55 protein-coding genes and 1 tRNA gene (2 of these 56 cut by a window edge) are annotated in these 54,930 nt (G+C 72.8%); 26 read left to right on the forward strand and 30 right to left on the reverse strand.

Annotation, left to right across the window (positions count from 1 at the left end; all coding sequences use genetic code 11):
• A protein-coding gene (locus tag OG737_RS04720) for an aldo/keto reductase (protein ID WP_405680201.1) crosses the window boundary here: on the forward strand, nucleotides 1–272 show its 3' end. The gene continues 712 nt to the left of window position 1, outside the view; 272 of the gene's 984 nt are visible here — the last part of the coding sequence; its start codon lies beyond the left edge, outside the window; its stop codon occupies nucleotides 270–272.
• The gene (locus tag OG737_RS04725) at nucleotides 257–2,470 is read left to right on the forward strand and encodes an ATP-binding domain-containing protein (RefSeq protein WP_405922395.1); all 2,214 of its coding nucleotides are present in this window, start codon (nucleotides 257–259) and stop codon (nucleotides 2,468–2,470) included. Before OG737_RS04720 ends, OG737_RS04725 begins: the two co-directional genes overlap by 16 nt.
• Nucleotides 2,471–2,531: 61 nt before the next feature.
• On the opposite strand, the gene OG737_RS04730 is transcribed toward OG737_RS04725, so the two are convergent.
• Nucleotides 2,532–3,230 (reverse strand): hypothetical protein, encoded by a 699-nt coding sequence (locus tag OG737_RS04730; protein ID WP_328924870.1) that lies wholly within the window; start codon nucleotides 3,228–3,230, stop codon nucleotides 2,532–2,534.
• 47 nt (nucleotides 3,231–3,277) lie between these two features.
• Here OG737_RS04730 and OG737_RS04735 point away from each other — a divergent pair, with 47 nt between their 5' ends.
• Entirely contained in the window at nucleotides 3,278–3,466 is a 189-nt protein-coding gene (locus OG737_RS04735) for a DUF5703 family protein (RefSeq protein WP_031146791.1), read from the forward strand.
• A 39-nt stretch (nucleotides 3,467–3,505) separates the two neighbouring features.
• Here the strand turns inward: OG737_RS04735 and OG737_RS04740 are convergent, their stop codons facing one another.
• The 3 genes from OG737_RS04740 to OG737_RS04750 form a co-directional block, all read right to left on the reverse strand.
• The gene (locus OG737_RS04740) at nucleotides 3,506–4,195 is read right to left on the reverse strand and encodes a chaplin family protein (RefSeq protein WP_405921213.1); all 690 of its coding nucleotides are present in this window, start codon (nucleotides 4,193–4,195) and stop codon (nucleotides 3,506–3,508) included.
• A 137-nt stretch (nucleotides 4,196–4,332) separates the two neighbouring features.
• The gene (locus OG737_RS04745; protein WP_328924872.1) at nucleotides 4,333–4,566 is read right to left on the reverse strand and encodes a chaplin; all 234 of its coding nucleotides are present in this window, start codon (nucleotides 4,564–4,566) and stop codon (nucleotides 4,333–4,335) included.
• A 130-nt stretch (nucleotides 4,567–4,696) separates the two neighbouring features.
• Entirely contained in the window at nucleotides 4,697–6,022 is a 1,326-nt protein-coding gene (locus OG737_RS04750) for a M20/M25/M40 family metallo-hydrolase (protein ID WP_328924873.1), read from the reverse strand.
• A 168-nt stretch (nucleotides 6,023–6,190) separates the two neighbouring features.
• Between OG737_RS04750 and OG737_RS04755 the strand changes: the two genes are divergently transcribed.
• Nucleotides 6,191–6,275: transfer RNA gene (locus OG737_RS04755), tRNA-Leu, on the forward strand.
• Between the two features lie 113 nt (nucleotides 6,276–6,388).
• On the opposite strand, the gene OG737_RS04760 is transcribed toward OG737_RS04755, so the two are convergent.
• The 4 genes from OG737_RS04760 to OG737_RS04775 form a co-directional block, all read right to left on the reverse strand.
• Entirely contained in the window at nucleotides 6,389–7,828 is a 1,440-nt protein-coding gene (locus OG737_RS04760; protein ID WP_328924874.1) for an amino acid permease, read from the reverse strand.
• A gap of 219 nt (nucleotides 7,829–8,047) precedes the next feature.
• The gene (locus OG737_RS04765; RefSeq protein WP_328924875.1) at nucleotides 8,048–9,592 is read right to left on the reverse strand and encodes an APC family permease; all 1,545 of its coding nucleotides are present in this window, start codon (nucleotides 9,590–9,592) and stop codon (nucleotides 8,048–8,050) included.
• Between the two features lie 73 nt (nucleotides 9,593–9,665).
• On the reverse strand, nucleotides 9,666–10,613 hold the full coding sequence (locus tag OG737_RS04770; RefSeq protein ID WP_328924876.1) for a hypothetical protein: 948 nt from the start codon (nucleotides 10,611–10,613) through the stop codon (nucleotides 9,666–9,668).
• 424 nt (nucleotides 10,614–11,037) lie between these two features.
• Nucleotides 11,038–12,693 (reverse strand): FAD-binding dehydrogenase, encoded by a 1,656-nt coding sequence (locus tag OG737_RS04775; protein ID WP_405680195.1) that lies wholly within the window; start codon nucleotides 12,691–12,693, stop codon nucleotides 11,038–11,040.
• Between the two features lie 74 nt (nucleotides 12,694–12,767).
• Here OG737_RS04775 and OG737_RS04780 point away from each other — a divergent pair, with 74 nt between their 5' ends.
• The 7 genes from OG737_RS04780 (at nucleotide 12,768) to OG737_RS04810 (ending at nucleotide 17,917) form a co-directional block, all read left to right on the forward strand.
• Nucleotides 12,768–13,298 (forward strand): NUDIX domain-containing protein, encoded by a 531-nt coding sequence (locus OG737_RS04780; protein ID WP_405680193.1) that lies wholly within the window; start codon nucleotides 12,768–12,770, stop codon nucleotides 13,296–13,298.
• A 9-nt stretch (nucleotides 13,299–13,307) separates the two neighbouring features.
• Entirely contained in the window at nucleotides 13,308–13,706 is a 399-nt protein-coding gene (locus OG737_RS04785; RefSeq protein ID WP_328924879.1) for a DUF202 domain-containing protein, read from the forward strand.
• Nucleotides 13,703–14,023: a DUF202 domain-containing protein gene (locus OG737_RS04790; RefSeq protein WP_328924880.1), complete on the forward strand. Its 321-nt coding sequence runs from the start codon at nucleotides 13,703–13,705 to the stop codon at nucleotides 14,021–14,023. Before OG737_RS04785 ends, OG737_RS04790 begins: the two co-directional genes overlap by 4 nt.
• 82 nt (nucleotides 14,024–14,105) lie before the next feature.
• Complete coding sequence (locus tag OG737_RS04795; protein ID WP_328924881.1) at nucleotides 14,106–14,402, forward strand: hypothetical protein; 297 nt, start codon at nucleotides 14,106–14,108, stop codon at nucleotides 14,400–14,402.
• A 131-nt stretch (nucleotides 14,403–14,533) separates the two neighbouring features.
• Nucleotides 14,534–15,445 (forward strand): MBL fold metallo-hydrolase, encoded by a 912-nt coding sequence (locus OG737_RS04800; RefSeq protein WP_405921214.1) that lies wholly within the window; start codon nucleotides 14,534–14,536, stop codon nucleotides 15,443–15,445.
• Between the two features lie 180 nt (nucleotides 15,446–15,625).
• Nucleotides 15,626–16,684, forward strand: coding sequence for a phosphotransferase family protein (locus OG737_RS04805; protein ID WP_405921215.1), 1,059 nt, complete (start codon nucleotides 15,626–15,628; stop codon nucleotides 16,682–16,684).
• Nucleotides 16,685–16,696: 12 nt separating this feature from the next.
• On the forward strand, nucleotides 16,697–17,917 hold the full coding sequence (locus tag OG737_RS04810; RefSeq protein ID WP_405921216.1) for an acyl-CoA dehydrogenase family protein: 1,221 nt from the start codon (nucleotides 16,697–16,699) through the stop codon (nucleotides 17,915–17,917).
• Nucleotides 17,918–18,170: 253 nt separating this feature from the next.
• On the opposite strand, the gene OG737_RS04815 is transcribed toward OG737_RS04810, so the two are convergent.
• A complete protein-coding gene (locus OG737_RS04815) occupies nucleotides 18,171–18,863 on the reverse strand; it encodes a GNAT family N-acetyltransferase (RefSeq protein WP_266998750.1) in 693 nt (230 codons plus the stop codon).
• Nucleotides 18,864–18,989: 126 nt separating this feature from the next.
• Nucleotides 18,990–19,202, reverse strand: a complete 213-nt coding sequence (locus OG737_RS04820) for a DUF397 domain-containing protein (protein ID WP_257552578.1) — start codon at nucleotides 19,200–19,202, stop codon at nucleotides 18,990–18,992.
• Nucleotides 19,203–19,514: 312 nt separating this feature from the next.
• Here OG737_RS04820 and OG737_RS04825 point away from each other — a divergent pair, with 312 nt between their 5' ends.
• Nucleotides 19,515–19,913, forward strand: coding sequence for a helix-turn-helix domain-containing protein (locus OG737_RS04825; RefSeq protein ID WP_405921217.1), 399 nt, complete (start codon nucleotides 19,515–19,517; stop codon nucleotides 19,911–19,913).
• Here OG737_RS04825 and OG737_RS04830 read toward each other — a convergent pair.
• Both OG737_RS04830 and OG737_RS04835 read right to left on the reverse strand, forming a co-directional pair.
• The gene (locus tag OG737_RS04830) at nucleotides 19,902–20,984 is read right to left on the reverse strand and encodes an IS630 family transposase (RefSeq protein WP_328930254.1); all 1,083 of its coding nucleotides are present in this window, start codon (nucleotides 20,982–20,984) and stop codon (nucleotides 19,902–19,904) included. The genes OG737_RS04825 and OG737_RS04830 overlap by 12 nt on opposite strands.
• A 52-nt stretch (nucleotides 20,985–21,036) precedes the next feature.
• Nucleotides 21,037–21,411 carry a MerR family transcriptional regulator gene (locus OG737_RS04835; protein WP_328930209.1) on the reverse strand — a complete coding sequence of 125 codons (375 nt, stop codon included), beginning with the start codon at nucleotides 21,409–21,411 and terminating at the stop codon, nucleotides 21,037–21,039.
• 52 nt (nucleotides 21,412–21,463) lie between these two features.
• On the opposite strand from OG737_RS04835, the gene OG737_RS04840 reads away from it, so the two are divergent.
• A complete protein-coding gene (locus OG737_RS04840) occupies nucleotides 21,464–22,600 on the forward strand; it encodes an alkene reductase (RefSeq protein WP_328924886.1) in 1,137 nt (378 codons plus the stop codon).
• Here the strand turns inward: OG737_RS04840 and OG737_RS04845 are convergent.
• From OG737_RS04845 to OG737_RS04855, 3 genes are read right to left on the reverse strand one after another with little or no spacing between them, the layout of a single operon-like run.
• Nucleotides 22,561–23,166, reverse strand: coding sequence for a TetR/AcrR family transcriptional regulator (locus tag OG737_RS04845; RefSeq protein WP_328924887.1), 606 nt, complete (start codon nucleotides 23,164–23,166; stop codon nucleotides 22,561–22,563). The genes OG737_RS04840 and OG737_RS04845 overlap by 40 nt on opposite strands.
• Nucleotides 23,167–23,215: 49 nt before the next feature.
• Complete coding sequence (locus OG737_RS04850; protein ID WP_405921218.1) at nucleotides 23,216–24,952, reverse strand: AMP-binding protein; 1,737 nt, start codon at nucleotides 24,950–24,952, stop codon at nucleotides 23,216–23,218.
• The gene (locus tag OG737_RS04855; RefSeq protein WP_405921219.1) at nucleotides 24,949–25,722 is read right to left on the reverse strand and encodes an SDR family oxidoreductase; all 774 of its coding nucleotides are present in this window, start codon (nucleotides 25,720–25,722) and stop codon (nucleotides 24,949–24,951) included. Before OG737_RS04855 ends, OG737_RS04850 begins: the two co-directional genes overlap by 4 nt.
• A 100-nt stretch (nucleotides 25,723–25,822) precedes the next feature.
• On the opposite strand from OG737_RS04855, the gene OG737_RS04860 reads away from it, so the two are divergent.
• The 4 genes from OG737_RS04860 to OG737_RS04875 all read left to right on the forward strand — a co-directional run bounded on the left by OG737_RS04860 (nucleotide 25,823) and on the right by OG737_RS04875 (nucleotide 29,899).
• Nucleotides 25,823–27,058: an exo-beta-N-acetylmuramidase NamZ domain-containing protein gene (locus OG737_RS04860; RefSeq protein WP_405921220.1), complete on the forward strand. Its 1,236-nt coding sequence runs from the start codon at nucleotides 25,823–25,825 to the stop codon at nucleotides 27,056–27,058.
• Nucleotides 27,059–27,180: 122 nt separating this feature from the next.
• Nucleotides 27,181–28,482 carry a serine-threonine protein kinase gene (locus tag OG737_RS04865; protein WP_405921221.1) on the forward strand — a complete coding sequence of 434 codons (1,302 nt, stop codon included), beginning with the start codon at nucleotides 27,181–27,183 and terminating at the stop codon, nucleotides 28,480–28,482.
• Nucleotides 28,483–28,577: 95 nt separating this feature from the next.
• The gene (locus OG737_RS04870; protein WP_328924892.1) at nucleotides 28,578–29,153 is read left to right on the forward strand and encodes a hypothetical protein; all 576 of its coding nucleotides are present in this window, start codon (nucleotides 28,578–28,580) and stop codon (nucleotides 29,151–29,153) included.
• Complete coding sequence (locus tag OG737_RS04875; protein ID WP_328924893.1) at nucleotides 29,150–29,899, forward strand: 3-keto-5-aminohexanoate cleavage protein; 750 nt, start codon at nucleotides 29,150–29,152, stop codon at nucleotides 29,897–29,899. Before OG737_RS04870 ends, OG737_RS04875 begins: the two co-directional genes overlap by 4 nt.
• Here the strand turns inward: OG737_RS04875 and soxR are convergent.
• Entirely contained in the window at nucleotides 29,880–30,323 is a 444-nt protein-coding gene (gene soxR, locus OG737_RS04880) for a redox-sensitive transcriptional activator SoxR (RefSeq protein ID WP_328924894.1), read from the reverse strand. The genes OG737_RS04875 and soxR overlap by 20 nt on opposite strands.
• A gap of 108 nt (nucleotides 30,324–30,431) precedes the next feature.
• On the opposite strand from soxR, the gene OG737_RS04885 reads away from it, so the two are divergent.
• Entirely contained in the window at nucleotides 30,432–30,893 is a 462-nt protein-coding gene (locus tag OG737_RS04885) for a MaoC family dehydratase (protein WP_328924895.1), read from the forward strand.
• 43 nt (nucleotides 30,894–30,936) lie between these two features.
• On the opposite strand, the gene OG737_RS04890 is transcribed toward OG737_RS04885, so the two are convergent.
• The 3 genes from OG737_RS04890 to OG737_RS04900 form a co-directional block, all read right to left on the reverse strand.
• The gene (locus tag OG737_RS04890) at nucleotides 30,937–31,569 is read right to left on the reverse strand and encodes a TetR/AcrR family transcriptional regulator (protein WP_405680182.1); all 633 of its coding nucleotides are present in this window, start codon (nucleotides 31,567–31,569) and stop codon (nucleotides 30,937–30,939) included.
• Between the two features lie 62 nt (nucleotides 31,570–31,631).
• Complete coding sequence (locus OG737_RS04895; RefSeq protein ID WP_328924897.1) at nucleotides 31,632–31,922, reverse strand: YiaA/YiaB family inner membrane protein; 291 nt, start codon at nucleotides 31,920–31,922, stop codon at nucleotides 31,632–31,634.
• A 60-nt stretch (nucleotides 31,923–31,982) separates the two neighbouring features.
• Nucleotides 31,983–33,134, reverse strand: coding sequence for an acyl-CoA dehydrogenase family protein (locus tag OG737_RS04900; protein ID WP_405921222.1), 1,152 nt, complete (start codon nucleotides 33,132–33,134; stop codon nucleotides 31,983–31,985).
• A gap of 77 nt (nucleotides 33,135–33,211) precedes the next feature.
• Here OG737_RS04900 and OG737_RS04905 point away from each other — a divergent pair, with 77 nt between their 5' ends.
• Nucleotides 33,212–33,859, forward strand: coding sequence for a TetR family transcriptional regulator (locus tag OG737_RS04905; protein ID WP_328924899.1), 648 nt, complete (start codon nucleotides 33,212–33,214; stop codon nucleotides 33,857–33,859).
• A 130-nt stretch (nucleotides 33,860–33,989) separates the two neighbouring features.
• Here the strand turns inward: OG737_RS04905 and OG737_RS04910 are convergent, their stop codons facing one another.
• The 8 genes from OG737_RS04910 to OG737_RS04945 all read right to left on the reverse strand — a co-directional run bounded on the left by OG737_RS04910 (nucleotide 33,990) and on the right by OG737_RS04945 (nucleotide 45,910).
• Entirely contained in the window at nucleotides 33,990–35,069 is a 1,080-nt protein-coding gene (locus OG737_RS04910; protein ID WP_328924900.1) for a Zn-dependent alcohol dehydrogenase, read from the reverse strand.
• Nucleotides 35,070–35,114: 45 nt separating this feature from the next.
• A complete protein-coding gene (locus OG737_RS04915) occupies nucleotides 35,115–36,527 on the reverse strand; it encodes an aldehyde dehydrogenase family protein (RefSeq protein WP_405921223.1) in 1,413 nt (470 codons plus the stop codon).
• Nucleotides 36,528–36,625: 98 nt separating this feature from the next.
• Nucleotides 36,626–38,128, reverse strand: coding sequence for a CitMHS family transporter (locus OG737_RS04920; protein ID WP_405680178.1), 1,503 nt, complete (start codon nucleotides 38,126–38,128; stop codon nucleotides 36,626–36,628).
• 73 nt (nucleotides 38,129–38,201) lie between these two features.
• The gene (locus OG737_RS04925) at nucleotides 38,202–40,502 is read right to left on the reverse strand and encodes a molybdopterin oxidoreductase family protein (protein WP_405921224.1); all 2,301 of its coding nucleotides are present in this window, start codon (nucleotides 40,500–40,502) and stop codon (nucleotides 38,202–38,204) included.
• A 172-nt stretch (nucleotides 40,503–40,674) separates the two neighbouring features.
• Complete coding sequence (locus OG737_RS04930; RefSeq protein WP_328930210.1) at nucleotides 40,675–41,295, reverse strand: TetR/AcrR family transcriptional regulator; 621 nt, start codon at nucleotides 41,293–41,295, stop codon at nucleotides 40,675–40,677.
• A 40-nt stretch (nucleotides 41,296–41,335) separates the two neighbouring features.
• Nucleotides 41,336–42,637, reverse strand: a complete 1,302-nt coding sequence (locus OG737_RS04935) for a hypothetical protein (protein WP_405922396.1) — start codon at nucleotides 42,635–42,637, stop codon at nucleotides 41,336–41,338.
• Between the two features lie 277 nt (nucleotides 42,638–42,914).
• Entirely contained in the window at nucleotides 42,915–43,709 is a 795-nt protein-coding gene (locus OG737_RS04940) for a hypothetical protein (protein WP_405681442.1), read from the reverse strand.
• 92 nt (nucleotides 43,710–43,801) lie between these two features.
• On the reverse strand, nucleotides 43,802–45,910 hold the full coding sequence (locus OG737_RS04945; protein ID WP_405921225.1) for a right-handed parallel beta-helix repeat-containing protein: 2,109 nt from the start codon (nucleotides 45,908–45,910) through the stop codon (nucleotides 43,802–43,804).
• 151 nt (nucleotides 45,911–46,061) lie between these two features.
• Here OG737_RS04945 and hmgA point away from each other — a divergent pair, with 151 nt between their 5' ends.
• Both hmgA and OG737_RS04955 read left to right on the forward strand, forming a co-directional pair.
• Nucleotides 46,062–47,414: a homogentisate 1,2-dioxygenase gene (hmgA, locus tag OG737_RS04950; protein ID WP_405921226.1), complete on the forward strand. Its 1,353-nt coding sequence runs from the start codon at nucleotides 46,062–46,064 to the stop codon at nucleotides 47,412–47,414.
• A 100-nt stretch (nucleotides 47,415–47,514) separates the two neighbouring features.
• The gene (locus OG737_RS04955) at nucleotides 47,515–48,264 is read left to right on the forward strand and encodes a GntR family transcriptional regulator (protein ID WP_328924906.1); all 750 of its coding nucleotides are present in this window, start codon (nucleotides 47,515–47,517) and stop codon (nucleotides 48,262–48,264) included.
• Nucleotides 48,265–48,294: 30 nt separating this feature from the next.
• Here OG737_RS04955 and OG737_RS04960 read toward each other — a convergent pair whose 3' ends face one another.
• On the reverse strand, nucleotides 48,295–48,456 hold the full coding sequence (locus tag OG737_RS04960; RefSeq protein WP_328924907.1) for a hypothetical protein: 162 nt from the start codon (nucleotides 48,454–48,456) through the stop codon (nucleotides 48,295–48,297).
• Nucleotides 48,457–48,602: 146 nt separating this feature from the next.
• On the opposite strand from OG737_RS04960, the gene OG737_RS04965 reads away from it, so the two are divergent.
• Complete coding sequence (locus OG737_RS04965; protein ID WP_405922397.1) at nucleotides 48,603–49,766, forward strand: type ISP restriction/modification enzyme; 1,164 nt, start codon at nucleotides 48,603–48,605, stop codon at nucleotides 49,764–49,766.
• Nucleotides 49,767–49,838: 72 nt separating this feature from the next.
• On the opposite strand, the gene OG737_RS04970 is transcribed toward OG737_RS04965, so the two are convergent.
• Nucleotides 49,839–50,567, reverse strand: a complete 729-nt coding sequence (locus OG737_RS04970; RefSeq protein WP_328924908.1) for a TetR/AcrR family transcriptional regulator — start codon at nucleotides 50,565–50,567, stop codon at nucleotides 49,839–49,841.
• A gap of 73 nt (nucleotides 50,568–50,640) precedes the next feature.
• Between OG737_RS04970 and OG737_RS04975 the strand changes: the two genes are divergently transcribed.
• From OG737_RS04975 to OG737_RS04985, 3 genes are read left to right on the forward strand one after another with little or no spacing between them, the layout of a single operon-like run.
• Nucleotides 50,641–51,603 carry an ATP-binding cassette domain-containing protein gene (locus tag OG737_RS04975; RefSeq protein WP_328924909.1) on the forward strand — a complete coding sequence of 321 codons (963 nt, stop codon included), beginning with the start codon at nucleotides 50,641–50,643 and terminating at the stop codon, nucleotides 51,601–51,603.
• A complete protein-coding gene (locus OG737_RS04980; protein WP_328924910.1) occupies nucleotides 51,600–52,400 on the forward strand; it encodes an ABC transporter permease in 801 nt (266 codons plus the stop codon). Before OG737_RS04975 ends, OG737_RS04980 begins: the two co-directional genes overlap by 4 nt.
• A 50-nt stretch (nucleotides 52,401–52,450) precedes the next feature.
• The gene (locus tag OG737_RS04985; protein ID WP_405680170.1) at nucleotides 52,451–53,662 is read left to right on the forward strand and encodes a CaiB/BaiF CoA transferase family protein; all 1,212 of its coding nucleotides are present in this window, start codon (nucleotides 52,451–52,453) and stop codon (nucleotides 53,660–53,662) included.
• Between the two features lie 51 nt (nucleotides 53,663–53,713).
• Here the strand turns inward: OG737_RS04985 and OG737_RS04990 are convergent, their stop codons facing one another.
• The gene (locus tag OG737_RS04990) at nucleotides 53,714–53,983 is read right to left on the reverse strand and encodes a hypothetical protein (protein WP_076046471.1); all 270 of its coding nucleotides are present in this window, start codon (nucleotides 53,981–53,983) and stop codon (nucleotides 53,714–53,716) included.
• A gap of 290 nt (nucleotides 53,984–54,273) precedes the next feature.
• Here OG737_RS04990 and OG737_RS04995 point away from each other — a divergent pair, with 290 nt between their 5' ends.
• Nucleotides 54,274–54,930: the beginning of a serine/threonine-protein kinase gene (locus OG737_RS04995; protein ID WP_405680168.1), read on the forward strand. 1,041 nt of this gene lie beyond the right edge of the window; the window shows 657 of its 1,698 coding nt (coding positions 1–657); it begins with the start codon at nucleotides 54,274–54,276; the stop codon falls past the right edge of the window.

Genomic DNA, 54,930 nt, shown 5'->3' on the forward strand with positions numbered 1-54,930 from the left:
AGCCGTACCTGGACGAGGCCGCGGGCCGCATCGTGGACGCGGTGGTGACGGCGGCCCAGGGGCTGGCGGTGACCCCGCTCCAGGTGGCCCTGGCGTGGATCCGGGACCGGCCGGGGGTGGTCGCGCCGATCGTCGGCGCGCGGACGTCGGCGCAGCTCGCGGCGGCTCTGTCGGTGGAGGCCCTTAGTCTTCCGGAGGAGATCTGCCGGGCGCTGGACGATGTTTCGGCGCCCGTGCACCGCTACCCCGATCAGGACTGGAGCACTCTGTGAGTACGGACCGCCAAGCCGAGCCCGCTACCTCGGAGGAACCGGCCGAGCCGCAGCCCGCCGCCGACGGCGGACCCGGTACCGGCTCGGACGAAGCCCCGACGGCCGGGCCGCAAGACGCCTCCGACGGTGAAGCGGAGGAGGCGGACGTCGAGCCGGGCGAGGCCGAGGAGGACGGCGAGCAGGCCGCGGCAGACGCCCCGGAGGGCACCGGCGAAGGCGACGAGCAGGCCGCGGAGGCGGGCGCCGGAGCCGGGCTCAGCGAGGCGCAGGCCGAGCTGGCCGCGCAGAAGGTCGAGCGGGAGCGGATCGCCCGGCGCAAGGCCGAGCGGGAAGGGCCCGTCGACGCCGGGGCGAAGCTCAGCGGGAAGGCCGCGGACCTGCTCGCCGCCGTACGGGCCGTGGAGAGCGGGGCGAAGCCGCCCGCCGTGTACTTCGACGAGGCCCCGGCCGCGCCGCGCAAGGCGGCCCCCGCTCCCCCTCCGCCGCCCCGCAGGACGGCGGAGGCGCCGGCCGCCGCCCCCTCCTCCGACACCGTCGACGGCGTACGGGCCGTCCTGGCCCGCGGCGGCGCGCCCGAGGCACTCGCCGCCCCGGCCGCGGCCGCGCTCGGCGACGACCCGGCCGGCCGGCTCGCCGCCAACCCCTGGCTGCTGCTGTCGGTCCCCGCGGTCCGCCCGACCCAGGCGGACGGTTTCGCGCGGGCCCTGCTGGGCCCCGAGGCCGGTCCGGGCGACGAGCGCCGCACGGCCGCCCTGGTGGGCTGGCTGCTGGTCCAGGCGGGGCTCAAGGGGCACACCGCGCTGGAGGCGCCGGTCCTGGAGAAGGCTCTCGCCCAGTACGGCGTGCCGGAGCCCGCCGAGGCTCTGGAACTGGCCATCGCCGAGGCCTCGGTGCTGGTCTTCCACGAGCCCTTGGGCCCGCCGGCCGGCGAAGCCGCCGAAGACACCGAGGACACCGAGCGGCCCGTGAGGATCCTGGTGGGCCTGGAGGGCCCGGCGATGGCCGAGGAGAGCCTGGCCGACGGCCTGGCCCGGATCGCCGGCACCTTCGGCGCCCCGGCCGACTGGGAGAAGGCCGCCACCGGACCGGGCTCTGAGCTGATCCGCGCGGTCGCGGGCCACGGTCTGGTCACCCACACCGGCGGCGAGGCCGCCCGCGCCGAACCGCTCGCCCTGCTGGCCGCGGCCCGGGAGCTCGGCCTGCGCGCCTGCCTGGCCGCGCACGTCCCCCCGGCCGAAGGCGTCACCGTCACCGGGCTGCTCTCCGGGGGGCAGGGGCCCGGCCGGGACGCCGACGGGCGGTTCGCGCTGGACCTGCTGATCGTGCTGGACGCGCCGCAGCTGGACGTGGAGGCCGCCGCCGCGCTGGTGGAGTCCGTCCCGGACGGGGCCCGGCTGGTGCTCTCCGGGGATCCGGCGGTGCTCGGCTCCGCCGGGGCCGGGCGGGTGTTCGCCGATCTGCTGGCGGCCCGTACCTGCCCCCGGGTGGTCTCCCGCGTCCCGGACCCGGGGCCCCTGGGCGAGCTGGTCTCGGGGGTCGGCATCGGGGAGCTGAACCAGGTCGAGGCTCCCGGCAAGGAGGTCGTCATCGTCCCGGTGCAGGACGCCGGGGAGGCCGTGCACCGTGCCGTACAGCTGGTGGCCGAGTCGGTGCCGCGGGCCTTCGGGATCCCGGCGGACAGCGTGCAGGTGATCACCCCGGGCCACGGCGGCTCGGCGGGTACCCGGGCGCTGAACGCCGCCCTCAAGGAGCGGCTGAACCCCGGCCCGGGCCGGTTCGGCGGCTTCGACCCCGGTGACCGGGTGGTCCACGTGCCGTCCCCCGGGCGGGCCCTGCCGGCCCGGATGGTGTCGGCCGACGCGCAAGGCCTGCACCTGGACCGCGCGGGCGAGCGGGTCGTCGTACCGAAGGAGCTGGTGGAGTCCCAGGTGCGGCACGGCTGGGCGATCACCGCGCACCAGGCCGTGGGCGCGCGCTGGCCCGCGGTGGTCGTCGTACTGCCGGGTGACGCGGCGCAGGCCCTCTCCCGGGACTGGGTGTACACCGCGTTCGGGCGGGCCGAGCGGCACCTGTCCGTGGTGCACGGCGTGGACCAGGCGCTGCCGCACGCGGTGGCGGAGGTCCTGCCGAAGCCGCGCACGACCCGGCTGACGGGGCTGCTGACGGCCCTCGCCACGGCGGGCGGGCAGCCGGAGTGAACCGGCGCGCGGTTCCCGCCCCTCGGGGCGGGAACCGCGCGTCCGGATCGGGGGTCGGGGATCAGGCCGTGGTGAGTCCGGTCTCCGCGGTCTCGGCCTCGTCCGCGTCTTCGGCCGCGTCTTCGGCCGCGTCGTCGTCCTCGTCCTCGTCGAACTCGTCGGTCTCTTCGTCGAATACGGCGCTGACGTCGAACCGGTGCAGCACGTCCTCCGGATCGGTGTGCCCGAAGGGCGAGCCCAGCCACTCCCCGGGTTCGGCGACCTCCTCCGAGGCTGCGATCCACAGGGTGGAGTCGCCCTCCTCCAGCCCGAACTCCTTGTAGCGGGAGGCGATCTCGTCGGGCTCGTACTCCCCGAAGAGCACGCCCAGCGCGCCGGCGGTGCCGCCGTCGTGGACGAGTTCGGCCTCCCGGTCGTGCGCGGCGACGCGCCCGGCCTGGGCGATCAGCCGCGGCGGCTCGACGACGGCGTAGTCGCGGCGGATGAGCACGCTGAAGGCGGCGGGCTCGGCGGGACCGGTGTACGGGACGCCGTCCTCGGGCGTGGGGATCTCGAAGGGGGTGACTTCGTCGTAGCGGTCGTAGAGGAGTTCGTCGTACTCCTCGGCGGCGGCGGCGAGTTCGTTGAAGGCGGCGTAGACGTCCGGGTCCTCGTCCCCGGTCCTGCGCTCGACCGCGGCGAGGTGGCGGTCGAGCGCGGCCTTGACCGCCTCGGCGGCGGCGCGTACCTCGGCAATGGTGGGCAGAGCGGCATCAGACATAGAGCAGACGCTATCCGTAGCAGGGCTCTGCCCGCACAATAGATGCGATGCCGGAATACGAATTTGTCGACGTGTACGTGCCTCGCGGCGTCCCGCGCAAGGAGGCGACCCGCCTGCTGACCGATCATGCCGAGTACGGGAACTGGGAGCTCGACCGCCTGACCCTGCACCGGGACGGCAGCCGCCGTGTGCGGCTGCGCCGCCGGATCATCCGCCAGGTCCGCGCGACCTGGTGACGCGGGCCCCGGGGACGGGGCCCGCGCCGTGAGCAGCCGTCAGGCGGCGTTGCGGGCGCGCCGGTAGAGCACCGTGCCGCCCAGCAGCAGGCCGCCGGCGAGCGGGAGGCCTGCGGTCAGGACGTCACCGCCGCCGGTGGCGGCGAGGACGGCCGGCCCCGACGGGGCGGGGGCGGCGACGCTCGCGCCGGGCCCCTGGGCGGGGTGCGTGGCGGGCGTGACGGAGCCCGAGGACGGGCTGTTGTCCGTACGCGGGGTACCGGGCTTGCCCGGCGTGTGACCACCAGGCTTGCCCGGCGTGTGACCACCAGGCTTGCCCGGCGTGTGGCCGCCGGGCGTGCCCGGGTGATCCGGGTGGTCGTCGCACGGTTCGCCGTCGTCGCCTCCCGGGTTTCCGGGGTGGCCCGGAGTGCCGGGGTGGCCCGGAGTGCCCGGGTTGCCGGGGTGGTCGGGGTTCCCCGGCTTGCCGCCGTGGTCCGGACCGTTGGAACAGCGGTTCCCGAACGCCGGGTTCAGCAGACCGATGACGTCGATGGTGTTGCCGCAGACGTTCACCGGCGCGTCCACGGGAGCCTGGACGTTGTTCCCGGACAGCACGCCCGGGGAATTCGCGGCCTGGCCGGAGGCTCCGGAGTCCGCGTGAGCGTAACCCCCGCCCATCGCGAGGACACCTCCCGCGGCCGCCATCGTGATCAGGGTCTTCCTGGTGACCTGTACCGGTCGTCGCATTGTGAACTCGTCCCCTGGTGTGTGCGCCGACGCTCCGGCTCCCCTGCCGGATGCGCCGAGAATGATCGATCGGGCCGAAAAAGCCCAGCGGCCCCGGAGCGCTGGAATGCGCTCCGGGGCCCAAGACTTCAGACGCGTCAGGCGTTGACGCAGGTGTTGCCGAAGGCCGGGTTCAGCAGGCCGACGATGTTGACCGTGTTACCGCACACGTTCACCGGGATGTGAACGGGGACCTGGAGCACGTTGCCCGACAGGACACCGGGCGAGCCGATGGCCGCACCCTGAGCACCGGCGTCGGCGTGAGCCAGACCCGCGCCCGCGAGAACCAGGCCACCGGTGGCAGCCGCAGCGGCGACAACCTTCTTGATCATTGTTCCTCCTAGTAGGCAAGTGCGGTCCCAGCCGCGGACCGCACCACCTGTAACGAGGAGGGATCACCAGGGCTACGAGCGTATGAGTGCATTCACTCTTCTCAGTGGTTTGCGCACACCCCTGCGAATCTCAGGCGTTGTCGATGAACCGGTCGAGGACGCGCACGCCGAACTTCAGCCCGTCCACCGGCACCCGCTCGTCCACGCCGTGGAACATCCCGGCGAAGTCCAGCTCGGGCGGCAGCTGCAGCGGCGCGAAGCCGAAGCAGCGGATCCCGAGGTCGTCGAAGGACTTCGCGTCCGTACCGCCCGAGAGCATGTACGGGACCGCCCGCGCGATCGGGTCCTCGGCCTTCAGGGCGCCCTGCATCGCGTCGACCAGGCGGCCGTCGAAGTCCGTCTCCAGGGCCTTGTCCGCGTGTACGTCCTCCCGCTTGACCCGGGGGCCGAGGATGCGGTCGAGGTCGGCGAAGAACTCGTCCTCGTAGCCCGGCAGGAAGCGGCCGTCGACGTGGGCGGTCGCCTGGCCGGGAATGACGTTGACCTTGTAGCCGGCGCCGAGCATCGTCGGAGCGGCGGAGTTGCGCAGCGTCGCGCCGACCATCTTGGCGATGCCGCCGAGCTTGGCGAGCGTGGCGTCCATGTTGTCCGGGTCCAGCGGGGTGCCGAGCGCGTCCGAGAGCTCGTCCAGGAAGCTCCGTACGGTCTTGGTCACGCGCACCGGCCACTGGTGGCGCCCGAGCCGCCCCACGGCCTCGCAGAGCTCCGTGATGGCGTTGTCGTTGTTGGTCATGGAGCCGTGGCCCGCGGTGCCCTCCACCGTGAGCCGCATCCAGTGCATGCCCTTCTGCGCGGTCTCCACGAGATAGAGCCGCAGGTTCTCGTTCACCGTGAAGGAGAAGCCGCCGACCTCGCCGATGGCCTCGGTCACGCCCTCGAAGAGCTCCGGGTGCTTGTCGACGAGGTGCCGCGCCCCGTACACGCCGCCGGCCTCCTCGTCGGCGAGGAAGGCCAGCACGATGTCGCGCGGGGGCTTGCGTCCGCTGCGCATCCGGTCGCGTACGACGGCCAGCGTCATCGCGTCCATGTCCTTCATGTCGACGGCGCCGCGGCCCCAGACGCAGCCGTCGGCGATCTCGCCCGAGAACGGGTCGTAGGTCCAGTCGGCGGCGTTGGCCGGAACCACGTCGGTGTGCCCGTGGATCAGCAGCGCGGGCCGCGAGGGGTCCTCGCCCTCGATGCGCGCCACCGTCGAGGCCCGCCCCTTGTGCGACTCGAAGATCTGCGGCTCCAGCCCGACCTCCGCGAGCTTCTCGGCCACCCACTCGGCCGCCTTGCGTTCGCCGGGGCCCGAGTGGTCTCCGTAGTTGCTGGTGTCGATCCGGATGAGGTCCCGGCAGAGGTCGACGACCTCGTCCTCACCGGAGACGGTCCTGCCCGCGCTCGACTCGCTCACGCTGCTTCCTCCCACTGATCGGTACCGAACTGCCCCCATACTCCCGCTCCGGGCCGTTCTCCCCAAGGGAGATCCCCGGCCACCGGGGGGTGTGATCGAGGGCCCCGGAATGTTTGGTAATGTTTTCCACGTCGGAACGGCCCGCGAGGGACGCGAGACAGACACCTTGTCCGGGTGGCGGAATGGCAGACGCGCTAGCTTGAGGTGCTAGTGCCCTTTATCGGGCGTGGGGGTTCAAGTCCCCCCTCGGACACAAGAGAAGGACCCCGCTTCGGCGGGGTCCTTTTTCGTTGCCCGCGCGCGTGCGGGAACGGCTGCGGGGCCCCGCGCGCTGCGGGGCCCCTTGGCCGGGCGGACTGCTGGAGGTCAGTCGCGGGCTGCGGCGAGCGCGGCCACGCGGCGGCGGACCAGGAACCAGCCGCCGACCAGGGCGGCGCCGATGACCGGGACGAACATGACCGTGGTGCGGCCCACACCGCCGTCGCACCACATCAGGACCAGGACCGTGAGGAGGAAGACCAGCGTGACGATCTGGGTGTACGGGGCCCAGGGCAGGCGGTAGGCGGGGCGTTCTACCAGGCCCTGCTTCGCGCGGCTCCAGAAGAACAGCGAACAGATCATGACCATCGCCCAGGTGCCGAGGATGCCGAGCGAGGCGAAGTTGAGGACGAGCTCGAAGGCCTCGTCCTCCATGAAGTAGTTCAGGACGACACCGGCGACGCCGAAGGCGGCGGTGAACAGGACCCCGCCGTAGGGGACCTTGCCCTTGTTCATGCGGGCGGTGAACTTCGGCGCGGAACCGGAGATCGCCATCGAGCGCAGGATCCGGCCGGTGGAGTAGAGGCCGGAGTTCAGGCTGGAGAGGGCGGCGGTCAGGGCGACCAGGTTCATGACGCCCGCGGCGCCGGGGACGCCGAGCTTGTCGAAGACGGTGACGAAGGGGCTCTGGTCGGAGCTGTACTCGGTGTACGGGAGCAGCAGCGCGAGCAGGACCACGGAGCCCACGTAGAACAGGCCCACGCGCCACATGATCGAGTTGATGGCCTTCGGCATGATCTTCTCGGGGTTCTCGGTCTCGCCGGCGGCGACGCCGCACAGCTCGACGGAGGCGTACGCGAAGACCACGCCCTGGATCACCAGGAGCATCGGGAGGACGCCGGAGGGGAAGATGCCGCCGTTGTCGGTGATGGAGGCCAGGCCCGGGGTGTGGCCTCCGATCTCGTGGCTGGTGGCGACGAGCCAGATGCCGACGATCAGGAAGATCACCAGGGCGGCGACCTTGACCAGGGAGAACCAGAACTCCATCTCGCCGAAGTACTTCACCGAGATCAGGTTCGCGGTGAGGACGACGGCGAGTGCGATGAAGGCGAGGACCCACTGGGGGACCTCGGTGAACATCGACCAGAAGTGGGCGTAGGTCGCGGCGGCCGTGATGTCGGCGACGGTGGTCGTGGACCAGTTCAGGAAGTACAGCCAGCCGGCCGTGTAGGCGCCCTTCTCGCCCATGAACTCGCGGGCGTAGGAGACGAACGCTCCGGAGGAGGGGCGGTAGAGCACGAGCTCGCCGAGGGCCCGGACGACGAAGAAGGCGAAGACTCCGCACACCGCGTAGGCGATGGCGAGGGAGGGGCCCGCTCCGGCGAGGCGGCCGCCGGCGCCGAGGAACAGGCCGGTGCCTATCGCCCCGCCGATGGCGATCATGTTGATGTGGCGGGACTTGAGGTCCTTGCTGTAGCCCTCGTCACCGGCGTCGACATGGCGGGAAGACGCCGGGGCGGGAGCCTCGGCCAAGGTGCGGTCACTCATGTATGACTTCGCCTTCGTGGGGGTCGGACAGGCAGGACCGGACCGTGCGCAGGGGAGCTGGGTGGTGTCCCCTGCGCGGCGGTCCGGTCGTTTTGATCGCCCCAGGAGACCATGGGGGTCCGCCACCCGCCAAAATCGACCTGCACGCACCGAAGCCCCCGACGACCTTGGAAAGGGGTGTCGGGGGCTTCATAGGCGCTGGAAAGCCAGGCTCTGGGGTCAGTCGGCGGTGGTGGCCTCTGCCGCCTGGTCGAGGCGGAAGGCTTCGTTGCCCAGGCCGATGCGGGCGTGCACCTCGGGGCGGCGGCTGCGCAGCACCGCCCCGTAGACCAGGCCGGTCACGACGGCCGCGGCGATGATGCCCGGCAGCGCCCAGCTGAGCGCGGAGCCCTTCTCGGCGCCGACCAGGACGCCGAAGTCCTTGACGGTGTAGACGGCGATGGCGAGCAGCGCGAGACCGGCGACGCCGGCCGCGACGAGCCGCCACACCTGGGCGCCGGCGGTGCCGCGGCGGACGAAGAAGGCGATGACGGCGAAGGAGGCGGCGGCCATGAGAAGGGTCACGCCGAGGGCGCCGACGCTGCCCATCCAGGTGAACAGGTGCAGGACGGGGGCGGTGGGGTCGCCTGCGGGCAGGTCGTCGGTGACGGCGAAGGCGATCACGACGACGGCGGAGACGGCGGTCTGCAGGAGGGATCCGGTGCCGGGGGCGCCGGTGCCGGCGTTGGTCCGGCCGAAGGCGGCCGGGAGCAGGCCCTCACGGCCCATCGCGAAGGCGTAGCGGGCGACCACGTTGTGGAAGCTGAGCATGGCCGCGAACATGCCGGTCACGAAGAGGACGTGCAGGACGTCGGTGAAGGTGGCGCCCAGGCGGTCCTCGGTGAGTTGGAAGAGCAGGCCGGGGCCGGCCTCGGCGGCGGTCTTGACGACCTCGGCGGGGCCGGTGGCGACGGTGAGGGCCCAGGCGCTGAGGGCGAAGAAGAGGGCGGCGAAGCCGACGGCGAGGAACATCACCCGGGAGACGACGATGTGCGGCTTGCTGGTCTCCTCCGCGTACACCGGGGACTGTTCGAAGCCGACGAAGGCGGCGATGCAGAAGCAGAGGGCGGTGCCGAGGCCGGGACCGCTCAGGGTCTCGGGGTTGAAGGCGTGCAGCGAGAGGCCTTCGGCTCCGGGCTTGCCGAGGGCGGCGGCGTCGAAGACGACGACGAGGGCGCACTCGATGAGGAGGAGGACGCCGAGGACCTTGGCGTTGAGGTCGATCTTGAGCCAGCCGAGGGCGCCGGTGGCGGCGACGGCGAGCAGCGCCGGTATCCACCAGGCGAGTTCGATCTTCAGGTAGGTGGCGAAGAGGCCGGATATCTCGAAGCCGAGGATGCCGTAGACGCCGACCTGCATGGCGCTGTACGCGACGAGGGCGACGAGGGAGGCGCCGGCGCCCGCGGTGGGGCCGAGGCCGCGGGCGATGTACGCGTAGAAGGCGCCGGCGTTGTGGACGTGGCGGCTCATCTCGGCGTAGCCGATGCTGAAGAGCGCGAGGACGGCGCCGAGGATGACGAAGAGCAGCGGCTGGCCCACGATGCCCATGACGCCGAAGGTGGTGGGCATCACGCCGGCGACCACCATCAGGGGCGCGCTGGCGGCGAGTACGGAGAGCAGCAGGCCGGCGGTGCCGAGGCGGTCGGCGCGCAGGGCGCGGTCCTGGCCCTTGTACGTGCGGATCTCGGCCGGGTCCTGGAGCGTGGTGGATCTGCCCGTCGGCATGGCGGCGTCCTTTCGGAGATGCGGATGGGGCGGGGGTGATCGGGGTGCTTCGGAATGCTTCGGGGGCCCGGGGTCAGGCGGTGCCGAGCGCTGCGCTGCGTGCGGCGAGGAAGGCCTTGTGCGGGTCGAGGTCCGGGTAGGACCAGGGGGCGCGGGTGGCGTGGCTGCCGATGCGGTGGAAGAGGGCGGCCGCCTCGGCGGGGCGGCCCTCGCAGAGCTTGGCGTGGGCGAGGAAGTTGAGGTCGACGCGGTTGCGGGGGTGGTCCTCGCGCTCCCACTCCAGCCACCAGTCGAAGGCGGAGCGCAGCACCTGGCGGGCGCGGCGGCCGGACCAGTGGGCGGCGGCGCTCTGGGGGGTGTGGCCCTGCGTGGCGGCGAGCACCCGGTAGCGCTCGGCGTGCGCGATGACGGGGAGCACGGCGAGCGGGGAGTCGGCCGGGGACTCCTCGGCGGCCCAGGCAGCGAAGTCGTAGACCTCGTGGAGCGGGTCCTGGCCGTCGGCGGGGGTGCGCTCGGCCAGTCTGGCGACCATCAGGTGGTGGGCGTGGTGGTGCTCGCGGTGGCGCGCCCGGACCTGGTCGAAGTGGCGGCTGAACTCCTCCTCGCTGCCGAAGGCCTTGGACAGCAGCAGCAGGCCGAGCCAGGGGGTGGGGTCGGCGGGGAGCAGGGTGGCGGCCCGGTGGCAGGCCTCCTCGGCGGCGGCCGGTGTGCCCTTGCGGCGCAGGGCGGTGAAGACGGCGGCGCAGGCGAGGAGGGTGGCGGCGTCGGCGCTCTCGGGTTCGGCGAGCAGCCATTCGCGGGCCCACGCGGTGGCCGCCGGGGTCTCGGCGAGAACGACGACGCGGTGGCCGCGGCGGTCCCAGTCGTCGCCGGTGCCGACGAGCAGCGACCGGGCCCGGGACCAGCGGCCCTGGGTGAACTGACTGCGTGCGTCGACGAGTTCGGCGTCGCAGAGGGCGGGGTCGAAGAGCTGGGCGTCGCGCTTGCGGGCGCGGCCGAGGGGCGGCGGAGGTGGGGACATCCGCGGGTTTCCCTCCAGGACGCGGGCGGGCACAGTGCGAACGATGGCCGGAACAGGTGCATGGCGCACGGGAGTTGTCCGGTCGGGTGGTGCGCGATCCGGCCGGTGGGCGATCCGGATGATCACGCACAGCAAACCGGTACTCACAGCTCCACGTCAAGGTCCAGTCCAGTCGGTGGCGGGTTTCAACTGGTATCACCCTGGGCCCAGTTGGTCGTGGCAGCGGCGGCGAGCGGCGCGAAGTCGACTGACACCGGCGCGAACGCGGCGTACGAGGCCGACAGGACGACACGCGTCACTGGCCGAATGCTGCGCCTCGCGCGAGCCGTCCGGAGGGCCTGCCCGGGGCCCGGCCGCAGCCCGCCCCGGGCAGGGCGGGTCCGGTCGGGTCGGGTCGGGTCGGGTCGGGTCGGGTCGGGTCGGGTCAGCCGACCGCCTGGGCCGCCGCACGGCCCGCCGCACGGCCCGAGAAGACGCAGCCGCCCAGGAAGGTGCCCTCCAGCGCCCGGTAGCCGTGGACCCCGCCGCCGCCGAAGCCGGCCGCCTCACCCGCCGCGTAGACGCCGGGCAGCGGTTCGCCGTCCGGGGTCAGGACGCGTGAGGAGAGGTCGGTCTCCAGGCCGCCCAGGGACTTGCGGGTCAGGATGGACAGCCGCACCGCGATCAGCGGCCCGGCCTCCGGGTCCAGGATCCGGTGCGGCGCGGCCGTGCGGATCAGCTTGTCGCCGAGGTACTTGCGGGCGCCGTGGATGGCCGTGACCTGGAGGTCCTTGGTGAACGGGTTGGCGATCTCCCGGTCGCGGGAGGTGATCACGCCGCGCAGGGCGGCCTCGTCGATCAGGTCCGCCTTGGTGACGGCGTTCATCCCGCGGACCAGGGCGGACAGGTCGCGCTCCACGACGAAGTCCACGCCGTTGTCCATGAAGGCCTTGACCGGGCCGGGTACGGCCTGTCGCGCGCGGGAGATGACGTCGCGGACGGACTTGCCGGTGAGGTCCGGGTTCTGCTCGGAGCCCGAGAGGGCGAACTCCTTGCCGATGACGCGCTGGTTGAGCACGAACCAGGTGTGGTCGTGGCCGGTCTTCATGATGTGGTCGAGCGTGCCGAGGGTGTCGAAGCCCGGGAAGAGCGGTACGGGCAGCCGCTTGCCGGTCGCGTCCAGCCAGAGGGAGGAGGGGCCGGGCAGGATGCGTATGCCGTGCTTGGACCAGATCGGGTTCCAGTTGTCGATGCCCTCGGTGTAGTGCCACATCCGGTCCTTGTTGATGTGGCTGGCGCCCGCCTCCTCCGCGATCCCGAGCATCAGCCCGTCCACGTGGGCGGGGACCCCGGAGAGCAGGCGCTCGGGCGGGGTGCCGAGCCGGGCGGGCCACTGCGCGCGTACGAGGTCGTGGTTGCCGCCGATGCCGCCGCTGGTCACGATCACGGCCTGGGCCCGGAGGGAGAAGGCCCCGGCGGCCTCGCGGCTGCTCGCGGTGCCCCGTACGGCGTCGGAGGGCTCCAGGATCTCGCCCGTCACGGTGTCGACGGCTCCCGCGGTCCGGGACAGGCCGGTCACCCGGTGGCGGAACCTCAGCTGGACCAGGCCGCGGGCCACGCCCGCGCGGACGCGCCGCTCGAAGGGCTCGACCAGGCCCGGTCCGGTGCCCCAGGTGATGTGGAAACGGGGGACGGAGTTCCCGTGGCCGTCGGCGTCGTAGCCGCCGCGCTCCGCCCAGCCGACCACCGGGAAGAAGCGGACGCCCTGCGCGTGCAGCCAGGAACGCTTCTCGCCGGCGGCGAAGTCCACGTAGGCCTCGGCCCAGCGGCGCGGCCAGGCGTCCTCCTCGCGGTCGAATCCGGCGGTGCCCAGCCAGTCCTGGAGGGCGAGCTCGTGGCTGTCCTTGATCCGCATCCGGCGCTGCTCGGGCGAGTCCACGAGGAACATGCCGCCGAAGGACCAGTGGGCCTGGCCGCCGATGGACTGTTCGGGCTCCTGGTCGAGCAGGATGACCTTGCGGCCCGCGTCGACGAGTTCGGCGGTGGCCGCGAGTCCGGCCAGTCCGGCGCCGATCACGATCACGTCTGCGTCGTACGTCATGCGATACCCGTCCTCCGTCAGTGGTGGGGCGATCTTTGGCTACGGAGCGGTAACCAGTCAACAGCGGTGATTGGATGAATGGCGTGAGTGCCGCTGATGAAGTACTGGACGTGGTGGACCGGGACGACCGGGTGACGGGGCAGGCCGCGCGGGGCGAGGTGTACGCCCGCGGGCTGATCCACCGCTGTGTGTTCGTGCAGGCCAGGGACGCGCAGGGGCGGATCTTCGTCCACCGGCGGACCGCGTCGAAGCTCGTGTTCCCCTCCTTCTACGACATGTTCGTGGGCGGGGTGCTGGGCACCGGGGAGAGCTACGAGGAGGCCGCCCTGCGGGAGGCCGAGGAGGAGCTCGGGGTCCGCGGGCTGCCGCAGCCCGTACCTCTGTTCAAGTTCCTGTACGAGGGTCCGGGCGGGGCGTGGTGGTCGTACGTGCACGAGGTGCGGTGCGAGCTGCCGGTGGCCCCGCAGGAGTCGGAGGTGGACTGGCACGCGTACCTGACGCAGGAGGAGCTGGACCGGCGCGTCGCGGACGGGTCGTGGGCGTGGGTGCCGGACGGGCTGGAGGCCTATCGGCGGCTGCGGGAGTTCCGGGGGCCGCGCCAGTAGATTGGCCGGGTGATCGACTTCGTCAAGGACCTGCGCCTCTGGTTCGCGCCGTCGCGCCTGAGTGACGAGGGCGAGACCCCCGACTACCGCTTCTCGCTGGCCAATGAGCGGACCTTCCTGGCCTGGATCCGGACCGCGCTGGCGCTGGTGGGCGGCGGTTTCGCCGTCGACCAGTTCCTGCCGGACCTGCGGTGGGGCGTGCGGGTCGGGATGTCCTTCGCGCTGCTCGCGGTGGGTGCGGCCTGTGCGCTGCGGGCCGTGAACCACTGGGTGCGGTGCGAGCGGGCGATGCGGCGGGGCGAGGACCTGCCGCTGTCGCGGTTCCCGGTGGTGCTGAGCCTGGGGGTCGGGCTGGTCGCGGTGGCGATGATGGTGGTCGTGCTGCTGGGCTGGACGTCGGGGCGGTGAGCACCCCGGGTGAGGTCCGCGACGCCGGGCTGCAGCCCGAGCGGACCCGGCTCGCGTGGCGGCGTACGACGCTGGCCTGCTCGGTCGTGGCGGTGCTCGCGCTGCGGCAGGCGCTGCGCGGGTCCGGCAGGCCGGTGGAGGTGGCCGGGGCGGCGGTGACCGCGCTGATCTGGGTGGCGTTCCTGTGGGTGGCGCACCGGCGGATCCGGGCGCTGGCGGCCGGGCCGCCGCCGCGGGTGCTCGGGCCGCGGTCGGCCCTGGCGGTGGTGGCGTGCACGGTGGCCCTGGCGGTGTTCGCGGTGGCCGTGATCATCTGAACTGCCGGTCGGATGATCGCGCTTCTTCGCGTCATCGCGACATCTCGGGCGAAAGGGGACGATCCGCACTAGCCTCGGCGGCATGACGACCATGCACCAGGAACACGCCACGCACAAGCACGAGCACGGCGCCGGCTGCGGACACCAGGCTGTCTCGCACGGCGATCACGTCGACTACGCGCACGACGGCCACCTGCACCGGGAGCACTCCGGGCACTGGGACGAGTGCGAGACCCAGGGACACACCACCCACGACGGTCACGCGCACGCCCACGGCCCGGACTGCGGGCACGAGACGGTCCGGCACGGGGACCACGTCGACTACGTGCACGACGGGCACCGGCACGCCGCGCACGACGGCCACTACGACGACCACTGACCGCCCCCGCGAGCACTGACGGAACCTCCGGTCAGTGCAGCCGCGGTCAGGAGCGGTACCCGCCCTCCCCCGGCGCCGCGACGGCTGGCAGGATGCCGACCGCCCGTCAAAGCGACCCGGGGAGAGCGCAGATGCCCGTCGATGAGCCTTACCTCGTCCAGCCCGCACCAGGGGTGTACGCCTACGTCCAGCCGGACGGCGGCTGGTGCCTCAACAACGCCGGCTTCGTCAGCGACGGCGGCAGGACCCTGCTCGTCGACACCGCCGCCACCGAGCGGCGGGCCCTCGCCCTGCGCGAGGCCGTCGTGACGGCCGGGGTGCCGCTCCCCCGCACCGTGGTCAACACCCATCACCACGGCGACCACACTTACGGCAACGGCGTGTTCGCCCCCGAGGCGCTGATCCTCGCTCATGACAACGCACGGACCGAGCAGCTCACCGCCGGGCACCAGCTGGAGATGATCTGGCCCGCGACGGACTTCGGCGCGATAGACATCACGGCGCCCGACCTCACCTACAGCGACCGGATGACCCTGCACGTCGGCGAGACGGAGGTGCGGGTCATCCACCCCGGCGTCGCGCACACCACCGGCGACTCGATCGTGTGGCTGCCCCGGCAGGGCGTCGTCTTCACGGGCGACCTGGTCTTCGCCGGGGGGACGCCGTTCCTCGCGATGGGCTCACTGGCCGGCTCGCTGCGGGCGCTGGAGCTGCTCGGCTCGCTGGACGCGCAGACCGTCGTACCGGGCCACGGGCCCCTGACGGACCCGTCGGCCCACGAGGCCACCGAGCGCTATCTGCGGTACGTGTCCGAACTGGCCGCCGAGGGACACGCGAAGGGGCTGACCCCGCTGGAGGCCGCCCGGCGGGCCGATCTCGGCGAGTTCGCCGCCTGGCGGGAGAGCGAGCGGCTGGTGGCGAACCTGCACCGGGCCTACGCGGAACTGGCCGGGGAGCCGGAGGGCGTCGCCCTGGACATCCTGGCGGTGCTGCGGGACATGACGGTGATGAACGGCGGGACGCCGATCCTCTGTCACGCCTGACCGCGGGGCCTGGCCGTCAAGCATGACGGCCAGGCCCGCGGGCCTGGCGCGAACGCGCGCGGGGCGCGGCCGCGAGAGTTCTTTCGGCCCACCCTATGGACGGCATACCGACTGGTCGGCATGATGGCTTGCGAGCAACAGCCAGTCAGTCACCGTCCACCCCGTACGGAGGTGCCCAGCATGACCCCAGCGCCGGACGACCCGCGAGGCCTCGATCTGCAGCGGCTGCGCGGCCATCTCGACAGCGCGCGGCCCGGGCTCGTGGCCGGTCCGCTGAGCGGCCGGCTGATCGAAGGGGGCCGGTCGAACCTGACGTACGCGGTCACCGACGGCACCGCCCGCTGGGTCGTGCGCCGTCCCCCGCTCGGCCACGTCCTGGCCACCGCTCACGACATGCGGCGCGAGCACCGGGTGATCGCGGCCCTGCACGGGACCGCCGTGCCGGTGCCCGAGCCGCTGCTCCTGTGCGAGGACGAGTCCGTACTCGGGGCGCCGTTCTACGTCATGGAGTACGTGGAAGGGGTGCCTTACCGCACGGCGGGCGAGCTCGCCGCGATCGGCCCCGAGCGCACCCGGCGGGCGGTGCTGGGCCTGGTGGACACGCTGGTCGAGCTGCACGCGGTGGATCCGCAGGCCGTGGGGCTGGGCGACTTCGGCCGGCCCGAGGGCTTCCTCGACCGGCAGCTGCGCCGCTGGGGCAAGCAGCTCGCGGCCTCGCGGGGCCGTGAGCTCGCCGGGATCGACGAGCTGCACGGCGCGCTCGGCCGGGCGCTGCCCGACTCCCCCGCGCCGACCGTGGTGCACGGGGACTTCCGGCTGGACAACGTGCTGATCGGCGGGCCGGACGACACGATCCGGGCGGTGCTGGACTGGGAGATGTCCACGCTGGGCGATCCGCTGACCGATCTCGGACTGCTCGTGATGTACAGCTCCGACCTGGGCCTGCCCGAGTCTCCGGTCAGTACGACGAGCGGGGCGCCGGGCCATCCGACACCCGCCGAGCTGGTGGAGCGGTACGCCGCACGCTCCGGCCGGGACACCGGCGCGATCGCCTGGTACACGGCCTTCGCCTGGTTCAAGCTCGCGGTGATCCTCGAAGGCATCCACTACCGCTACACGCTCGGGCAGACCGTCGGCGCGGGCTTCGACCGGATCGGCGAGCTGGTCCCGGTCTTCATCGAACACGGTCTGATCACCCTCCAGGCCCCCCACACGTTCCAGAACCGCCAGGAAGGCTGAGGCACCTCACTCATGGATTTCGCATTCGACGCCCGGACCGAGGAACTCCGCGAGCGGCTGCTCGCGTTCATGGAGGAGTACGTCTACCCGGCGGAACCCGTCGCCGCCGAGCAGCGCGCACGGCTGGCCTCACCCTGGGACACCCCGGCCGTCTTCGGTGAACTGAAGGCCGAGGCGCGCCGCCAGGGCCTGTGGAACCTCTTCCTCCCGGATGCCGAGTACGGCGCCGGGCTGACGAACCTCCAGTACGCCCCGCTCGCCGAGATCACCGGCCGCAGCCCGCACCTGGCGCCGACGGCTACCAACTGCGCGGCCCCGGACACCGGGAACATGGAGCTGCTCGCGCAGTTCGGCAGCGAGGAGCACAAGAAGCAGTGGCTGGAACCGCTGCTGGCCGGGGAGATCCGCTCCGCCTTCGCGATGACCGAGCCGGAGGTGGCGTCCTCGGACGCGACCAACGTCGAGACCCGGATCGAGCGGTCCGCCGACGGGGCCGAGTACGTCGTCACCGGGCGCAAGTGGTTCATCTCCGGCGCCATGAACCCGGACTGCAAGGTCTTCATCGTGATGGGCAAGACCGATCCGGCGGGCGCCGACCCGCGCCGCCAGCAGTCGATGATCCTGGTCCCGCGCGACACCCCCGGGGTCGAGGTCCGCCGGGCCATGACGGTGTACGGGTACGAGGACCACGACCACGGCGGCCATGCCGAGGTGGTCTTCGACGGGGCGCGGGTCCCGGCGGCGAACCTCATCGGCGAGGAGGGCAGCGGCTTCGCCATCGCGCAGGCGCGGCTCGGCCCGGGCCGCATCCACCACTGCATGCGGCTGATCGGCATGGCGGAGCGGGCCATCGAGCTGATGTGCCGGCGCGCGGTGGACCGTACCGCCTTCGGCAATCCGCTGGCCGCGCAGGGGGTCGTGCAGAACTGGATCGCGGACGCCAGGGTCACGGTGGAGCAGTTGCGGCTGCTGGTGCTGAAGACGGCCTGGCTGATGGACACGGCCGGGAACCGGGGCGCGCACACCGAGATCCAGGCGATCAAGATCGCGACCCCGCGGGCAGTGGTGGGGATCCTCGACCAGGCGGTGCAGCTGCACGGCGCGGGCGGGGTCAGCCAGGACTTCCCGCTGGCCGAGCTGTGGGCGGCGGCGCGGACGCTGCGGCTGGCCGACGGGCCGGACGAGGTCCACCAGCGCTCACTGGCCCGGCGCGAGCTGAAGCGCTACATGTAGGGACCGGCCACCACGCCCTGTCCGGAGGGCCGGCTCCGAACAGGGCGTGCGGGGCGACGGCGGCCCGACAGGCCCTAGTGCTGCGCCGCAGAAGTTCGTGGAGGTCAGCTGGCCCCTTTGAGCAGGCGGCGCAGCCGCAGCGTCATGCAATGGCCCGCCTCGCCGTCAGGGGGGACATTACGGGCGAACCGCCGATCGGGTCGGCAGCCGAACCTGCTGAAGAATCGAGGTCAACAACTCACCCACGGATCCGTCAGGCTTGCACAGTCACACGCGGCGAGGCGGGAGACTCTGGCTGGGAACGGATTCCCGCGCCCCCGCGTGGGGTGCCATGGGCAGCGAAGAATTCCTCGGCCGTGAGGCCGAAAATGAGGTTGTCGTGGTAGCGGCCGCCGAAGTAATCGTGTCGCCGCAGACGGCCCTCCAGGGTCGCTCCGAAGGCGAGCATGCCTGCTTGTGAGACCTTGTTGAAGTCGTGCACGTAGGCTTGGGCCTTCTGGTAGCGGCGCTCACCGAACATGTAGCCGAGTACCAGAAGTCCGGCCTCCCAGGCATACCCCTTGCGCTGGTGTTCCGGGGCGACCGCCATCCCCAGATAGAAGCGGCCTGCCACGGGGTCAGCTTGAGTCGTATTGACGCAGCCCACCATGCCCCTGTGCTGCCGATCGGTGATCGCGAGGAAGAAGTTGTCGTCCAGGGGGCCCTTCGCTGCTTCCTGCTTCAGCCATTCCCGGCAGTTGTCAGGCGAGCGCGGTGCGGTGACTCGCTCCCAGGCGCGCTGGTAGGACGATGAGGACTCAAGCGCAAGGACGACTTCCCAGTCGCTTGGCTCCACGCGACGCAGAACGGTGTTCTCTGCCGCCCAGACAGGACGGGACAGGTCCATAGGCCCTGTGCCGTCCACATGTTCCAGTGCTGCCTGACCTGTTCGTTCTTGGTCGATCACGCGTCCATCCGTGTGTCTGTGTCGTGGAAGTGGAAATTGAGCGCCGAGAGGAGATCGGCGAATCGATCAAGACCAGTGGGGCCCTGGCCATGCTGGCAGAGCCCCACACGTCGCGAACGTCGTGAATCAGCCGAACTCGCCCGCCCGCACCCCCTCGCGGAAGGCAGCCCACTCCTCGGGGGTGAACCGCAGGTCACCAAGACCGGGATTCTTCGAGTCCCGCAGCGCCACAGCGCCGCCGCCGATCTCAGCGACCTCGACGCAGATTTGCAGGCTGTAGCTGCTCTTGCCCCACTGCGCTCCGCTGATGTCCCGTGCGTAGAGTTCGTTCTTCTCCATACTCAGCTCCTTCGGTGTGCCCCCGCAGTGAGCTTCCCTGCCCGTGGCCACAAAACCCCCCATGTCGCCCGTATGGAGCAAGAGTTAAGCGTCCTACTGCTGTGCCCCAGAAGTTCGTGGAGGGACGTCAGGTCGCAGAGCTGTCGGGGTAAAGACTGCAGGCGCAGTGCAGGTATTCCTTGAGGCTGCTGGAGGGAAGCCCACCGGGCAGCACGTCGTCCTCGCACACCCTCATCCTGTCGCCCGGTCGGCGGCCCTTGGCCGTGATCACTGTTCATGACCAAGGGGGCGGGGCGGAGCACAGCAGTCGCGGTGAGGCTGAACGAAGCGACCAGGGCAGTGCTGCAACAGCTCGCCTCGTCGGCGAAGGCCCAGGTGAGGCAGGTGTTGCGGGCCAGGATTGTGCTGGCTGCGGCCGATGGGGATAGCAACGGGTCCATCGCCCGCCAGCTCGCGGTGAGTGTGAACACGGTCCGCCAGTGGCGCGGGCGGTATGCCCAGCACGGGCTGGAGGGTCTGAAGGACGCCGCCCGCACCGGTCGGCCGCGCCGCTATGGCGATCTGGTCCGCGTGGCCGTGGTCGCCGCCGCCACGAGCATGCCGCCCGGCCCGCAGGCCACCTGGACCCATACCGCGATCGCCGCACAGGTCGCGGCCGACGTCACCGCGCCGATATCCGCCTCCCAGGTCGGCCGGATCCTAGTCTTCTGAGTCGGGAATTCTGTTCAGATAGCTGGCGAGGCGTTCGAGGATCTCGTCTGCGGTCTTGGTCCAGACGTAGGGCTTGGGGTCGGTGTTCCAGGCGGCGATCCAGTCACGGATGTCCTTCTCGAGGGCCTGGACTGACTTGTGGACGCCTCGCCGTATCTGCTTGTTGGTGAGTTCGGCGAACCATCGCTCGACCAGGTTCAGCCAGGACGACCCGGTCGGGGTGAAGTGCAGGTGGAACCGGGGGTGGCCGAGCAGCCACTTCTTGATGTCCGGGGTCTTGTGGGTGGCGTAGTTGTCGCAGATCAGATGGACGTCCAGGCCTGCCGGCACTTCCTTGTCGAGCTTGACCAGGAACTTCTTGAACTCCTCGGCCCGATGGCGGCGGTGCAGGGAGCCGATCACCTTGCCGGTGGCCACGTTGAGTGCGGCGAACAGGGTGGTCGTGCCGGCCCGGACGTAGTCGTGCGTTGACCGCTCCGGGACCCCGGGCATCATCGGCAGCACCGGCTGGGACCGGTCCAGGGCCTGGATCTGCGACTTCTCGTCCACGCAGAACACCAGCGCCCGCTCGGGCGGGTCCAGATAGAGGCCGACGACATCGTGGACCTTGTCGACGAAGTACGGGTCGGTCGACAGCTTGAAGGTCTCCGAGCGGTGCGGCTGCAGGCCGAACGCCCGCCAGATCCGTGAGACCGAGGACTGGGACAGGCCCATTTCCTTCGCCATCGACCGCGTCGACCAGTGCGTCGCGTTCTTCGGCTTGGACTCCAAGGTCCTGGTGACCACCGCGGCAACCTGCCCGTCCGTCACCGATCTGGGGCCGCCGGAACGCGGCATGTCTCCCAGGCCCGCGATCCGGTACTGCACGAAACGGGCCCGCCAACGGCCGACCGCCTGAGGCGTTGATCCGAGACGGACGGCCACGTCCTTGTTCGAGACACCCTCGGCGCAGGCCAGGATGATCCGGCACCGCAAAGCCCACGCCTGCGGCGTGGAACGACGCCGCACCCACCCCTCCAGTGCGACCCGTTCCTCGTCCGACAGCGTCAACTCGGCCTTCGGCCGCCCCATCCGCGCCATAGGCCAACCCTACACATCTGAACAGAACTCAAGACTCAGAACACTAGGAACCGACGGCGACTCGGCCCGCCGCCGCGTCGATGACCTCGTCCAGCACTTCGCGTGAGCGCAGCAGGTCGCTGATCATCCGGTCGATCCGGTCCCGCTCGGCGGCCAGTTCGGCCACCAGCGCCGGGGTGGCCCGCACCGAGGGGCCGCCGTCCGCGTCCCGCATGCAGGGCAGGATCCGTGCGATCTTCGAGCTGTGCAGGCCGGCCGCGTAGAGCTCCTGGATGCGGATGACCCGGTCGACGGCCCGCTCGGAGAAGTCGCGGTGGCCTCCGGGCGTCCGGTCGGAGACCAGCAGGCCCTGTTGCTCGTAATAGCGCAGTGACCGCTCACTGACCCCGGTGCGCGTCGCCAGTTCACCGATCCGCATGCCCGCCCCCGCTCTTGAATCTGACATCAGTGTCAGGTTCTACGGTACCGGCATGACGCAGACACCGCAGGTCCCCACCGCATCCCGCCTCTTCGAGCCGGCCCGCCTCGGCGGTCTGGAACTCCCCAGCCGCCTGGTGATGGCGCCCCTGACGCGCACCCGCGCCGGGGCCGACGGCGTCCCCGGCGACCTCATGGCCACGTACTACGCGCAGCGCGCCTCGGCCGGTCTGATCATCGCCGAGGCCACCACGCCCAACGCCGTCGGCCGGACCTACCCGCGCATCCCCGGCATACACACTCCCGCGCAGGTCGCCGGGTGGCGCCGGGTCACCGACGCGGTGCACGCCGCGGGCGGGCGGATGTTCCTCCAGCTCCAGCACGGCGGCCGGGTCGGCCACCCCGCCACCAGCGGGCACGTCCCGCTCGCCCCGTCCGCGGTGCGGTTCCCGGAGCCGCTGCACACCCCCGGCGGACTCCAGGACGCCGTCGCGCCCCGCGAGATGACGGCCGGGGACATCAGGTCCACCATCGCCGACTTCGCGGCCGCCGCCCGCAGTGCCGTCGAGGCGGGCTTCGCCGGGGTGGAGGTGCACTCCGCCAACGGCTACCTGCTCCACCAGTTCCTCTCCCGGAACACCAACCTCCGCACCGACGAGTGGGGCGGGTCGGTGGAGGGGCGGATCCGGTTCACCGTCGAGGTGGTCCGGGCCGTCGCCGAGGCCGTCGGCCCGCAGCGGGTCGGCGTGCGCATCTCGCCCGGACTGGACGTCAACGGCATCGAGGAGGGGGACACCGAGGAGATCTACCCGGCGCTGCTGGCAGCCCTGACGGACATCGGGCCGGTCTACCTGCACCAGGTCCACGCCGATCCCGCCCGGCCCGCCTTCGCGGAGATCCGCAAGGCCTGGCCCGGCACGCTGATCGCCAACCCGGCGCTCTCCCGCGAGGAGGTCGCGGCCGACGGCGGCAAGCGGCGCGGCGAGCGGCTGCTGGCCGAGGGCGCCGACCTCGTCGCGCTGGGCCGGGGCTTCCTCGCCAACCCCGACCTCGTGGAGCGGCTGCGCACGGGCGCGCCGCTGGACGAGGTCCGCCCGGAGTTCCTGATGCACGTCCACGGGGCGGAGGGCTACACCGACTACCCGACGCTTCAGGGGCGCAGCGCGCGCAGCAGCAGGTCGGCCAGGTGATCGGCGACCTGCTGCGGCGTGAGCGGCCCGTCCGCGCGGTACCAGGTGGACAGGTGGTGCACGGACCCGAAGTGGTAGTCCACCACCAGGTCGGCGGGGGTGGCGTCGGAGAACACCCCCGTCCGCTGGCCCTCCTCGATCAGCGCCCGGAAGCGCTCGTGGTAGCGCCGGCGCTCGGCCCGCACCTGCTTGGACTTCTCCGGGCTGAGCTGGTGCATCGACCGGAAGAAGATCGCCGCGTCGTCGAGGTTCTCGATGGTGGTCACCACCACGTCGGCGGCGGCCGCCCGCAGCCGCTCCTCGACGGGTGCGTCGGATCCGGCCACCGCGTCGAGCCGCTGCTGCTGCAGGCGCAGCATCCGCGCGTACACCTCGTGCAGCAGGTCGTCCTTGGACCCGAAGTAGTGGTAGAGCGCGCCCTTGGTGACCCCGGCCGCCTCGACGATCTCCTGCACGGACGTGCGGTCATAGCCTCGCTCGGCGAACAGCCGGGTCGCGACGGCCAGCAGCCGCTGCGGTACCGGGGCCTCGTGCGCGCCTTCGGGTTCCGTGGTCCTGGCAGCCATGGCGCCGACCTTCCCTTCCCTTTCCTCCTGTACGACCGTCCGACTGTTTTCAGCCGCGATCGCGCAGTTCCCGTCGCAGGATCTTGCCACTGGTGGTCTTCGGAAGGACAGGCAGGATCTCCACCTGGCGCGGGTATTTGTACGCGGCGATCCGCTCGGCGCAGTAGGCCGACAGTTCCGCAGGCTCCGCCGAGGTGCCGGGCCGGAGGCTGACATAGGCCTTCACGCTCTCCCCGCGGTAGGGATCCGGAACGCCGACCACGGCCGCCTCGCGGACCGCGGGGTGGGTGTAGAGCACGTCCTCGACCTCGCGCGGCCAGACCTTGAAGCCGGAGGCGTTGATCATGTCCTTCTTGCGGTCGACGACGTAGAGCCAGCCGTCGGTGTCCATGAACCCGACGTCTCCGGTGCGCAGTTCGCCGTCCGGGAACGCCTTGGCGGTGTCGGCGGGCAGGCCCCAGTAGCCGGGCACGACCTGGGGGCCGCGGACGGCTATCTCGCCGCTTTCGCCGAAGGCGACCTCGGCGCCCCGCTCGTCGAGGATGCGCACGACGGTCTCGGCGCCGGGCAGTCCGACGGAGAGGGTGCCGGAGGCGGGGTCGACGGGGGCTTCGAGGTGCGGGGGGACGGAGGCGCAGGGGGCGGTGCACTCGGTGAGGCCGTAGCCGTTGCGGAGGTAGAAGCCGAAGGCGGCGCGGAGGCGTTCGACGAGTGCGGGCGGCAGCGGGGCTCCGCCGGAGGAGATCACCTGGAACGAGGCGAAGTGGTCCCGGGTGACGGCGGGGTGCGCCGCCAGGGCCATGAAGGCGGTGGCCGGTCCGACGGTGTAGGCCGGTCGGTGCTCCAGGAAGGCGTCGAGCACGACCGCGGCGTCGAAGCGGTGCGCGAGGACGAGGGTGCCGGCGTTGGCGAAGCAGGCGGCGAGCTCGCAGACCATGCCGGTGATGTGGAAGAGGGGCGCGAGGGCGAAGTAGGCGGCGCCCTCGGGGACCGGGTGGCCGGTGACCTGGCGGACGGCGTTGTACGTGAGCGCGCCGTGCGGGTTCATGGCGCCCTTGGGGGTGCCGCTGGTGCCGGAGGTGTAGCTGATGAGGGCGGTGTCGGCGGCGGTGAGGTGCGGATCGTCCGGCGCGGGGTGGCCCTGGCGGGCCACGGTCGTGAGGTCGGCGGCCGTCGGCCCCGCCGGCCAGGTCGCGGAGTCCGGGGCGGCGTGCGGCGCGGAGGCGGGCGCCGGGCCCGGCAGGGAGTCCGGCGCCCGGCGCGGATCCGGTACGGCGGCCGGGGCGAAGAGCCGCGCGTCGTCACGGGTCTGGAAATCCCGGTCGCGGGCGGTCAGGGCGACGCGTACGTCCGTACCGCGCGCGGCCTCGCGCACGTACCCCGTCCACGCCCGGCCGTCGCAGACCAGCGCGGCGGCGCCGGAGTCGCGCAGGATGTGCCCGACCTCGCCGGCCTTGTACATCGGGTTGAGCGGGACGACGACGGCCCCGGCCTTCCAGGCGGCGAGGACGGCGAGCACGAAGTGCGGGGTGTTCTGCAGCATGACGGCGACCCGGTCCCCGCGGCCGACGCCGTGCGCCGCGAGGTGGCCGGCGACGGAGTCGGACAGCGCGTCGGCCTCGGCGTAGTCGGTGCGGCCGTCGAAATAGGCGAGCGCGGTGCGCTCGGGGGCCCGGGCCACGGCCTCCCGGAAGAGGTGCAGCACGGTCGGCGGCGGCGCGACGGGCGCGCGCTGGGCCGGGCTGAGCAGCCCGAGCCAGGGCCGGGCGGCGTACGCGGAGCTCACCGGGTCTCCCACTTCTGCTGGATGTGGTTCATACCGCTCAGCCAGCGGTCCGGTTCGGTCGCGCGGGCGGCGTAGAAGTCCGCGACCTCGGGGTGCGGGAGGATCAAGAACCGGCCCTTCTCCATGCCGTCGAACAGTGCGTCAGCGACCGCTTCCGGCTCGATCGCGGTCGGCGCGAGGACGAGGTCGCCCGCCGATCCCGCGGCCGTCAGCATGTCGGTGCGCACCCCTTGCGGACAGATGGCGTGGACCAGGACACCGCGGTGGCGGTAGGTCAGCGAGAGCCATTCGGCGAAGGCGAGCGCACCGTGCTTGGTGACACTGTACGGCGCCGCCCCGATCATGGTCAGCAGTCCTGCGGCGGAGACGGTGGACACGAAGCGGCCGCTCCCCCGCTCCAGCCAGTCGGGCAGGAGCAGCCTGGCCGCGCGGACGTGGGCCATGACGTTGGTGTCCCAGGCCGCCTCCCAGACGGCCTCGTCGGCGAACGCGTCGCCGCCCGAGGCGAGTCCGGCGTTGGCGCAGTAGACGTCGATCCCGCCGCCGAGGGCGTCCCGGGCCTCGGCGACGATCGCCGACGCGTCGCCCGGCACCGGGATCGCCCGGGCCCCGATGGCGCCCGCCACGGCGGCGGCCTTGGCCGCGTCGAGGTCGTTGACCACCACCGTGGCTCCCTCGGCCGCGAAGCGGTGCGCGAGGGCGGCGCCGATGCCGCCGCCCGCGCCGGTGACGACGACTCGCTGGTCCTGGTACTCGCTCACGGGGATCACCTCTCGTGCGGCCGGACGCCGGCCCGGCGTACTTGGATGGCGGGCAGACTAACCGGTCGGTATGTCCGGGCGGAAGGGGTTCGCCTCGTAGCGTGGCCGGATGACGCTGTCGCGACGCGGGGTACTGGGACTGGCGGGGGCCATGGGGGCGGCGGGGGCCGTGGGGGCGGCCGCCCCACGGGCGGGGCGCGTGCGGACCGGTTTCGAGCGGCTCGCGGCGGGCGGGTACGCCGAACTCGCCGGGCAGCGGGTCGGGGTCGTCACCAACCCCACCGGGATCACCGCCGACGCCCGCCACCTGGTCGACGTGCTCCACGCGGACGAGCGGGTGGACCTGGTGGCCGTGTTCGGCCCCGAGCACGGGTTCCGTGGGACGGCGCAGGCGGGCGGCTCCGAGGGGGCCTCCCGGGATCCGGCGACCGGGCTGCCCGTCCACGACACGTACGACAAGAGCGGGCAGCGGCTCGCCGACGTGTTCACGGCGGCCGGGATCGACACCGTCGTCTTCGACATCCAGGACGTCGGGGCACGCTTCTACACCTACATCTGGACGCTCTACGACTGCATGCGCGCGGCCGCCCTCGCAGGCAAGGCGATGGTGGTCCTGGACCGGCCCAATCCGGTGGGCGGCCGACGGGCCGCGGGGCCGGTGCTGGAACGGCCGTACGCGAGCTTCGTGGGGCGCGAGCCGATCGCGCTCGCGCACGGGATGACGGCGGCCGAGCTGGCCCTGCTCTTCAACGGCGAGTTCCTGGCCGGCGATCCGGTCAGGCTGCGCACGGTGGCGATGACCGGCTGGCGGCGGGGGTCCTTCTTCGGCGAGACCGGGCTGCCCTGGGTGCCGCCGAGCCCGAACATGCCGACCCCGGACACGGCCCTCGCGTACGCCGGCACCTGCCTGCTGGAGGGGACGAACCTGTCCGAGGGGCGCGGGACGACCACGCCCTTCGAGGTGGTGGGCGCGGAAGGCGTCGACCGGCGGTGGGCCGAGGCGGCCAACGCGCTGGAGCTGCCCGGGGTGTGGTTCCGCGAGGCGTACTTCACGCCCACGTTCTCCAAGCACGTGGGCAAGGTGTGCGGCGGGGTCCGGCTGATCGTGCACGACCGGGAGGCCTTCGATCCGGTCCGGGCCGGGATCGGGCTGCTGGTCACCGCCCGGCGGACGTGGAGCGGCTTCGCCTGGCGCACGGACCACTGGATCGACAAGCTGACGGGTTCGGACCGGGTGCGAGGGCTCGTGGACGGGGGGGCCGGGGTGGAGGAGATCGCCGGTGACTGGGCGGCCGGGCTGGCCCGGTTCGAGGCGGTGCGCGGGAAGTACCTGCTCTACGGGTGAGCGGCGAGCCGGTGAGCGGGTGAGGCGGCAAGCAGGTGAGCCGGTGACGTCACGGGTCTGGCCGGGCGGGGGCGACAGCAGGATGCTGGATCCACCGGAGGGACGGCGTGGAGGGGGACGTCATGGCGGACATCACGGTGCGGGGCGCAGCCGGGATCGGGGTCGGGCCGTACGCGGAGCTCACCTTCGACTCCGAGGGGGACGTGGACCGGCCCTCACAGGGCGCGGTGTCCCGCATGGAGGCCACGGACCTGCTGGTCTTCGCGCACGGCTGGAACAGCGACCGGTCCACCGCGACCCGGCTCTACGACCGGTTCTTCGCCCCTTTCCCGGGGCTGGTGGGGACGGGGGTGCGTCTGGGGTACGTGGGCGTCGTATGGCCTTCGATCCGCTTCTCCGACGAGCCGATACCGGACTTCGAGGCATCGGGCGCGCTGGCGGAGCCCGGCTTCGGCACGGCGCTGGACCCCGGTACCCGGCAGGCGCTCGGGGAGTTCTGGCCCGGGCGGCGGGCGGAGCTGGACCGGGTGGCCGAACTGCTGGAGGAGCGGCCGGAGTCGGAGGCCGCGTTCATCGAGTTCGGGGCCCTCGTACGGGAACTGGCCGGGGTGGACTCGGTGGCGACGGCGGCCGCGCAGCCGGTGCCCGCGCTCTTCGCGGAGGACGTCCTGGAGGTGTGCCGGACCCTGACGCGCGCCCTGCTGGAGGCGGGCGCGCAGCCCGGGGCCGCCGCCGAACGGGACCTGGCGCCGGGCGGCGTACCGCGCGCCCTGTGGAACGGCGCCAAGGAGCTGCTGCGGCAGGCGACGTACTACCAGATGAAGAAGCGGGCGGGAGTCGTCGGCGAGCGCGGTCTCGGCCCGGTGCTGGCGGAGCTGGCGCGGCAGCGCCCGGCGCTGCGGGTGCATCTGATCGGGCACAGCTTCGGGGCGCGCCTGATCTCCTTCTCGCTGCGCGCCGTGCCCGACGGCGCCCGGTACGTGAAGTCCCTGACCCTGCTCCAGGGGGCCTTCTCCCACTACGCGTTCTGCGACCGGCTGCCCCACGACAAGGGCCGCGGCGGCGCCCTCGGCGGCCTCCAGCGCAAGGTCGACGGACCGGTGGTGGCGTGCCATTCCCCGCACGACACCTCGCTGCGGGTGTTCTACCCGCTGGCCTCCCGGATGGCGGGGGATTCGGCCGGACTTCTGGGTTTCGACGAGCGCTGGGGCGCCATCGGACACGACGGGGTGCAGGCCGTACCGGGTACGCCCCGGTTGGCCCTGGACACGGCCCTGCGCGAGGGGGTGCCCACGACGGGCTGTGTCAGCGTGGACGCGGGCTCGGTGGTGCGGCGCGGCGGAGCCCCCGCGGGGGCGCACAGCGACATCTGCCACGAGGAACTGGCCCGGCTGGTGGTTACCGCGGGGCGCATGGGGCGCTGACTTCCGGCCATGTGCCACCCACACGCCCCGACCGCCCCCGCATGCGCCCGGCCCGGGCCGGGCATGTTGGGCACATCTGCGGAGGTGAAGGTGCGATGGCGGGTTTCCGGAGTCTGGCTTACCAGGTGCGCGACGCGCGCAACGACCGGGCCCTGCGGCGCCATTCGCTGCGCCGCTGCCTGGAGCGGTTCGCCCCGTACGGGCACCGGGCCACCTGGTGGCACCTGTGTGACCGGCACGGGATCGCCCCCGAGGACCGGGGGGCGGATCCGCTGAGGCTGGTCGCCGCGCTGGAGGAGCTGGAGGACGCGCGGGCGGTCTGGCTGGAGTACGAGCGCCAGTTCGCGGAGCGGCGCAGACGGGAGAAGCACCACGGGCTGCGCCGGCCGGAGTGGGCGTGGGGCGGGAGCGGCGACGCGGTGGTGCGGTGCGCGGATCCGGGGGTGCGGCCGGAGGGGGCGCTGGGCGAGGTGCTGCGGCGGCTGGTGAACGCCTTGGAGTCGGCGCCGGGGACGGCGTGCCCGGTCTGCGGGGAGGAGGAACTGCGGTGGCCGGCCGCGGTCGGCGCCTGGGAGGGGGCCTGGGCCTGGGACGGTCCGGTGTGCGGGGGCTGCGGGATCGTGGTGCCGAGACCGGCGCTGGCGGACACCCCGGCGGCGGGGGCCGCGTGAGGCTCGCGCCGACGGTGTCGCTGAACGGCGCCCGGAGCGCCGCCGACGGCCCGGCCGTGCCGATGTCCCCCCAGGACCTGGCGGAGGCGGCGCTGGCCTCGGTCGCCGCCGGGGCCGGGGAGGTACTGGTGCACCCGCGGACCCCGTGCGGCCGGCAGAGCCTGTCGCCCCGGGTGGTCGGGCCGGTGCTGGAGGCGCTGCGGGGCGCGGGGGTCGGCGTACCCCTGTGCGTGGACGCGAGCATCGGGGCCGAGCCCGATCCGGCGGGGCGGCTGGAGCGGGTCCGGTCCTGGTCGGTGCTGCCGGACCGGGCGGCGGTGAGCTTCGCGGAGCCGGGGGCCGGAGAGCTGGCCGGGGCGCTGCTGGCGCGGGGGGTCGTGGTGGAGGCGGTGGTGCCGCTGGGCGGGCCGGCCGGGCCGGAGCCGATGGCGCGGTTCCTGGCCTGGCCGGTGCGCGACCCCGGGCGGGTCCGGCTCGCGGGGGAGCTCGCGACGGCCGATCCGGCCCTGGTGGCCGCTCTGCGCGGGCCGCCGCCGGTGGCGCTGCTGCTGTACGGGCGGGAGGCCGCCGCCTGGCCGGTGCTGCGGCTGGCCGCGCGGTGCGGTACGGGCGGGCGGACCGGCGTCGGGGACGTACTGCACCTGCCGGACGGGCGGCCGGCGCGGTCGAATGCCGAACTGGTCGCGGCGGCCCGGGGGGTGTGGGAGCGGGAGGCCGGGACGGGTCCTAGAGCCGCGAGCCGGTGAGCCTCTCGCCGAAGACGTCGTCGGGGTTGGACAGTGCGCAGTTCTCCAGCGAGAGGCAGCCGCAGCCGATGCAGTCCGTCAGGTGGTCGCGCAGGCGCCCGAGTTGGGCGATGCGCTGGTCGAGTTCGGCGCGCCAGGCCTCGGACAGCTGGGCCCAGTCCTCGCGGTTGGGGGTGCGCTCCTCGGGGAGCCGGGCCAGTGCGTCGCGGATGCTGGCCAGCGGGATGCCCACGCGCTGGGCGGCGCGCACGAAGGCCACCCGGCGCAGCGCGTCGCGGGTGTAGCGGCGCTGGTTGCCGGAGGTGCGGCGGCTGCTGATCAGGCCCTTGGTCTCGTAGAAGTGGAGCGCGGAGACGGCGGCGCCGCTGCGGGCGGACAGCTGGCCGACGGTGAGTTCGTGGATTTTCTCGGGAATCTGCGGCACCCCGCCGAGGGTAGTCGGAGGTCCGTTGACATACACATACGGTCCCAGCATGCTGAGCAAGCGCTTATTCGCCCAGCGCTATCCGTGAGTGAGAGGCAGGAGCAGGGCATGGCCGAGCCGAGGATCTTCACGTCCGCCGAGGAGTTGCACGCCGGGACGGGCGAGCCGCTGGGGCCCAGCGGGTGGCTGGAGGTGGACCAGAAGCGGATCGACCTCTTCGCGGACGCGACCGGCGACCACCAGTGGATCCACGTGGACCCGGAGCGTGCGGCGACCGGACCCTTCGGCTCCACGATCGCCCACGGCTACCTGACCCTGTCCCTGCTGCCGAGCCTGGTGCCGCAGATCATGCGGGTCGAGGGCATGAAGATGGGCATCAACTACGGGACGAACAAGGTGCGCTTCCCGGCGCCGGTGCCGGTCGGGTCCCGGCTCCGGGCCACCGCTGTGATCACGGAGGTCACGGAGGCCGGGGGCGGCGTACAGGTCGCGGCGACCGTCACGGTCGAGCGCGAGGGCGGGGACAAGCCGGTGTGCGTCGCGGAGTCGGTGTCCCGCTACTACTTCTGATCCCGGACCGCTTCACCACTTCACCGCTTCCGGCTGCGGACTGCTACCGGCTCCGGGGGCGCGCGTTCACCATGCGGAGCACGAGGTCGGCGTAGAGCGCGCCGACCTCGTCGGGTGTGCGCTGCCCGGCCACGCTGAACCAGCGGGCCACGTCGATGCAGAGCGACAGTACGGCGAGGGTGGTGCCCGGCACGTCGGGGACGTCGAACTCCCCCGCCGCGACCCCGTCGGCGAGGATGCGGCGCACGGCGGCGTCGCTCTGCCGGCGCAGTGCCACGATCTCGGAGCGGTGCTCCGGAGCGAGAGCGTCGAGCTCGTACTGGACCACGCGCGCGGTGGTGTGGTGTGCCGCGTGCCACAGCACGAAGGACCGAACGGCGGCGTCGAGCCGCTCGGCGGCGCGGCCGGGGCCGTCGGCCGCGGTGGTGAGGATCTCCAGGGCCTTGTCGTGGCCGATCCGGCTGATCCTGTGGAGCAGCTCTTCCTTGGTCTTGTAGTGGATGTAGAGCGCGGCCGGGCTCATGCCGGCGCGGCCCGCGATGTCACGCGTGGTGGTGGCGTGGTACCCGCGCTCGGCGAACGCGTCGACGGCGGCGACGAGCAGCCGCCGCGCGGCGTCGGGGGTGACCTCCGACCACGGCTGGTAGCCGCCGACCGTCTCCTCCGCGCTGTCCATCGCTCGCACTCACCTTTTTCGCCGTGTGGGAGTGAACACCTTACCGGAGGGTGAGCAAGCGCTTAGGGCTTCGGCTGGAAGGGGTCGTACTCGGCCAGGATCTTCTCCATCCTGGCCTGATCGACCCTGCTGACGATCTGGCCCGCCTCCTGCCGGTCGCGGATCACCTTGGCGAGCGTGAAGGCCGAGGTGGTCAGGTAGAGGACGGCGATGCCGAGGAAGCCCCGCACCCACGCGTCCGCGTCGAGGTTGTAGATGCCGACGGCCACCGCGCTCAGCGCGACGCCGAAGGAGGCGACGGCCTGGCCGTAGTACGCCCCCGTGTTCTGCTGCTTGACCGGTGTCTCGTTCATGGCGACAGCATCCGGCGGATGTGGCGGGGCCCACATCCGCGCGGATACTCATGCGCGTACTCAGAAGGCGGAGACTCCGGTGCGCGCCCGGCCGATGAGCAGCTTCTGGATCTGGCTGGTGCCCTCGTACAGGGTCATCACGCGGGCGTCGCGCAACAGTTTCCCGGCCGGGTACTCGTCGATGTAGCCGTAGCCGCCGTGCACCTGGAGGGCGTTGCTCGCGGCCCGGACGGCGGCCTCGGAGGCGAAGAGCTTCGCGGTGGAGGACTCGGTGGCGAACGGCCGCCCGCGGTCGATGAGGTCCGCGACCCGCCAGGTGAGCAGGCGGGCGGCGTCCACGTCGACGGAGATGTCGGCGATCAGCTCCTGGACCAGCTGGTGGTGGGCGATCGGCTTGCCGAACTGCTCGCGCTGGGCGGCGTACGAGACGGCCGCGTCGAGCGCCGCCTGGGCGATGCCGACACAGCCGGCGGCGACCGACATCCGGCCCTTGGCCAGCGCGGACATGGCGACCGAGAAGCCCTTGCCCTCGGGGCCGAGCATCGCGGATGCGGGGACGCGGACGCCGTCGAAGGCGAGTTCGGCGGTGGCCTGGCCGCGCAGGCCGAGCTTGCCGTGGATCTCGCGCCGGGTGAGGCCGGGCGTGTCGGTGGGGACGAGGAAGGCGGAGACCCCGCGGTGGCCGGGTTCGTCGCCGGTGCGGGCGAAGAGCAGGACGACGTCGGCCCAGGTGCCGTTGGTGATGAACATCTTGCTGCCGCTGACCAGGTACGAGTCCCCCTCGCGCACGGCGCGGGTGGTGAGGCTGCCCGCGTCGGAGCCGGTGCCGGGCTCGGTGAGGCCGAAGCAGCCGAGTGCGTCCCCGGAGCACAGGCGGGGCAGCCAGGCGTGCTTCTGTTCCTCGGTGCCCCAGGCCGCGATGGTCTTGGCGACCAGGCCGAGGGAGACGGAGACGATGCCGCGCACCGCGGAGTCGCCGCGGCCGAGCTCCTCGGTGACGAGGACGTAGGAGAGGTGGTCGCCGCCGGAGCCGCCGTACTCCTCGGGGACGGTCAGACCGAGGAAGCCGAGGTCCCCGAGCTTCTTCACGATGGCCCGGTCCACGCTCTCGGCGCGGTCCCACTCGGCCGCGTACGGGGCGACCTCGCGCTCGGTGAACTCGCGGGCGAGCCGGCGTACGGCCTCCTGCTCCTCGCTCAGCTCCAGGTTCACCGGGCACCTCCGGGCCTCTCGTCCGGCCGTTAACTAGCACCGGTAGTTTATGGCGGGCAGGCCCTACTATGTGGCGCATGGCCAGACCGCGCAAGCCTCTCCTCAGCAGAGCCCGCATCGTCGAGGCGGCGGCCGAGCTGGTCGATACGGAGGGGCTGGAGGCGGTCTCGACGCGGCGGCTGGCCGCCGCGCTGGGGGTCAGTGGGCCGTCCCTGTACAACCACTTCCGCACGAAGGACGAGATCCTGGAGGCGGTGGCGGACGCGGTGAGCGCGCGGGTCGACTTGTCGATGTTCGAGGCTCCGGGCCCGGACTGGCGGGGCGCTCTGCACGCCTGGGCCCACTCGTACCGGGACGCCCTGTCCGACCATCCGAACATCGTGCCGGTGCTGGCGCGGGGGCCGGGCCGCCGCCCGGCGGGCCTGCGGCTGGCGGACGCCGTGTTCGGCGCGATGACGGCGGCCGGCTGGCCCCCGGCGCAGGCGACCCGGATCGGCGCGCTGATGAGGTACTTCATCCTCGGCTCGGCGGTGGCCTCCTTCGCCCGGGGTTTCGTGGACGACGAGACGGCATACGACCCGGCGGACTACCCCCACCTGGGCCGGGCCCATCTGCTGGCCGAGCACCAGCGCGAGGTGGACGAGGGCGCCTTCGAAACGGGCCTGGCGGCCCTGCTGGACGGGCTGTCCCTGCAGTACGAGGCGCTGGCGCGCGACGTTTCCTGAGGCCGGGCCGGTCCTCCCCATCGCGGGGCGGGAGCCCCGCGACGGGGAGGACCCCGACGGGAGGACCGGCACACGGAGCACCGGGACAGGAAGGCTCTGCGCGCGAAGGCCGCGCCCGGCGGGAGACGGGCTAGAAGACGACCAGGGAGCGGCCGCCCTTGCCCGCCAGCATGGCATCGAAGGCGGCCGGGATGCCGTCGAGCGCGATGCGGTCGGTGACCAGGGCTCCGAGGTCGAGGCGGCCCGCGCGGACGTGTTCGGCGATCACCGGGAGGTCGCGGGCGGGGTCGCTGCTGCCGTAGACGCAGCCGGTGAGGGTGCGCGCGAAGTGGAAGATCTCCAGCGCGTGGAAGGTGACCTGCTGGTCCTTGCCGCCGATGCCCACGACCGTGGTGCGGCCGCCGCGGCGGGTGGACTCCCAGGCTCCGCGGATGGCCTCCGCCCGGCCGACGCATTCGACGGCGACGTCCACGCCCTGGCCGCCGGTGAGCGACCGGATCTGCTTGGCGGTGGTGTCGGAGGCGAGCACGAATTCGGTGGCTCCCGCCGCCCGGGCCAGTTCCTCCTTGGCCGGGGACACGTCGACGGCGATGACCGGGCCCGCCTGCGCGATCCGGGCGGACTGCAGGGCGGCCAGGCCGACACCGCCGACGCCGAAGACAGCGACGGATTCGCCGGGGCGGACCTGGGCGCTGTGGTGGACGGCGCCGTAGCCGGTGAGGACCGCGCAGCCGAGCAGGGCGGCCTCGGCGAGCGGGATCCCGGCGGGTGCGGGCAGCACACAGTTGGCCGCGACGACGGTCTCCTCGGCGAACGCGGCCACGTTCAGCCCCGGGTGCAGCGCGGCGCCGTGCGCGTCGTGCGCGTAGACGGCCCCGACGCCCGTGAGCGCGTTGACGCAGAGCCAGACCTCGCCCATCGAGCAGTGGTGACACTCCCCGCAGGACGGGGCCCAGTTGAGCACGACCCCGTCGCCGGGGGCGACGTGGGTCACGCCGTCCCCGACGGCGAGGACCGTACCCGCGCCCTCGTGGCCGAGGACGGCGGGGACGGGAACCCGCATGGTGCCGTTGGTGAGGGAGAGGTCCGAGTGGCAGACCCCGGCTGCGGTGAGCCGGACCCGGACCTGCCCGGGGCCGGGATCGGGCAGCACTATCTCCCGTATCTCCAGCGGGGCTCCGACGGCGGGCAGGATGGCGGCGCGGACCATGGTCGTCTTCTCCGGATCGGGGCGGCTCGGAACTGGCAGGACAGCTTAGAACTGCAACGACTTGGTCTGGAGGTACTCCGCCAGACCGTGCGGACCCAGCTCGCGGCCGACGCCCGACTGCTTGTAGCCGCCGAAGGGCGCGCGCACGTTGAAGCGGCCGCCGTTGATGTCCACCTGCCCGGTGTCCATGCGGCGGGCGAAGGCCACGGCCGTCTCCTCGTCCGCGGCCCAGACGGCGCCGCCCAGGCCGTAGACGGTGCCGTTGGCGATGCGCAGGGCGTCCTCCTCGTCCTCGTAGGAGAGGATCGACAGCACCGGGCCGAAGATCTCCTCCTGGGCGATGGTCATGTCGGGTGTGACGTCGGCGAACACGGTCGGGGCGACGAAGTAACCCCGCTCGTGCGGCGCGTCGGGGCCGCCGGCGACGAGGCGGGCGCCTTCCTCGATGCCCTTGGCGATGTATCCGCGCACGCGTGCGTGCTGCTTGGCGTTGACGACCGGGCCGAGGCGGGTGGCCGCGTCGCCGGGAGCGCCGGTGGGGTACGTGGCGACGGCGGCGGCTGCGAGCGTGACGGCCTCCTCGTACTGCTCCCGGTGGACGAGCATGCGGGTGAGCGCGTTGCAGCTCTGGCCGCTGTTGTTCATGACGTGGCCGACGCCGGCCGCGACGGCCTTGGCCAGGTCGGCCCCGGGCAGGATGACATTGGCCGATTTTCCGCCCAGCTCGAGGGCGACCCGCTTGACGGCGGCACCGGCGGTGGCGCCGACCTGCTTGCCGACAGCGGTCGAGCCGGTGAAGGAGACGAGGTCGACTCCCTCGTGCGCGGCCAGCGCCTGACCGGCGACCGGACCGGTGCCGGTGACCAGGTTGAAGACTCCGGCCGGGATGCCCGCCTCGTGCACGCATTCGGCGAAGAGCTGTGCGGTCAGCGGGGTGTCCTCCGCCGGCTTGAGGACGAGGGTGCAGCCGGCGGCGAGAGCGGGCGCCACCTTTGCAACGATCTGGTACAGCGGGTAGTTCCAGGGCGTGATGGCTCCGACCACACCGACCGGCTCCAGCAGCACGGTGGAGTTCCCGATCCGCTGCTCGAAGGCGTACGAGGCCGCGAGTTCGGCGTAGGAGGAGGCCACGGCGATCGGCGCGCCGACGTGGACCGCCTCCGCGAAGCCGGGCAGGGAGCCGAGCTCCGCGGTGATGAGCTCGGCGATCTCGCTCTTGCGGGCGACCAGCACGTCGTGGAGCGCGCCGATCAGTGCCGCCCGCCCGGCCGGAGCCGTGGCCGCCCAGCCGGGGAAGGCCTCGCGGGCCGCGCGTACGGCGGCGTCCACGTCCTCGGCGGTGCCGGCCGGAACCGAGGCGATGACCAGCTCGTCGGCCGGGTTGACGACCTCGATCCGGTCGCGTCCGGCGGCGGGCCGCCATTCGCCGCCGATGTACATCCCGTCGTGGGCCTTCATGGCATTCCTCCCGAGCACGCACGAGCGCGTAGACCTGACATCGCCAACACACTACAAACTAGCGTCGGTAGTTTTCGGAAGGCCAGCGGCGGCCGGAATCAGATGATGCCGAAAAGCATCCCTGCGGCGAGGACGACCAGAGAGGTCAGGGCCGCCCATTTCACGGTGAAGCGGGTGTGGTCGCCGAACTCGACCTTGGCCATGCCGACGAGGACGTAGACGGCCGGAACCAGCGGGCTGGACATGTGCAGGGCCTGGCCGACCAGGGAGGCGCGGGCGATTTCGAGCGGCGAGACCCCGTGGGCGGCTCCGGCCTCGGCCAGGACGGGGAGCACGCCGAAGTAGAACCCGTCGTTGGACATGAAGTAGGTGAGCGGCAGGCTGAGCAGGCCGGTGACCAGGGCCATGTGGGGGCCCATGCCCTCGGGGATGGCGCCGACGAGCCAGTCGGCCATGTGCTTGACCATGCCCGTGCCGGTGAGGACGCCCGTGAAGACGGCGGCGGCGAAGACCATGCCCGCGACGTTGAGGACGTTGTCGGCGTGGGCGGCGATCCGGGCCTTCTGGTCGGGCATGTGCGGGAAGTTGACGGTGAGGGCGAGGGCGGCGCCGAGCAGGAACAGCACCGGGATGGGCAGCAGTTCCATGATCATCGCGGCCAGGAGGGCGATCGTGAGGCCGGCGTTGAACCAGTACAGGCGGGGCCGCAGGGTGGCGCGGTGCGGGTCGAGGCCCCGGAAGCCGTCGTCGGGGAGGCCGGGAGCAGGCTCGGAGCCACCCGTGGCGTGGCGGTCGCCCGTGGCGTCGGAGCCGCCGGTCGCAGCGCCCGGCGCACCGGCGTCCGGGCCGACGGAGGCCCCGGTACCGGCGGCCACCAGCGCGGCGGCGGCCTCCGGCGCGCGCTCCTCCTGGACGTCGCCGTCGGTCTCCGCGTCCGCGTCCTTGCCGCTGTTCTTGTCCTTGTCCTTGTCCGCGGGGAGGACAAGGAGGCCGACCCGGCGGCGCTCCCTCACACCGAGGACGTACGCCAGGACGAAGACGAAGAGCAGGCCCACCGCGAGGGCCGGAATCATCGGGACGAAGATGTCGGCGGCGTCGAGCTTGAGGGCGGTGGCGGCGCGGGCCGTGGGTCCGCCCCAGGGCAGGGTGTTCATGACGCCGTTGGCGGTGGCCGCGACGCCCGTCATGACCACCAGGCTGAGGCCGAGCCGCTTGTACAGCGGATACATCGCCGAGACGGTGATCATGAAGGTGGTCGAACCGTCGCCGTCGAGCGAGACGATGGCGGCGAGGACGGCGGTGCCGACGACGACGCGCATCGGGTCGGCCTTGCAGAAGCGCAGGATGCCCCGCACGACCGGGTCGAAGAGGCCGACGTCGATCATCACGCCGAAGTAGACGATGGCGAACATCAGCATGGCGGCGGTCGGCGCGAGTTTGCCGACGCCGTCGATGACGTAGTCGCCGAGGTGCGCCCCCTTGCCTGCGAACACGCAGAAGAGCGCGGGAATGAGGACGAGCGCCGCGATGGGCGACATTTTCTTCATCATGATCAGGACCAGGAACGTCGCGATCATGGCGAAGCCGAGGAAGGTCAGCATGGGGGGAAGGTAGGTGCCGCCTCCTTACGCCAACAAGACGTCTGAGCGTGAGCAATACGAGCAAAACCCCAGCTCAGGGCAAGGGTGTGAGCTCGACGGGGAAACCGTTGAGCACGGCCGTGCCCGACAGCGGGTCGAGCCGGGTGCCGTCGAGCAGCTGATTGACGTTGACGCCGGGTGTGGCGGAGGCGACCGAGAGCCGTGAACCGGCGCGGTCGTGGCCCCAGCCGTGCGGGAGGCTCACCACTCCGGTACGGACGGCGTCGGTGACCTCGACGGGAACCTCCAGGCTGCCCCCGTCGGCGGTGACCCTGGCCCGCCCTCCGTCGGCCAGTCCCAGCCGGTCCGCGTCCTCCGGGTGGATCTGAAGTGTGCAGCGGTTGGAACCTCCGGTGAGGGCCGGGACGTTGTGCAACCAGCTGTTGTTGGACCGCAGATGGCGGCGGCCCACGAGCACCAGGGCCGTGGGGCGGTCGGCGAGCGCCGCGCGCATCCTGGGGAGCTCGGCCGCGATCGGGTCCGGGAGCAGCTCGATCCTGCCACTGCGGGTCTTCAGCACGCCCGGAAGCCGGGGCCGCAGCGGGCCCAGGTCGATGCCGTGCGGATGCGCGAGCAGCCGCTCCAGGCTGAGCCCGTGCGCGGCCGCCTCCCCCTCTGCGTGCGCCCCGGCGGCGGCGTCCGCCCCGGCGTCGGAGTCGTCGTCAGCCCCGTCAGCGCCGGCGAACTGGTCTCCGTACGGCCCGAGTCGGAGCATGAGGTCGAGCCGCCGTTCGGGGCCGCTCCCGCCCGTGAGCAGGCCGGCGAGGCTCGCCGGGTCCTGCCCGTGCACCCGGGAGCGGGGGTCCGCGGTTTCCTTGGCAAGGGTGGTCCGGATGGCCAGTTCGTCGACGGCGTCCGGGGCGGCGGAGCCGTGCATGCCGGAGACGGCCAGCACGAGACGGGCCTGGATCTCGCACTCGTCCATCCGCCCCTCCTCGAGCGGCAGGACGGCCGGCGAGTAGCGCGCCTGGTTGCGCACGGCGAACCCGTTGAACGCGAAGTCGAAGTGCGCGCTCTGGGACGGCGGCGGCGGGGGCAGCACGACGTGGGCGTGGCGTGAGGTCTCGTTCAGGTACGGGTCCACGGAGACCATGAAGTCGAGGCCGGCCAGCGCCCGGTCGAGCCGGTCGCCGTCAGGTGCGGACAGGACCGGATTCGCGGCGATGGCGATCAGGACCCGTACTTGCCCGTCACCCGGGGTCTCGATCTCCTCCGCGAGGGCGGCCATGGGCAGTTCGGCCTTGGCCTCGGGGTGGCCGCTGACCCGGCTGGACCAGCGGCCGAGGGCGAACCCCTTGCCGGGGCGGGCGGGCCCGGGTGCGGGAGCCGTCGCGGAGAGCGGGAAGAGAGCTCCGCCCGGCCGGTCCAGGTTGCCGGTGAGGATGTTCAGTACGTCGACCAGCCAGCTGGCGAGCGTGCCGTACTCGACGGTGCAGCTGCCGATCCGTCCGTAGACGGCGGCGGTGGGCGCGGCCGCGAGGTCGCGGGCGAGGGTGCGGATCTCGGCCGCCGTGAGGTCGCAGGCGGGGGCTACGGCCTCAGGAGTGAAACTCCCGAGCGCGGCGGCGAGTTCCCCGAGGCCCTCGGTGTGTTCCTCCAGCCTGCCCGGGGCGGCGAGCTTCTCGGCGAGCAGGGTGTGCGCGAGCGCGGCGAGCAGGAGCGCGTCGCTGCCGGGGCGCGGGGCGAGGTGGCGGTCGGCGAGCCGGGCGGTGCGGGTGCGGCGCGGGTCGACGACGACCAGGGTGCCGCCGCGGGCGCGCAGGGCCTTCAGTTTGCCGGGGAAGTCGGGGGCGGTGCAGAGGGAGCCGTTGGACTCGACCGGGTTGGCGCCGAGGAGCAGCAGGAAGTCGGTGCGGTCGAGGTCCGGGACCGGGATGGCGAAGGGATCGCCGAAGAGCAGCCCGCTGGAGACGTGTTTGGGCATCTGGTCGAGCGTGCTGGCGGTGAAGAGGTTGCGGGTGCCGAGTGCCTTGAGGAGCAGCGGCGGGTAGAGGGCACCCGCCATGGTGTGGACGTTCGGGTTGCCGAGGACGACCCCGACCGTCTGCGCCCCGTACTCCCCGACGAGGGCGGGGACGGCGGCGGCGATCGCGTCGAAGGCCTCCTCCCAGGTGGCTTCCTGCAGCGTGCCGTCACGGCGGACGAGCGGGGCGCGCAGCCGGTCGGGGTCGGAGTCGACGGCTCCGAAGGCTGCGCCCTTGGGGCAGATGAAGCCGCGGCTGAAGACGTCCTCGCGGTCGCCGCGGGCGCCGGTGACGGCGGCGTCCCCGATGGTGAGGGTGAGGCCACAGGTGGCTTCGCACAGGGGGCAGATGCGCAGGGCGGTGCGGGGCATGGGGCCCTCCTGGGGCGGCTGGCTGCGGCACGGATACGCGGGACCACCGAGCATACCGACCGGTAGGCACGGGGGGCAGGGGTCTGCGGGAGCAGCCTTGGAGAGGGCCGCCCGACCGAGCCGCGAGGGCCGGGGACAGCCTGAGCCGGGGACGGCCCGCCGGGGGCGGGGGTCAGTCCAGCACGCGGGACAGGTAGGCGTGCATCATCGCCCGGGTCTCGGCGACGATGCCGGGATCCCCCGCCGGGTCGGAGCGGAACGCCAGCTGGATGAGTGCGTCGGTGGCCTCGACGGCGACCAGTACGGCCCGCTCCAGGGTGGCGTCCGGGGTCAGGCCGAGGTGGGCGCAGAGCAGTTCGGTGAGACGGGCCGCGACCAGGTGGTTGGGGTCGGCCTCCGGGCCGTCGGGCGGCGGCGCGGGCACGCCGAAGTCGACGAGCGCGAAGCCGGGGACGCTGCGCTTCATGGCCAGGTACTCGTCCAGCACCGCGTCGACGACGGGCCGCCAGTCCGTGGCGGGGAGGCCGGCGAGCCGGTCGGCGATGCCGTCGGCGTAGTGGTCCAGGTTGCGGTGGGCAAGGGCGATGGCCATGGCCCGCTTGTTGCCGAAGAAGCGGTAGACCGAGCCGATCGGCACGCCGGCGCGCAGGGCGACGGCGCGGGTGCTGAGGTTCTCGTACCCGGTCTCGTCGAGCAGTTCGGCGCAGGCGTCGAGGATCCGGGCGAGCCGGTCGGCGCTGCGCTGCTGGATCGGAGCGCGGCGCAGGGAGTGGGCGGGAGGCACGGGGTCCATCATGCCGTTCCTCGCTTCTCTGTCGAGCGGAGCACCGGCCTCAGTTCAGCAGGAGGCTCAGCCCGCCGATGGTGTACGTGATCATCAGCGCGAGCAGCGGCAGTTGGCCGGCCACCGCCTTCGCGGGCGGAAAGAGGCGTACGGAGCGGTCGTGGGCGGCGACGACGCCGAGTACGTGGCCGGTGACGACGGCGACGACCTGGAGGGCGGCGAGGCCGCCGGGGCCCAGGGGCGGGACGGGTTCGGGGGCGTTGTCAGTGCCGGCTGCAATGCTTACCGTACGTGGTCCTTCGGTTACCAGGAGGGAGAAGTAGTGGGCGATGAGATAGCCGAGCGCGATCGGTACGAGTGAGTGCGCGAAGGCGGTCAGGGGACGGGGGTGCGGTCCGCTGACAAGGCGGGTGGCCGCGGCGCACGTGCAGTACAGGGTGGCGACGAGGGCGACGGAACCGAGGAGTCCGAGGGTGGCCGTGGGGGTGCGGCCGAGGGGGGAGGTCTGCAGGGTGTTGATCCACGAGGGGTTGTCGGAGAAGCCGTCGTAGGCGGTGGAGCCGAGCAGGACGCAGACGGTGGCGACGAGTCCGGGCCGCTCGGGTGTCGCGTCGAGTCCGTGGAAGGGGTTGCGGAGAACCAGGCGGCCGTCGCTGCGACGGCCGAGGAGGGAGAGGCGGGCCAGGAGGGCGGAATACGCGTCGAAGGCGTCTCCGTCGTCGAACCAGCGCTCGCCGAAGCGGGCGGCGAGCAGGAGCTGGGCGGTGGCGTAGACGGTGAGGGCGATCAGAAGGGTGGTGGTGGACGCGGGATCGGGAGCGACGAGTTCGAGCCAGGTGAAGGCGAACAGCCCGGCGGCGGCGGGCCATTGGCCGAGACGCGGGGGAAGGGGGCGGTCGGGGTCGGGGCGACGCCGGGCACGGCGGAGCAGCCGGTGCAGGGTGCGGAGCGGGTTGAGCAGGCGCCAGACGGGGCCGAGGAGGAGGGAGGCGGGGACGAGTCCGACCCAGAAGAGGACATAGACGGCGCCGGGAGCGGGGTTGCGCGCGGGGTCGTCGGGACCGAGGAGGAGGTGGAGGAGGACCGCCAGGGCAGCGGCGAGCCCGAGTCCGCGCAGGGCGGTGCGGGTGACCGGCGCGTCGGCCACCCGCTGGAGGGCGGCTGGCAGGGCGCGACCCGAGCGGTCGCCTTGGAAGCGGGAGGTGGACCAGAGCAGGCCGAGGGCGAGGAAGGAGATGAAGAGCGCGGCGAAGGCACCGGCGAAGGCGTAGAAGGGAGAGATCGGCAGATCGTGCTGGGAACCGATCCCGTGCGCGAGCGCGGTGAGCGGATCGGCCGGGTAAGGGACCACGTCCTGGCCGTCGCCGCCGCCACCGGCGACCGGGGCGGCACCCGGCCAGACGGCGGTCACCACCGGCCCACCCGGGGCAGTGACCCGCGCGGGCCTCGGCCTAGCATCCCGGACGTGGGCCCGCGTCCGGGGGCCCGGGCCGGGACCTCGTGGGGCGTCGGCCACGGGGGCTGGGCGTCGGCCGCTGCCGGCGGCGTCGCCGGCAGCGGGTGCGGCGAGGTCGCCTGCGGCGGCAGAGGGTGCGGCGTCGGCCGTGTCATCGGGGGCGGCTGCGGGGTCATCGGACGAGGAGCTGGGTCAGGACGAGGGCGGACTCGTGGGTTTCGACCTCGAAGAGGCCGGTGCGGTCGGCCGTCAGGATCAGGGTGGCCTCCTGGCCTGCGGGCAGGGCGAGCTCCTTGTCGTAGCCGTGGACGTGCAGGGTGTCCGCGCGGTCGCTGGTGACGCGCAGGGCGACCCGCTCTCCGCGCCGCAGCTCGGTGCGGGCGGGGGCGGGGCTGACCTTGCCTTCGCGGATGGTGATGGTGACCGTCCGGTCGGCCTGCTCCGGCGGCGCGTCGCCGTGGCTGTGTCCCCCGGACTGGCCCGCAGCGGCGGCGGTGAGCGGGGTCGTGCCCTCGACCGGCTTGCCGGACACCGCCCAGGCGGTGTGGTCGTCCGCGTACAGGCGGACGGTCAGGGTGTGCGCGCCCTCGGGGACCTGCGCGGCGGGCAGGTGGAACCACGGGCCGTACAGTCGGGCCAGTTTGCGGCCGTCGAGCTCCAGGTGGGCGTGGCCGGCGCCCGGGAGGGCGGCGCCGCCGGTGCTGTCGGGGGTGAAGCGGAAGTTCTTCACCGCCAGCTGGAGGTTCCAGCCGTCCTCCGAGTCCGGGCGGGCGGTGAGCCGCACCTCCGGCGCGCCCTCGGCCGGGACCTCGCGGAGCCGGTGACCGGTGCCGTCGTCGGTGGTGAGCAGGGTGCCCGTGCTCCCGGAAGCCTGCTCGTGGGTGGTGCCGGGCTTGTGGTGGGTGGTGGCCCGCCCGCCGCAGCCCGTCGCCGCTCCGGACGCGAGCAGCAGCACGAGGGCGAGCAGGGCCGCGGTGCGGGCGGTCCGGCCCGGCCCGCGGGGCGGGCCGGGCGGCGTACCGCAGGGGTCGCACCCGGTGCGGTCGTCGGGCCGGCCGGTCACAGCAGGCCGCCTGTGGCTGGGGCGGCGGGACCGGCCGGAGCCGGCTCGCGGTCGCCAGCCGGGTCGCCGCCGGAGCCGGAGGGCAGGGCCGGGGTGCCGGGGCGGGCCGAGGCGACGACTGCCCACAGGATCCAGACGACGGCGACCAGGGACCGTACCCAGGCGGGGCTCAGGGGGGTCCAGGGAATCATCAGGACCGCCTTGTCGAAGGCGTCCAGCAGGGTGAGCCCGGCCAGCAGCAGGGTCAGGCGGGCAAGCCAGGGGCGGGCGGGGCGCAGAGCGAGCCCGACACCCGTCCACCACAGTCCGAGGAGGAGCAGTGCCAGTGCGGGGACGAAGGTGGCGACCAGCCCGGTCGTGGAACCGGCCACGTCCAGGGCCAGGCCCGCCAGGCCCAGGAGCGAGGCCGCCGTGCCCAGGCGCGAGCCGCGCAGGCGGCGCCACCACAGCACACCGCCGACCAGGAGCAGGACGCCCGCCACGGCGAGCGCGATCTGGGTCTCCACGCGTTCCAGACCGCGGGCGCCGTACCAGTCGCAGCCGGCCGGGAGTTTGCGTGCCTGGACGCTGTAGTCCGCGCAGACGAGCAGCTGGACCAGCTTCACCGGTTCGCCGACCAGGCGGGCGGACGCCCCGGTGACGTCTCCGCGCGCCTCCCCGCACCGCGGCACGGTGCCCGGCGTCGAGCCGTCGGGGCCGTCCTGCCAGCAGTTGGCGCGCCCCTGGCCGTCCCACCAGACGTCCATGCCGTTGGGGCGGGCGGCTCCGGACTTGTCCTTGCCCATGGTGTTCCCGGCGTACCGGTTGTGGTGGGAGGTGTCGGCCTGCTTCGACCACTTCTCCTCGCCGCGGATGAAGGCGGGTACGGCGCTGAGGAAGAAGCCCGCGCGCCGGTGCCCGTACACCCAGTTGTCCTCGTAGACGTTCCAGTTGCCGCCCGCGGTGATGATGCCGGTGCCCGGCGGCATGGAGATCTGCGGACAGACGACGCCGCGCTCGTAGCCGCGCTCGACCGGTGGCTTGGCGCAGGTGCCGTCGGCGACGTACCCGTAGTAGTCCTGGTTGTTGTCGTGGATGAGGTTGCGCTCGAACTTGGCGTGGTTCTGCGGGAGTCCGGGGTGGCCGGGGAAGGCGCTGTCCATCGAGGCGCCGCCCATGTTCTGGTCGAACTCGTTGTCGTGCACCCACACCGAGTCACCCGCGGTACCGGAGTAGCCGACCATGTTGTGATGGCTGTGGCAGCCGGTGATCTCGATCGAGTAGCGGGGCACTTCGTAGCCCCGGCCGTCGTTGATGTTGGAGGCGCTGCCGGGGTAGATGCCGGAGTCCCCGTTGCCGTACGACTCGCAGTTCTTGTAGAGCCCGTGGTCGCTGGCGAAGGTGAGGAAGCCGTATTCGTCGTTCCACCGGGTCAGCACGTCGTCGATGACGAACCCGTCGCCCGCCAGCACGTACAGCGAGTTGAAGGTGGTGCGCTGGGCGGTGAAGTTCCGGAAGTAGACGCCGTTGGACTTGTCGGCCCGGATGCCGTTCAGCTTCTGGTATTTGGCGTCGACGATCACGTCCAGGCGGGAGGCGCCCGTGCCCTCGATCTGCAGGTTCGTCTTGCCGAGGATGGCGACGAGGTTCTGGTTGTGCCGGCAGGCGACCTGCTGCTCGTAGGTGAGGATCTGGTAGCCGAGCGCGGAGTTCGGGGCCTTCAGCTCCGCGCACCGACCCGTCGGCTTTCCGAGTGAGGGCTCCTCCTCGTACAGGCCGGGGAGGATCGCGATGTTCATCCCGGGCCGGTCGACGGCGTCGACGGCCTCCTGGAGATGCCGGTAGCCGCTCTTCTCGCACCGCTCGTACAGGGCGAGGTTCCGCTGCCTGAGCTCCTCGGGGAAGGCGGATATCCGGCGTTCGAACTCGGGGCGGCCCGTCTTGCACACCACCAGGTCGGGCTCGGCCTTGCGGTACTCGGGCACGGATCCGGAGCCGTCGGGAAGGGTGACGGGGCGCTCCTCGTGCGCGCGGGCGGCGGGCGCGGCGGCGAGGAGGGACAGGAAAGCGAGGAGGGCGGCGAGGAGCGCCGCCGGCACGGCAGGGAACCTGCGGGTCCACGACATGCGCGTGAGAGTAGAGCATTGTTCATCTTTTGGGATCCCCCTCTGCATGAATCCGCCGCGAGGGGCGACGCCGCGAAAAGCACCGTTGACGCGCGGGCCGCGGAATCCTACTGTCACCCACAGGATTCCTTCGACGGAGTGGGAGCAGCACATGAGCGAGCAGGCCGGCAACGGCAGCGAGCAGGCCAGGAAGACGGCGGAGGCGCTGGAGTACCTCACCGGCTTCGGCAACGAGCACAGCTCGGAGGCCGTCCCCGGCGCGCTGCCGCTCGGCCGGAACTCGCCCCAGCGCGCACCCCTGGGCCTCTACGCCGAGCAGCTCAGCGGCTCCGCCTTCACCGAGCCGCGCACCCACAACCGCCGCTCCTGGCTCTACCGGATCCGTCCCTCGGCCGCGCACCCGCCCTTCAGCCGGATCGACAACGGGGCCCTGCGCACCGCGCCCTTCACCGAGGCCGCGGCGGACCCCAACCGGCTCCGCTGGAACCCGCTGCCCGACCCGGCCCCCGGCACCGACTTCCTGGCCGGCCTGTGGACCCTCGGCGGCAACGGTGACGCCGCCCAGCGCGCCGGCATGGCCATCCACCTCTATGCCGCCAACGCCTCCATGACCGACCGGGTGTTCAGCGACTCCGACGGCGAGCTGCTGATCGTCCCCGAGCGCGGCGGACTGCTCCTGCGCACCGAGTTCGGCCTGCTCTCCGTCCGGCCGGGCGAGATGGCCCTCATCCCCCGCGGCGTCCGCTTCCGCGTCGAGCTCCAGGACGTCGGCACCGACGGCGCGGCCCCCGCCCGCGGCTACGTGTGCGAGAACTACGGCCAGCCCTTCGAGCTGCCGAACCTGGGCCCGATCGGCGCCAACGGCCTCGCCGCCGCGCGGGACTTCCGCGCCCCGGTCGCCGCGTACGAGGACAGCGAGCGCCCGACCGAGGTGATCAACAAGTTCTGCGGCAACCTCTGGTCGGCCACCTACGACCACTCACCGCTCGACGTCGTCGCCTGGCACGGCACCCACGTGCCGTACGTCTACGACCTGCGCCGTTTCAACGTCCTGGGCTCGATCAGCTACGACCACCCCGACCCGTCCATCTTCACGGTCCTGACCTCGCCCTCCGACACCCCGGGGCTGGCGGGCGTCGACTTCGTGGTCTTCGCCCCGCGCTGGCTGGTAGGCGAGGACACCTTCCGCCCGCCGTACTTCCACCGCAACGTGATGAGCGAGTACATGGGCCTGATCGAGGGCGCCTACGATGCCAAGGCCGAGGGCTTCGTGCCGGGCGGCGGCTCGCTGCACAACATGATGTCCGCGCACGGCCCGGACCGGGAGACCTTCGACCGGGCCAGCGCCGCCGAACTGAAGCCGCAGAAGATCGACGACGGCCTGGCCTTCATGTTCGAGACCCGCTGGCCGATCACCGCCACCGCCCAGGCGGCCGACGCGGATCACCTCCAGCGCGGTTACGACGACGTGTGGCAGGGTCTGCAGCGCCACTTCCGCGCCTGACCCGCGCTGCGTACGCTCGCCTGCGCCACCCGCCCGCCGCAGGCGCAGGCGCACGCCGCCCGCCGCATGCCGCCCCGCCCAGCCGTACGGAGAACCACCCGTGACCGCCTTCGCCCCCGACTCCCTGGTGCTGAACCGGAAACTGCCCCTCTGGTACCAGGTGTCGCAGTCGCTGCGCGCCTCGATACTCGGGCGCACCCCGGACGCCTCGCTGCGCCTGCCCACGGAGGAGCAGCTCGCCGAGCACTACGGGGTGAGCGTGCTGACCATGCGGCAAGCACTCAAGGAGCTGGAGGGCGAGGGCCTGATCAGCCGGCACCGGCGGCGCGGCACCTTCATCGAGCCGGGCGCGCTGCGCGGCGCCCCGGTGCGGCTGCTGGGTTCGGTCGACGCGATCGTGGCGCAGCAGTCGGGCGACCGTACGACGATTCTCGGCCACGGGCGCACCGCCGTGTCCGGGGAGCTGCTCGCGCACTTCCCGGACACGCCCGAGGTGGTCACCTACCGCCGGCTGCGGCACGACCGCGCGAGCGGCGAGCCGACGAACTGGGTGGAGAACGCGGTCCTTCCCGAGTTCGCCGAAGCGGTGGATCTCGCCGATCTCGAACGGTGGCCGATGACGAAGGTCCTGCGGGACGTCGTCGGGGTGCGCATCAGCCGGATCACGGACACGGTGGAGGCCCGGCTCGCCGACCCGGAGACGGCCGAGCTGCTCCAGGTCCCGCTGCTCAGCCCGATCCTGCACTACACGGGCGTGACCTACGACGAGGACGGCCGGGTGGTGGACGTGGCGAGGATCCGCTACCGCGGCGACCGGTTCTCCTTCACGGTGACCGTCGACGCGCACTGAGCGGCTGCGGCGGCACCGCCCTGGAGCCTGCTACTTCTCGTCGTCCTCCGTGGTGCGCTCACCCTCCGCCTGGGACGGCGTCGTCCGCATCGTCTGGGGGTGCCGCTGCTTGCGCTGAGCCTCGTCCATGTCCTCTTCGAGCCGCTCACCCTCGGCCTGCGAAGGAGTCGAGTATTCGTCGTACTGACTCATGACCGTCTCCTCGGTCGATACGGAACGCATGCGATGTACGCCCATATAGGACTCATGCGATGTACGCCCATATAGGACTTATGCCTATATAAGGAGCGTAGCGCTTCGGTCTCGGCGCAGCCCGGCCGCCGGATCCCGTCGCTACCATCGGCGGCGTGAGCGAAGACGTACCGCTGCTGGACGATCTGATGCCCTGGGCCGTGGGGAGCCTGCGCCTGGGCCGCGCCTGGGTGGCCGCGCCCGATCCGGCGGCCCTGCGCGCCCGCTGGGCGGCCCTGACCGGCGCCGAAGCCGCCGAGCGGGAGCGGCTGTTCCGCCCGAGCCGGGGCCGTACGCCCGCCGCCGGCGCGGCCGCGCTGCCCGGTCAGCGCTCGGCCACCGCCCGTTTCGCCGACGCGCCCGGCCCGTGCCCCGAGCCCGTACGAGTCCTGCGCGACCCCTTCGACGAGCAGTGGCTGCTGCCCGACCAGCGGCTCATCGACACGGCCCGCCCGGAGCTCTGGCGGGTCCTGGACGGGCATCAGCTGTTCACCGTCGAGACCCCCGACCTGCTGGTCACCCCGCACCTCCCGGCGGGCCGGCTCGGCCGGATCCGACCGCTGCACCGGCGTCCCGGCGGCGCCGAGCCGAATCTCGCCCCCGGCCTGCTGCCGCTGCTGGGCGAGCGGTACGGCGGCTGGGCGACCCCCCAGGACGTGCTGTGCTGGATCCTCGCGGCGGGCCGCCCCGGGCCGCGGGGGTACGAGGTCCCGCTCACCGCCGACCCGGAGCGCTGGCGGGCCGGGCTGGAGCTGGGCCACCGGCTGCTCGGCGTCCAGCTGCGCGGGGCCCGCGGCGGGGAACCGCCCCGGCTGCCCGGCGGGCGCCGCCCGTACGTCCGCTCGGCACTGGCGGCGTGGCCGCACGAGCTCGCGTACGACCCCGCGAGCGAGACGCTGGGCCTCGGCGGCGGGACCGTGTCCCCCGTACCGGCCGGCGCGTGGGAGTACGAGGTGCAGGGCGCCCGCGTGCTGGAGGCGTGGCTCGCCGCCCGCGGCGCGCACCGCGACCCGGCCGCCGACGGGCTGGAGGCGCTCGGCCCGGCCGAATGGCCGCAAGCCTGGACCTCGGAGCTGCTGGCCCTGGTCACGACCCTGGCGCTGCTGGCCGATCTGGCCCCGGAGCGGGCCGCGTTCGAGCCGGGTCCGGGGCTGTCCGCCGACGAGCTGCGCGCGGCCGGGGTGCTGCCTCCGCCGCGCTGGGCCAGGCGTCCGGCCTCGGTCCTGGACCACCAGGAGGAGGGCCCGGGCGGGCAGTTCGCCCTGCTCTGACGTCGGCGCCCGGAGCCCGGCCCCGGCCCGTCGGCCCCCGGCCGCCGTACAGGAGGGATCCGGACAGGAGGGTTACGGACCCCACGCCCCCAGCAGCCGCGACATCGCGCGGTCGAACGCCGCGACCAGATCGGGCCCCGCCTCGGTGATCGGCACGGCGCCGCCCGTGAGGGCCGCCGCCAGCCGCGGGTACTGCCCGGTGGCCAGCCGCGAGCCGATCCACGCCGCCCGTACGCCCTGCTCCTCGGCCTCGCTCCAGGGCAGCGCCCGGGCCCGCTCGGCCAGCGCCAGCTCGCCCGCCACATAGGTGGACACCATGCCGTTGACCGCGGCGACCAGCTCCAGCTTCTCGCCGTCCGGCACGGCCAGCGGCGCCAGGCAGTCCAGGCTGTGCTCCAGGTACCGCAGGGCGTTGGGGCTGAAGCCGTGGACGGGGCTCAGCAGCCGGGGCAGCCACGGGTGCCGGTGCATCAGCGCCCGCGTCTGGCGGGCCAGCGCGAGCAGATCGGCCTGCCAGTCGCCGGTCGGCGCGGTGAACTCGTACTCCCCGCTGACCGCGTCGACCATCAGCTCGTACAGGTCCTCCTTGCGCGGCACGTAGTTGTACAGGGACATCGTCCCGGCGCCGATCCCGGCCGCCACCCGTCGCATGGAGACGGACTCGATCCCCTCCTCGTCGGCGATCCGCACCGCCTCGGCGGCGATCGACTCGCGGCTGTGCGCGGGCCGGGGTCCGCGGCCGGCCCGCTGCGGGCGGGCCCAGATCACTTCGGGTTCAGCGGGTCGCCCGCCGGCAGTCATCGCTCAGATCACCTCGTCGTCTCGCCACCATCTTAGTTACGTACGCCGTACGTAGTGAGGTAGGGTGCCGCACATGACAACTACGTACGCCGTACTTAGTGAAGGCTTGGAGAAGAACTACGGGCAGGTCCATGCCCTGCGCGGCCTCGATCTCGCCGTGCCCGAGGGCACGGTCTGCGGTCTCCTCGGCCCCAACGGCGCGGGCAAGACCACCGCCGTCCGGATCCTCACCACCCTCACCGCACCCACCGGCGGCCGCGCCCTCGTCGCCGGCCACGACGTCACCCGCGACCCCGCAGTCGTCCGCCGCGCCATCGGGGTCACCGGCCAGTACGCCTCCGTCGACGGGGATCTGACGGGCCGGGAGAACCTGCGGCTCTTCGCCCGCCTCGCCGGACTGCGCGGCTCCGCCGGCCGGGACCGCGCCGACGGGCTGCTGGAGCGCTTCGGACTCGGCGAGGCCGCCGACCGGATGGCCGGCACGTGGTCGGGCGGCATGAAGCGGCGCCTGGACCTGGCCGCCGGGCTGATCACCCGCCCCCGCGTGCTCTTCCTGGACGAGCCGACCACCGGCCTGGATCCGGCGGCCCGCGAGCAGATCTGGACCGCGGTACGGGACCTCGCCGCGGAGGGCACCACGGTGCTGCTGACCACCCAGTACCTGGAGGAGGCCGACCGGCTCGCCGACGACATCGTCGTCGTCGACCGCGGCCGGGCCGTCGCCACCGGCACCCCGGCGGAACTGAAGGCCCGGATCGGCGCCTACGCCGAGGTCGCCGTCACCGCGCGCGAGGCACTGGCCGGCGCCGCCGTCGTACTGGACCAGCTCACCGGCGGCCGGCCGACGCTCGACGAGGAACGGCTCACCGCCGGTGTCACCGTGCTCGACCCCGGCCTCACCCTGCCCCGGATCATCCGCGCGCTCGACACGGCCGGCGTCCCGGTCACCGACGCGAGCCTGCGCCCGCCCACCCTCGACGAGGTGTTCCTGCGCCTCACCCGCGTCCCCGCGGCCCGGAAGGAGAACGCGGCATGAGCACCGTGCTGTCCGACGGCGGAGCCGTCCTCACCCGCCAACTCCAGAAGGCCCGGCACGCCCCGGCGCTGCTGATCCTCACCCAGACCATGCCGATCACCATGCTGCTCTTCTTCGGCTACGTCTTCGGCAGCGCGCTCGCCATGCCGGGCACGGAGTACCGCGAGTTCCTGGTTCCCGGACTCCTCGCCGCGACCTCCGCGAACGGCCTGATGACGGGCATGTTCACCGCCGCGCAGGACGCCCACCGCGGGGTGATGGACCGCTTCCGGACCCTGCCGATGAGCCGCAGCGCCGTCCCGCTCGGACAGACCGCCGCGGACCTGCTCACCACCGGCGTCTCCATGGTGCCCCTGATGCTGGTGGGGCTGGCGATGGGCTGGCGCGTCGAGAACGGCCTGCCGGGCGCGCTCGGCGCCCTGGGCCTGCTCCTGCTGTTCCGCTTCGCCACCGCGTGGGTGGGGACCTACCTCGGCCTGGTGAGCAGGAGCGAGGAGGCGGCGGGGCAGCTCGGCAGCGCCACCTTCGTCCTGCCGATGCTGTCCAGCGCGTACCTGCCGACCGCCGGGCTCCCCGCCTGGCTGCGTACGGTCGCCGAGTGGAACCCGATCAGCGCCGTCGCGACCGGCGTCCGCGAACTGTGCGGAAACGTCGGCGGCGGGGCGGCCGAGGCCGCGGCGGGCGCCGCCTGGCCGGCCGCGCATCCGGTGGCCGGTGCGCTGCTCTGGTCGGCGCTGCTGCTCGTGCTGTTCGTGCCGCTCGCGACACGGCGGTTCGCCCGGGGCACGGCGGGCTGACATCCCGGGGGGGTGACAGGCTGGGGTCGGACGGGATAGGCATCGGTGCCATGAACACCGAAAGCGCCGCGCCCGAACCGCTCCCCCTCGCCGGCATCACCGTCGTCGCCGTCGAACAGGCCGTCTCGGCCCCCTTCGCCACCCGTCAGCTCGCCGACCTCGGCGCCCGGGTGGTCAAGGTCGAGCGCCCCGACGGCGGCGACTTCGCGCGCGCCTACGACACCGCCGCGCACGGCCTCGCCTCGCACTTCGTGTGGGCCAACCGCGGCAAGGAGTCGATCGCGCTCGATCTGAAGGACCCACGCGGCCGGGAGGTCCTGCACGGCCTGCTGGCCGGCGCCGACGTGTTCGTGCAGAACCTCGCGCAGGGCGCCGCGGCCCGGCTCGGGCTCGACTCGGCCGCGCTGTGCGCGCGTTACCCGCGGCTGGTCGCCGTGGACGTGTCCGGCTACGGCGCCGAGGGCCCGTACGCCCACAAGCGCGCCTACGACATGCTCGTGCAGTGCGAGGCGGGCCTGGTCTCGGTGACCGGAACGCCGGAGCAGCCCGTCAAGGCGGGGATCCCGGCGGCGGACATCGCAGCGGCCATGTACGCCTTCTCGGGGGTCCTCGCCGCCCTGCTGCGCCGCGGGATCACCGGGCGCGGGGGCAGGGTGGAGGTGTCCATGCTGGACGCGCTCGCCGAGTGGATGGGGCATCCGCTGCACCACACGATGCACGGCGGGGAGCAGCCCGTGCGCACCGGCCTCGCCCATGCCGTGATCGCACCCTACGACGCCTACACGACGGCCGACGGGGACCGGGTGCTGCTGTCGGTGCAGAACGACCGGGAATGGCGGCGCCTCGCGCAACAGGTGCTGGACCGGCCGGAGTTGGCCGAGGACCCGGCGTACGCGACGAACGCGGCGCGCACCGCCAACCGGGAGAAGACCGACGCGGTGGTGGCGCAGGCACTGGGCGGGCTGGGCGCGGACGAGGCGATCGGGCGGCTGGAGGCGGCGGGCATCGCCTGCGCGCGGCTGAACTCGGTGGCCCAGCTGGCCGCGCATCCGCAGCTGGCGGCCCGGGACCGCTGGCGGGAGGTGGGATCACCGGCCGGTCCGCTGCGGGCCCTGTTGCCTCCGATCGGGCTGCCGGGCGGCGCGGCACCGCACATGGGTGCGGTGCCCGCGCTGGGTGAGCACACCGATGACCTCTTGCGCGCCCTGGGGATGGCGGGCGCACAGATCTCGGAACTGCGCCGGGACGGTGTGATCGCGTAGGGCCGGGTGGCCGGATGCCGGAAGGGCGAACGGCTGCGGGTGCGGGGCCTGTTACGAACGGCGGCTGCCGAAGAGCGTGCGACGCAGACGGCGCAGCGGCGCGAAGAGCGAGACGCGCGCGCTCCGGCTCCGCAGACGGTGCGTGTGGTCGCGGGAGGTGAGCTCGCGCATCAGCAGCGTCGCCTCCGCGGTCTCCCGGTGCGGGACGGCGGGTCCGCCCAGCACGGCGAGATGGCGGTCGAGGCGCGAGCTGGTCGCACTGCTGCCGCAGGTGATGGCAGGCACGCGAGGCGGCCTGCTGCGCATTGCTATCTGTTCCATGATCTCTCCCCACCCGTACGAGGGCACCCGGCCCGGGCAGGTTAACCCTATCGCCCCCGCGTCGCGCGCGGGTATCCCGGTGGTGTGAATTACCCGTGTGGCGACGGGGAGTTGACGATTACTCAGCGCAGTTGCCCGTCACTCTCCGCACAGAGACCGGCACGGAAATCACGCTCTGGAAGACCTAGGCGCCAGTCCCGTCACGACAGGGGCCACTTGGCGCGCGCTGCGCTAACTTGGAGTGACCGATCGATGACACATGGGCGCACAGAAGCATTCGGGGGGCTCGCGTGAGTGAGGAATCCAACTCCGATCGTGTCATCTCGGGCCGCTACCGGCTGCTGGAACAGATCGGCCGCGGCGGGATGGGCATCGTGTGGCGGGCCCGGGACGAGGTCCTGGCCCGCGACGTCGCCGTCAAGGAGGTACGGGCGCCCGCCGGGATCGAGCCCGCCGAACTGCGGCGGATGTACCGGCGGCTGGAGCGGGAGGCCTGGGCGGCGGCGCGGGTCACGCACCGTGGGGTCGTCACGGTCTACGACGTGGCCTCCGAGGACGGCCGGCCGTGGATCGTGATGGAGCTGGTGCGCGGGCTGACGCTGGCCGACGTACTGGAGGCCGAGGGGCCGCTGACCCCGCAGCGCGCCGCGCACCTCGGGGAACAGGTGCTCGCCGCGCTGCGCTCCGCGCACGACTCGGGGGTGCTGCACCGGGACGTGAAGCCCGGGAACGTGCTGATCGCCAATGACGGCCGGGTGGTGCTGAGCGATTTCGGGATCGCGAGCCTGGAGGGGTCCTCGGCGATCACGATGACGGGCGAGGTGGTCGGCTCTCCCGAGTTCGTGGCGCCGGAGCGGGTGCTGGGGCGCGATCCGGGACCCGAGTCCGACCTGTGGTCGCTCGGGATCATGCTGTACGCGGCCGTCGAAGGGGTTTCGCCGTTCCGG

Origin of the sequence: Streptomyces sp. NBC_00122 (assembly GCF_045160845.1) — a bacterium.
Classification (GTDB): domain Bacteria; phylum Actinomycetota; class Actinomycetes; order Streptomycetales; family Streptomycetaceae; genus Streptomyces.

Bases quoted from the DNA above. Each gene is read 5' to 3' on its own strand.
- OG737_RS04730 (WP_328924870.1), bottom strand. From the start codon at position 3,230: ATGTCTGATGCCGCTCTGCCCACCATTGCCGAGGTACGCGCCGCCGCC.
- OG737_RS04735 (WP_031146791.1), top strand. From the start codon at position 3,278: ATGCCGGAATACGAATTTGTCGACGTGTACGTGCCTCGCGGCGTCCCG.
- OG737_RS04740 (WP_405921213.1), bottom strand. From the start codon at position 4,195: ATGCGACGACCGGTACAGGTCACCAGGAAGACCCTGATCACGATGGCG.
- OG737_RS04745 (WP_328924872.1), bottom strand. From the start codon at position 4,566: ATGATCAAGAAGGTTGTCGCCGCTGCGGCTGCCACCGGTGGCCTGGTT.
- OG737_RS04760 (WP_328924874.1), bottom strand. From the start codon at position 7,828: ATGAGTGACCGCACCTTGGCCGAGGCTCCCGCCCCGGCGTCTTCCCGC.
- OG737_RS04765 (WP_328924875.1), bottom strand. From the start codon at position 9,592: ATGCCGACGGGCAGATCCACCACGCTCCAGGACCCGGCCGAGATCCGC.
- OG737_RS04770 (WP_328924876.1), bottom strand. From the start codon at position 10,613: ATGTCCCCACCTCCGCCGCCCCTCGGCCGCGCCCGCAAGCGCGACGCC.
- OG737_RS04775 (WP_405680195.1), bottom strand. From the start codon at position 12,693: ATGACGTACGACGCAGACGTGATCGTGATCGGCGCCGGACTGGCCGGA.
- OG737_RS04780 (WP_405680193.1), top strand. From the start codon at position 12,768: ATGAATGGCGTGAGTGCCGCTGATGAAGTACTGGACGTGGTGGACCGG.
- OG737_RS04795 (WP_328924881.1), top strand. From the start codon at position 14,106: ATGACGACCATGCACCAGGAACACGCCACGCACAAGCACGAGCACGGC.
- OG737_RS04800 (WP_405921214.1), top strand. From the start codon at position 14,534: ATGCCCGTCGATGAGCCTTACCTCGTCCAGCCCGCACCAGGGGTGTAC.
- OG737_RS04805 (WP_405921215.1), top strand. From the start codon at position 15,626: ATGACCCCAGCGCCGGACGACCCGCGAGGCCTCGATCTGCAGCGGCTG.
- OG737_RS04810 (WP_405921216.1), top strand. From the start codon at position 16,697: ATGGATTTCGCATTCGACGCCCGGACCGAGGAACTCCGCGAGCGGCTG.
- OG737_RS04820 (WP_257552578.1), bottom strand. From the start codon at position 19,202: ATGGAGAAGAACGAACTCTACGCACGGGACATCAGCGGAGCGCAGTGG.
- OG737_RS04830 (WP_328930254.1), bottom strand. From the start codon at position 20,984: ATGGGGCGGCCGAAGGCCGAGTTGACGCTGTCGGACGAGGAACGGGTC.
- OG737_RS04835 (WP_328930209.1), bottom strand. From the start codon at position 21,411: ATGCGGATCGGTGAACTGGCGACGCGCACCGGGGTCAGTGAGCGGTCA.
- OG737_RS04840 (WP_328924886.1), top strand. From the start codon at position 21,464: ATGACGCAGACACCGCAGGTCCCCACCGCATCCCGCCTCTTCGAGCCG.
- OG737_RS04845 (WP_328924887.1), bottom strand. From the start codon at position 23,166: ATGGCTGCCAGGACCACGGAACCCGAAGGCGCGCACGAGGCCCCGGTA.
- OG737_RS04860 (WP_405921220.1), top strand. From the start codon at position 25,823: ATGACGCTGTCGCGACGCGGGGTACTGGGACTGGCGGGGGCCATGGGG.
- OG737_RS04865 (WP_405921221.1), top strand. From the start codon at position 27,181: ATGGCGGACATCACGGTGCGGGGCGCAGCCGGGATCGGGGTCGGGCCG.
- OG737_RS04870 (WP_328924892.1), top strand. From the start codon at position 28,578: ATGGCGGGTTTCCGGAGTCTGGCTTACCAGGTGCGCGACGCGCGCAAC.
- OG737_RS04885 (WP_328924895.1), top strand. From the start codon at position 30,432: ATGGCCGAGCCGAGGATCTTCACGTCCGCCGAGGAGTTGCACGCCGGG.
- OG737_RS04890 (WP_405680182.1), bottom strand. From the start codon at position 31,569: ATGGACAGCGCGGAGGAGACGGTCGGCGGCTACCAGCCGTGGTCGGAG.
- OG737_RS04895 (WP_328924897.1), bottom strand. From the start codon at position 31,922: ATGAACGAGACACCGGTCAAGCAGCAGAACACGGGGGCGTACTACGGC.
- OG737_RS04905 (WP_328924899.1), top strand. From the start codon at position 33,212: ATGGCCAGACCGCGCAAGCCTCTCCTCAGCAGAGCCCGCATCGTCGAG.
- OG737_RS04910 (WP_328924900.1), bottom strand. From the start codon at position 35,069: ATGGTCCGCGCCGCCATCCTGCCCGCCGTCGGAGCCCCGCTGGAGATA.
- OG737_RS04915 (WP_405921223.1), bottom strand. From the start codon at position 36,527: ATGAAGGCCCACGACGGGATGTACATCGGCGGCGAATGGCGGCCCGCC.
- OG737_RS04920 (WP_405680178.1), bottom strand. From the start codon at position 38,128: ATGCTGACCTTCCTCGGCTTCGCCATGATCGCGACGTTCCTGGTCCTG.
- OG737_RS04925 (WP_405921224.1), bottom strand. From the start codon at position 40,502: ATGCCCCGCACCGCCCTGCGCATCTGCCCCCTGTGCGAAGCCACCTGT.
- OG737_RS04930 (WP_328930210.1), bottom strand. From the start codon at position 41,295: ATGGACCCCGTGCCTCCCGCCCACTCCCTGCGCCGCGCTCCGATCCAG.
- OG737_RS04945 (WP_405921225.1), bottom strand. From the start codon at position 45,910: ATGTCGTGGACCCGCAGGTTCCCTGCCGTGCCGGCGGCGCTCCTCGCC.
- hmgA (WP_405921226.1), top strand. From the start codon at position 46,062: ATGAGCGAGCAGGCCGGCAACGGCAGCGAGCAGGCCAGGAAGACGGCG.
- OG737_RS04960 (WP_328924907.1), bottom strand. From the start codon at position 48,456: ATGAGTCAGTACGACGAATACTCGACTCCTTCGCAGGCCGAGGGTGAG.
- OG737_RS04970 (WP_328924908.1), bottom strand. From the start codon at position 50,567: ATGACTGCCGGCGGGCGACCCGCTGAACCCGAAGTGATCTGGGCCCGC.
- OG737_RS04975 (WP_328924909.1), top strand. From the start codon at position 50,641: ATGACAACTACGTACGCCGTACTTAGTGAAGGCTTGGAGAAGAACTAC.
- OG737_RS04980 (WP_328924910.1), top strand. From the start codon at position 51,600: ATGAGCACCGTGCTGTCCGACGGCGGAGCCGTCCTCACCCGCCAACTC.
- OG737_RS04985 (WP_405680170.1), top strand. From the start codon at position 52,451: ATGAACACCGAAAGCGCCGCGCCCGAACCGCTCCCCCTCGCCGGCATC.
- OG737_RS04990 (WP_076046471.1), bottom strand. From the start codon at position 53,983: ATGGAACAGATAGCAATGCGCAGCAGGCCGCCTCGCGTGCCTGCCATC.